The organism is Burkholderia sp. 4NA327C6 (genome assembly GCF_005502655.1).
Classification (GTDB): domain Bacteria; phylum Pseudomonadota; class Gammaproteobacteria; order Burkholderiales; family Burkholderiaceae; genus Burkholderia; species Burkholderia contaminans.
In genome coordinates this window covers 1-55,686 of record NZ_SCNZ01000047.1, presented here as the reverse complement: position 1 = coordinate 55,686, position 55,686 = coordinate 1, and the positions used below count along the sequence as shown (strand labels likewise).

The 55,686-nt window shown below is 65.3% G+C and carries 54 protein-coding genes and 2 pseudogenes (1 of these 56 only partly in view); 26 read left to right on the top strand and 30 right to left on the bottom strand.

Features of this window, described 5'->3' with window-relative positions; genetic code table 11:
* Window positions 1-222 carry the start of a DNA polymerase II gene (locus tag FFS49_RS33495; protein WP_105817635.1) on the bottom strand. It extends 2,163 nt beyond the left edge of the window, so the window shows 222 of its 2,385 coding nt (coding positions 1-222); the start codon lies at window positions 220-222; its stop codon lies off the left edge, out of view.
* A 139-nt stretch (window positions 223-361) separates the two neighbouring features.
* Here FFS49_RS33495 and FFS49_RS33490 point away from each other — a divergent pair, with 139 nt between their 5' ends.
* Both FFS49_RS33490 and FFS49_RS33485 read left to right on the top strand, forming a co-directional pair.
* A complete protein-coding gene (locus FFS49_RS33490; RefSeq protein ID WP_105817634.1) occupies window positions 362-946 on the top strand; it encodes a TetR/AcrR family transcriptional regulator in 585 nt (194 codons plus the stop codon).
* A gap of 88 nt (window positions 947-1,034) precedes the next feature.
* Window positions 1,035-1,775, top strand: a complete 741-nt coding sequence (locus FFS49_RS33485) for a 3-oxoacyl-ACP reductase family protein (protein ID WP_105817633.1) — start codon at window positions 1,035-1,037, stop codon at window positions 1,773-1,775.
* Window positions 1,776-1,807: 32 nt separating this feature from the next.
* Here FFS49_RS33485 and FFS49_RS33480 read toward each other — a convergent pair whose 3' ends face one another.
* Window positions 1,808-2,104 (bottom strand): hypothetical protein, encoded by a 297-nt coding sequence (locus FFS49_RS33480; RefSeq protein WP_105817632.1) that lies wholly within the window; start codon window positions 2,102-2,104, stop codon window positions 1,808-1,810.
* 173 nt (window positions 2,105-2,277) lie between these two features.
* On the opposite strand from FFS49_RS33480, the gene FFS49_RS33475 reads away from it, so the two are divergent.
* The 3 genes from FFS49_RS33475 to FFS49_RS33465 are packed head-to-tail and all read left to right on the top strand — an operon-like array spanning window position 2,278 to window position 3,927.
* Entirely contained in the window at window positions 2,278-2,643 is a 366-nt protein-coding gene (locus FFS49_RS33475) for a hypothetical protein (protein WP_105817631.1), read from the top strand.
* The gene (locus FFS49_RS33470; protein ID WP_137910118.1) at window positions 2,640-2,984 is read left to right on the top strand and encodes a DUF6396 domain-containing protein; all 345 of its coding nucleotides are present in this window, start codon (window positions 2,640-2,642) and stop codon (window positions 2,982-2,984) included. The genes FFS49_RS33475 and FFS49_RS33470 overlap by 4 nt, the downstream gene beginning before the upstream one ends.
* A gap of 25 nt (window positions 2,985-3,009) precedes the next feature.
* Entirely contained in the window at window positions 3,010-3,927 is a 918-nt protein-coding gene (locus FFS49_RS33465) for a hypothetical protein (RefSeq protein WP_105817629.1), read from the top strand.
* 84 nt (window positions 3,928-4,011) lie between these two features.
* Here the strand turns inward: FFS49_RS33465 and FFS49_RS33460 are convergent, their stop codons facing one another.
* Complete coding sequence (locus FFS49_RS33460) at window positions 4,012-4,998, bottom strand: LysR family transcriptional regulator (RefSeq protein ID WP_105817628.1); 987 nt, start codon at window positions 4,996-4,998, stop codon at window positions 4,012-4,014.
* Window positions 4,999-5,100: 102 nt separating this feature from the next.
* Between FFS49_RS33460 and FFS49_RS33455 the strand changes: the two genes are divergently transcribed.
* The 3 genes and pseudogenes from FFS49_RS33455 to FFS49_RS33445 all read left to right on the top strand — a co-directional run bounded on the left by FFS49_RS33455 (window position 5,101) and on the right by FFS49_RS33445 (window position 6,559).
* On the top strand, window positions 5,101-5,475 hold the full coding sequence (locus FFS49_RS33455) for a nuclear transport factor 2 family protein (protein WP_039344299.1): 375 nt from the start codon (window positions 5,101-5,103) through the stop codon (window positions 5,473-5,475).
* Between the two features lie 209 nt (window positions 5,476-5,684).
* Window positions 5,685-6,123 (top strand): annotated as a pseudogene (locus FFS49_RS33450) (IclR family transcriptional regulator C-terminal domain-containing protein); the annotation flags it as partial.
* A 64-nt stretch (window positions 6,124-6,187) separates the two neighbouring features.
* Window positions 6,188-6,559: a hypothetical protein gene (locus FFS49_RS33445; RefSeq protein WP_105817655.1), complete on the top strand. Its 372-nt coding sequence runs from the start codon at window positions 6,188-6,190 to the stop codon at window positions 6,557-6,559.
* 32 nt (window positions 6,560-6,591) lie between these two features.
* Here the strand turns inward: FFS49_RS33445 and FFS49_RS33440 are convergent, their stop codons facing one another.
* A complete protein-coding gene (locus tag FFS49_RS33440; protein ID WP_105817627.1) occupies window positions 6,592-8,166 on the bottom strand; it encodes an EAL domain-containing protein in 1,575 nt (524 codons plus the stop codon).
* 461 nt (window positions 8,167-8,627) lie between these two features.
* Between FFS49_RS33440 and FFS49_RS33435 the strand changes: the two genes are divergently transcribed.
* Window positions 8,628-8,924 (top strand): hypothetical protein, encoded by a 297-nt coding sequence (locus tag FFS49_RS33435; protein WP_071333417.1) that lies wholly within the window; start codon window positions 8,628-8,630, stop codon window positions 8,922-8,924.
* Window positions 8,925-8,959: 35 nt separating this feature from the next.
* On the opposite strand, the gene FFS49_RS33430 is transcribed toward FFS49_RS33435, so the two are convergent.
* Both FFS49_RS33430 and FFS49_RS33425 read right to left on the bottom strand, forming a co-directional pair.
* Complete coding sequence (locus tag FFS49_RS33430) at window positions 8,960-9,265, bottom strand: hypothetical protein (RefSeq protein WP_105817626.1); 306 nt, start codon at window positions 9,263-9,265, stop codon at window positions 8,960-8,962.
* An 84-nt stretch (window positions 9,266-9,349) separates the two neighbouring features.
* Window positions 9,350-10,396 (bottom strand): AraC family transcriptional regulator, encoded by a 1,047-nt coding sequence (locus FFS49_RS33425; RefSeq protein WP_105817625.1) that lies wholly within the window; start codon window positions 10,394-10,396, stop codon window positions 9,350-9,352.
* Between the two features lie 94 nt (window positions 10,397-10,490).
* On the opposite strand from FFS49_RS33425, the gene FFS49_RS33420 reads away from it, so the two are divergent.
* Together FFS49_RS33420 and FFS49_RS33415 are read left to right on the top strand one after the other, a co-directional pair.
* Window positions 10,491-11,510 (top strand): sterol desaturase family protein, encoded by a 1,020-nt coding sequence (locus tag FFS49_RS33420; protein ID WP_105817654.1) that lies wholly within the window; start codon window positions 10,491-10,493, stop codon window positions 11,508-11,510.
* 36 nt (window positions 11,511-11,546) lie between these two features.
* Window positions 11,547-12,227, top strand: a complete 681-nt coding sequence (locus FFS49_RS33415; protein ID WP_105817624.1) for an alanyl-tRNA editing protein — start codon at window positions 11,547-11,549, stop codon at window positions 12,225-12,227.
* A gap of 18 nt (window positions 12,228-12,245) precedes the next feature.
* Here the strand turns inward: FFS49_RS33415 and FFS49_RS33410 are convergent, their stop codons facing one another.
* The 3 genes from FFS49_RS33410 to FFS49_RS33400 all read right to left on the bottom strand — a co-directional run bounded on the left by FFS49_RS33410 (window position 12,246) and on the right by FFS49_RS33400 (window position 16,164).
* Complete coding sequence (locus tag FFS49_RS33410; protein ID WP_105817653.1) at window positions 12,246-13,865, bottom strand: histidine-type phosphatase; 1,620 nt, start codon at window positions 13,863-13,865, stop codon at window positions 12,246-12,248.
* Between the two features lie 179 nt (window positions 13,866-14,044).
* Window positions 14,045-14,479 (bottom strand): phosphatase, encoded by a 435-nt coding sequence (locus tag FFS49_RS33405; protein WP_039344286.1) that lies wholly within the window; start codon window positions 14,477-14,479, stop codon window positions 14,045-14,047.
* A gap of 326 nt (window positions 14,480-14,805) precedes the next feature.
* Complete coding sequence (locus FFS49_RS33400; RefSeq protein ID WP_105817622.1) at window positions 14,806-16,164, bottom strand: NAD(P)/FAD-dependent oxidoreductase; 1,359 nt, start codon at window positions 16,162-16,164, stop codon at window positions 14,806-14,808.
* Window positions 16,165-16,264: 100 nt separating this feature from the next.
* Between FFS49_RS33400 and FFS49_RS33395 the strand changes: the two genes are divergently transcribed.
* Window positions 16,265-17,218 carry a LysR family transcriptional regulator gene (locus tag FFS49_RS33395; RefSeq protein WP_046548935.1) on the top strand — a complete coding sequence of 318 codons (954 nt, stop codon included), beginning with the start codon at window positions 16,265-16,267 and terminating at the stop codon, window positions 17,216-17,218.
* Between the two features lie 21 nt (window positions 17,219-17,239).
* Here the strand turns inward: FFS49_RS33395 and FFS49_RS33390 are convergent, their stop codons facing one another.
* Complete coding sequence (locus tag FFS49_RS33390; protein ID WP_171026872.1) at window positions 17,240-17,443, bottom strand: hypothetical protein; 204 nt, start codon at window positions 17,441-17,443, stop codon at window positions 17,240-17,242.
* Between the two features lie 194 nt (window positions 17,444-17,637).
* Between FFS49_RS33390 and FFS49_RS33385 the strand changes: the two genes are divergently transcribed.
* Window positions 17,638-18,555: an AraC family transcriptional regulator gene (locus tag FFS49_RS33385; protein WP_105817620.1), complete on the top strand. Its 918-nt coding sequence runs from the start codon at window positions 17,638-17,640 to the stop codon at window positions 18,553-18,555.
* Window positions 18,556-18,818: 263 nt separating this feature from the next.
* Window positions 18,819-19,706 carry an NAD(P)H-binding protein gene (locus FFS49_RS33380; protein WP_105817619.1) on the top strand — a complete coding sequence of 296 codons (888 nt, stop codon included), beginning with the start codon at window positions 18,819-18,821 and terminating at the stop codon, window positions 19,704-19,706.
* Between the two features lie 25 nt (window positions 19,707-19,731).
* Here the strand turns inward: FFS49_RS33380 and FFS49_RS33375 are convergent, their stop codons facing one another.
* Window positions 19,732-20,934 carry a benzoate/H(+) symporter BenE family transporter gene (locus FFS49_RS33375; RefSeq protein ID WP_105817618.1) on the bottom strand — a complete coding sequence of 401 codons (1,203 nt, stop codon included), beginning with the start codon at window positions 20,932-20,934 and terminating at the stop codon, window positions 19,732-19,734.
* A 184-nt stretch (window positions 20,935-21,118) separates the two neighbouring features.
* Window positions 21,119-22,144: a fatty acid desaturase gene (locus FFS49_RS33370; protein ID WP_105817617.1), complete on the bottom strand. Its 1,026-nt coding sequence runs from the start codon at window positions 22,142-22,144 to the stop codon at window positions 21,119-21,121.
* Between the two features lie 299 nt (window positions 22,145-22,443).
* On the opposite strand from FFS49_RS33370, the gene FFS49_RS33360 reads away from it, so the two are divergent.
* On the top strand, window positions 22,444-23,268 hold the full coding sequence (locus FFS49_RS33360) for a PhnD/SsuA/transferrin family substrate-binding protein (RefSeq protein ID WP_105817616.1): 825 nt from the start codon (window positions 22,444-22,446) through the stop codon (window positions 23,266-23,268).
* A gap of 160 nt (window positions 23,269-23,428) precedes the next feature.
* Here the strand turns inward: FFS49_RS33360 and dbpA are convergent, their stop codons facing one another.
* From dbpA to FFS49_RS33335, 5 genes are all read right to left on the bottom strand, one after another.
* A complete protein-coding gene (gene dbpA, locus FFS49_RS33355) occupies window positions 23,429-24,826 on the bottom strand; it encodes an ATP-dependent RNA helicase DbpA (protein WP_039344267.1) in 1,398 nt (465 codons plus the stop codon).
* The gene (locus FFS49_RS33350) at window positions 24,823-25,020 is read right to left on the bottom strand and encodes a hypothetical protein (RefSeq protein ID WP_039344264.1); all 198 of its coding nucleotides are present in this window, start codon (window positions 25,018-25,020) and stop codon (window positions 24,823-24,825) included. Before FFS49_RS33350 ends, dbpA begins: the two co-directional genes overlap by 4 nt.
* A gap of 276 nt (window positions 25,021-25,296) precedes the next feature.
* Window positions 25,297-26,958 (bottom strand): malate dehydrogenase (quinone), encoded by a 1,662-nt coding sequence (gene mqo, locus FFS49_RS33345; RefSeq protein ID WP_171026871.1) that lies wholly within the window; start codon window positions 26,956-26,958, stop codon window positions 25,297-25,299.
* Between the two features lie 494 nt (window positions 26,959-27,452).
* On the bottom strand, window positions 27,453-27,767 hold the full coding sequence (locus FFS49_RS33340) for a hypothetical protein (RefSeq protein WP_105817652.1): 315 nt from the start codon (window positions 27,765-27,767) through the stop codon (window positions 27,453-27,455).
* A 69-nt stretch (window positions 27,768-27,836) separates the two neighbouring features.
* On the bottom strand, window positions 27,837-28,325 hold the full coding sequence (locus tag FFS49_RS33335) for an Lrp/AsnC family transcriptional regulator (RefSeq protein WP_105817614.1): 489 nt from the start codon (window positions 28,323-28,325) through the stop codon (window positions 27,837-27,839).
* A gap of 115 nt (window positions 28,326-28,440) precedes the next feature.
* Here FFS49_RS33335 and FFS49_RS33330 point away from each other — a divergent pair, with 115 nt between their 5' ends.
* Both FFS49_RS33330 and FFS49_RS33325 read left to right on the top strand, forming a co-directional pair.
* A complete protein-coding gene (locus FFS49_RS33330) occupies window positions 28,441-29,478 on the top strand; it encodes a histone deacetylase family protein (RefSeq protein WP_105817613.1) in 1,038 nt (345 codons plus the stop codon).
* A gap of 162 nt (window positions 29,479-29,640) precedes the next feature.
* A pseudogene (locus FFS49_RS33325) lies at window positions 29,641-29,874 on the top strand (ABC transporter substrate-binding protein); the annotation flags it as partial.
* Window positions 29,875-29,942: 68 nt separating this feature from the next.
* On the opposite strand, the gene FFS49_RS33320 reads toward FFS49_RS33325, so the two are convergent.
* Complete coding sequence (locus tag FFS49_RS33320; RefSeq protein WP_105817612.1) at window positions 29,943-30,812, bottom strand: mechanosensitive ion channel family protein; 870 nt, start codon at window positions 30,810-30,812, stop codon at window positions 29,943-29,945.
* 339 nt (window positions 30,813-31,151) lie between these two features.
* Between FFS49_RS33320 and FFS49_RS33315 the strand changes: the two genes are divergently transcribed.
* A complete protein-coding gene (locus FFS49_RS33315; RefSeq protein ID WP_105817611.1) occupies window positions 31,152-32,516 on the top strand; it encodes a M23 family metallopeptidase in 1,365 nt (454 codons plus the stop codon).
* A gap of 172 nt (window positions 32,517-32,688) precedes the next feature.
* On the opposite strand, the gene FFS49_RS42195 is transcribed toward FFS49_RS33315, so the two are convergent.
* Window positions 32,689-32,862, bottom strand: a complete 174-nt coding sequence (locus FFS49_RS42195; RefSeq protein WP_171026870.1) for a hypothetical protein — start codon at window positions 32,860-32,862, stop codon at window positions 32,689-32,691.
* 96 nt (window positions 32,863-32,958) lie between these two features.
* Here FFS49_RS42195 and FFS49_RS33310 point away from each other — a divergent pair, with 96 nt between their 5' ends.
* Window positions 32,959-36,297, top strand: a complete 3,339-nt coding sequence (locus FFS49_RS33310; protein ID WP_224755779.1) for an autotransporter outer membrane beta-barrel domain-containing protein — start codon at window positions 32,959-32,961, stop codon at window positions 36,295-36,297.
* 70 nt (window positions 36,298-36,367) lie between these two features.
* Here the strand turns inward: FFS49_RS33310 and FFS49_RS33305 are convergent, their stop codons facing one another.
* The 4 genes from FFS49_RS33305 to FFS49_RS33290 all read right to left on the bottom strand — a co-directional run bounded on the left by FFS49_RS33305 (window position 36,368) and on the right by FFS49_RS33290 (window position 39,685).
* Entirely contained in the window at window positions 36,368-37,207 is an 840-nt protein-coding gene (locus FFS49_RS33305; protein ID WP_105817609.1) for an AraC family transcriptional regulator, read from the bottom strand.
* A 172-nt stretch (window positions 37,208-37,379) separates the two neighbouring features.
* The gene (locus FFS49_RS33300; RefSeq protein WP_039344674.1) at window positions 37,380-38,120 is read right to left on the bottom strand and encodes a fucose-binding lectin II; all 741 of its coding nucleotides are present in this window, start codon (window positions 38,118-38,120) and stop codon (window positions 37,380-37,382) included.
* Window positions 38,121-38,314: 194 nt separating this feature from the next.
* Window positions 38,315-39,163: a fucose-binding lectin II gene (locus FFS49_RS33295; protein ID WP_105817608.1), complete on the bottom strand. Its 849-nt coding sequence runs from the start codon at window positions 39,161-39,163 to the stop codon at window positions 38,315-38,317.
* 132 nt (window positions 39,164-39,295) lie between these two features.
* Entirely contained in the window at window positions 39,296-39,685 is a 390-nt protein-coding gene (locus FFS49_RS33290; protein ID WP_046548975.1) for a fucose-binding lectin II, read from the bottom strand.
* A gap of 958 nt (window positions 39,686-40,643) precedes the next feature.
* Between FFS49_RS33290 and leuA the strand changes: the two genes are divergently transcribed.
* Together leuA and FFS49_RS33280 are read left to right on the top strand one after the other, a co-directional pair.
* The gene (gene leuA / locus FFS49_RS33285) at window positions 40,644-42,353 is read left to right on the top strand and encodes a 2-isopropylmalate synthase (RefSeq protein ID WP_171026874.1); all 1,710 of its coding nucleotides are present in this window, start codon (window positions 40,644-40,646) and stop codon (window positions 42,351-42,353) included.
* 540 nt (window positions 42,354-42,893) lie between these two features.
* Window positions 42,894-43,298, top strand: coding sequence for a peptide ABC transporter ATPase (locus FFS49_RS33280; protein ID WP_105817606.1), 405 nt, complete (start codon window positions 42,894-42,896; stop codon window positions 43,296-43,298).
* 418 nt (window positions 43,299-43,716) lie between these two features.
* On the opposite strand, the gene FFS49_RS33270 is transcribed toward FFS49_RS33280, so the two are convergent.
* A complete protein-coding gene (locus FFS49_RS33270) occupies window positions 43,717-44,325 on the bottom strand; it encodes an ion transporter (protein ID WP_224755778.1) in 609 nt (202 codons plus the stop codon).
* A gap of 322 nt (window positions 44,326-44,647) precedes the next feature.
* Window positions 44,648-44,950: an H-NS histone family protein gene (locus FFS49_RS33265; RefSeq protein WP_105817605.1), complete on the bottom strand. Its 303-nt coding sequence runs from the start codon at window positions 44,948-44,950 to the stop codon at window positions 44,648-44,650.
* Window positions 44,951-45,283: 333 nt separating this feature from the next.
* Between FFS49_RS33265 and FFS49_RS33260 the strand changes: the two genes are divergently transcribed.
* The 4 genes from FFS49_RS33260 (at window position 45,284) to FFS49_RS33240 (ending at window position 48,669) form a co-directional block, all read left to right on the top strand.
* Window positions 45,284-45,844 (top strand): hypothetical protein, encoded by a 561-nt coding sequence (locus tag FFS49_RS33260; protein ID WP_105817604.1) that lies wholly within the window; start codon window positions 45,284-45,286, stop codon window positions 45,842-45,844.
* Window positions 45,845-46,262: 418 nt separating this feature from the next.
* Complete coding sequence (locus FFS49_RS33250) at window positions 46,263-47,087, top strand: LPD7 domain-containing protein (RefSeq protein WP_224755777.1); 825 nt, start codon at window positions 46,263-46,265, stop codon at window positions 47,085-47,087.
* Window positions 47,088-47,207: 120 nt separating this feature from the next.
* Window positions 47,208-47,612 (top strand): hypothetical protein, encoded by a 405-nt coding sequence (locus FFS49_RS33245; protein ID WP_224755776.1) that lies wholly within the window; start codon window positions 47,208-47,210, stop codon window positions 47,610-47,612.
* Between the two features lies 1 nt (window position 47,613).
* The gene (locus FFS49_RS33240) at window positions 47,614-48,669 is read left to right on the top strand and encodes a relaxase/mobilization nuclease domain-containing protein (RefSeq protein ID WP_105817603.1); all 1,056 of its coding nucleotides are present in this window, start codon (window positions 47,614-47,616) and stop codon (window positions 48,667-48,669) included.
* Between the two features lie 446 nt (window positions 48,670-49,115).
* Here the strand turns inward: FFS49_RS33240 and FFS49_RS33230 are convergent, their stop codons facing one another.
* A complete protein-coding gene (locus tag FFS49_RS33230; RefSeq protein WP_105817602.1) occupies window positions 49,116-49,925 on the bottom strand; it encodes a TlpA disulfide reductase family protein in 810 nt (269 codons plus the stop codon).
* A 635-nt stretch (window positions 49,926-50,560) separates the two neighbouring features.
* Here FFS49_RS33230 and FFS49_RS33225 point away from each other — a divergent pair.
* On the top strand, window positions 50,561-51,751 hold the full coding sequence (locus FFS49_RS33225; protein WP_224755785.1) for an MFS transporter: 1,191 nt from the start codon (window positions 50,561-50,563) through the stop codon (window positions 51,749-51,751).
* A gap of 97 nt (window positions 51,752-51,848) precedes the next feature.
* On the opposite strand, the gene FFS49_RS33220 is transcribed toward FFS49_RS33225, so the two are convergent.
* The 4 genes from FFS49_RS33220 to FFS49_RS33200 form a co-directional block, all read right to left on the bottom strand.
* Window positions 51,849-52,439, bottom strand: coding sequence for a DUF4410 domain-containing protein (locus FFS49_RS33220; protein WP_105817600.1), 591 nt, complete (start codon window positions 52,437-52,439; stop codon window positions 51,849-51,851).
* Window positions 52,440-52,687: 248 nt separating this feature from the next.
* The gene (locus tag FFS49_RS33210) at window positions 52,688-53,584 is read right to left on the bottom strand and encodes a LysR family transcriptional regulator (protein ID WP_105817599.1); all 897 of its coding nucleotides are present in this window, start codon (window positions 53,582-53,584) and stop codon (window positions 52,688-52,690) included.
* Between the two features lie 76 nt (window positions 53,585-53,660).
* Entirely contained in the window at window positions 53,661-54,365 is a 705-nt protein-coding gene (locus tag FFS49_RS33205; RefSeq protein WP_083417658.1) for an isochorismatase family protein, read from the bottom strand.
* Between the two features lie 339 nt (window positions 54,366-54,704).
* A complete protein-coding gene (locus FFS49_RS33200; RefSeq protein ID WP_249362362.1) occupies window positions 54,705-55,649 on the bottom strand; it encodes a hypothetical protein in 945 nt (314 codons plus the stop codon).
* Window positions 55,650-55,686 lie beyond the last annotated feature (37 nt).

The following is a 55,686-nucleotide window of genomic DNA, read 5'->3' as shown; positions in this document are numbered from 1 at the left end:
GTCGCGTAGCGCGAGCGGGCGCAACTCGGCTTCGCGCTCGCCGGCCAGCGCGCGTTCGGCAAGCGCCTGCTGCTCGGCCGGGATGAACGCGACGGCTTCCTGCGGGCGCAACCGCACGCGGCGCGGACCGTGTTCGGTTGCCAGCCAGAACTCGATCTCGATGCCGGATGCGGTGTCCCGCCAGTGGCGGGTAAGGATGAAACCCTGCTCGAACGCCGTCAAAACGCTTGCTCGTCGTGGATGCCCAGGCGGCGGATTTTAGCGCTTGGGCGGAAGCTGTGCCGGCGCAACGGCAGATGAAAAAGGGGCAGAGCGGTGCCGAATTATTGACTGATCTGTCCAGAACACCTATTCTGCCGCAATGGTGAGACCACGTGAATTCGATCGGGACGACGCACTGGAGCGCGCGCTGCGCGTGTTCTGGGAGAAGGGCTATGCCGCGACGTCCACTGACGACCTGCTGAGCGCGATGCAAATCGGCAGGCAGAGCCTCTACAACGCGTTCGGCGACAAGCGCAAGCTGTACGTCGAAGCGCTCGAACGCTATCAGTCGGAGAGCGTGTCGGGCCACGTCACGCGCCTGATGGCGCCAGCGTCCGCGCTCGAGGGCGTCGCGGCGCTGCTGCTCGGCGTGATTGCGCCCAATGCGGCCGAGCGCGTGCTCGGTTGCATGGGGGTCAATGCGATCTGCGAATTCGGCGCGGCCGATCCCGAACTGGCCGGCCTGCGTGAGAGGGCCGGTGCGATGCTGCACCGGCAGGTCGCCGCCCGCATCCGTGAAGGGCAGGGTGCGGGCGAGATCGACCGTACGCTCGATGCGCGCGAGGCCGCGAGCTTCGTCCTGACGACGATGCAGGGGATCCAGCTGGGTGCGCGCGCCGGCGCGAAGCCGCAAGCGTTGCGCGCCACGGCCGGATTTGCGGCCGACCGGCTCAGGGCACACTGAAATCGATACAGGCAGGACGACGCGCCGGCGCGACAGCCGGCGTTTTTTTGATGTGTTATTGACTGATTAGTCCATAAAGGAGCGAATCATGACAGGCATTTCCGGCGGCGCGCGCAAGGTCGCGATCGTGTTCGGCGGCTCGCGCGGGATCGGCGCGGCCATTGCCCGGCGGCTTGCGGCCGACGGCGCGGATGTTGCATTCACCTATGTCTCGGCGCCGGAGCGCGCGCAGGAGACCGCGGCCGCGATCGAGGCGCACGGCCGAGCTGCGCTGGCCATCCGTGCCGACAGCGCGGACGCAGATGCGATCCGGCAGGCCGTCGCGCAAGCAGTCGAGCGTTTCGGGCGGCTCGACGTCGTCGTGGTTAATGCGGGCATCCTGAAGCTGGGAGAGGTGGCCGACGTGAGCGTCGACGATCTCGACCGGATGCTTGCTGTCAACGTAAGAGGCGTATTCCTGGCCGTGCAGGCCGGCGCTGCGCATCTCGCGCGCGGCGGCCGCATCGTCACGATCGGCAGCAATACGGCGGTGCGCAGCGGGCATCCGGGTTCGAGCGTCTATTCGATGACGAAGGCCGCGGTGGCCGTGATGGTCAAGGGCATCGCCGTCGACCTCGCACCGCGCGGGATCACGGTCAACAACGTGCAGCCGGGGCCGGTCGAGACGGACATGACGGCCGCTCATCTCGACCGGATCCGTCCGCTGATTCCGCTGCAGCGGGCCGGCAGCGCGGACGAGATCGCATCGCTGGTGTCCTGGCTCGCCAGTGCGGAATCGGGATACATGACGGGTTCGAGCCTGACGATCGATGGCGGGATGGCGCTATAGCACGAGGTGCGGGTAGCCGGGCGAAAGGGGCGTCAGGCGGCCGGAAGCCTTCGCGCTACGCGCCATTCGGTGCGAGTTGTATTGGACGGCTTGAGCAGCCATCGTCGCGCGGCGACCATGTGCCGTTTTTGCGTGACGTATGCGTCGACGGCGAGTTCGAGCGCGTCGCCATCGATGCGGACGAGCGTCGCGGTCGCGCCTGATCCATCCGCGAACTCGACCATGGCCGGGTACGGCTTCCCGGATCGCGGCGCGTCATGGCCGAGCGTCACAATGCTGCCGGGGTACAGATGTGAACGGGTTGCGCGTAGCAGCAGGGCGGTGGACATGGCGGGCGCTCCGGATGGCGCAGTGCGGTAGAACATCGAAATTACTCGATGTCTACATATTGATGAAGAAGTAATTACAGTTTTCAATTATTTGAATTCCACCCGATTGACGTCACAGAATCGTCATTCGTAGAATTGCCGATCAAGAACAACATAATTCTGAGAGAGGCGCTATGGATGCGCACAGCATGATCGGGGCGATCACGGCGGGGCTGGCCCGGCAGGAACGGCTTCTCAAGCTCGATACTCCGCTTGGCAGTAATGCTCTGATCCGTCATCGGGCATATGGACGGTCCCGTATCGGTCGAGATTACCTGTTCATGATCGGCTGCGTGTCGACGTCGAACGATTGCAGCCACGCGAAACAGGCTCGATCAATCATGCGTAGAACGCGTATCGTCCTCCTGATTTCTTGTCTGCTGGAAGCTTGCTCGAAGAGCGAAAATACCGCGAGTCCGTTACCTGATGTGAGCGCGGTACGTCTGAATCTGGCCTTCGCCTGCAGAAATTCGGTGATGCTGCCGAAGGATTTCAAATGAGCGTCGCGGCAGGAAGCAGTCGATCGGCGCTTTTACTTGGGAGCGCGTTTGATGCAAACGGTGGGAACGACCCGGTAAGCAATCTTGAGGTTCACGCAGATCGTGAACGTGTTCACGGATACAACGTCATTGGAAAATTTCTTCGAGCCAATGACGGCCGCAACCCGAAGGTACCCGACCTCGACAAGATCGTTCCGTTGCCGCCTGCAAAGCTCCTGGCGTGGGACGCCACATTCCAGTGGCAAAACGATCAAGACGACGTCAACGAGATGGCGAGGGCTAGGCATCTCGACCCCGCGACGGGACTACTGCTTCCCGGAAGCACGGCGCCGCACGGCTGATCACTTCATCGACCCCGGAATCCACATGAACTCGACAACCCGGCCTATCTCATTACCCGGCGCCGCCGCACTCATCGCAGCGCTCATCATCACGGTGCTGTTTCTGCCCAGCCTCTACGTGCAGTTGACGAGGTTCTCGTTAGACACGCAGATGCTGGCGTTGCAACTGGCCAGTTTCATCCAGAACCTGGTGTTTCGAACGGGCCTGGTTTATCTGATTGTGCGATGGCACGGGGAGCATCGCGATCAGCTTGCGTTCCGTCGCCCCGCGAGGCTGCTCGCGAGCTATGCGTCATGCCTGCTGGTCTGGCAGATCGCACAGATATTCATCATCCAGGTGCTGCTGCTGAGTCTGGCCAGAAATGGCACCCGTCTGACGGTCATCGTGAACCTCATCGCGCCGGCGAGCGCCGCCCTTTATGCGCTCGTAGCCTGGTTTGCGTGGCGGCTCGTCACGCGAGTGTTTCGCAACGATGTGTTACCCGAGGCGCCGCGAGGTCGCGCAGCGCGGTCCATTGCCGGCCTCGCGGCGTGGCTGTTCGCCAGCGTATGTCTGCTCTTGATGACGACGACGGTGCCGATGTTGCTCGACTATTTCGACGACGACCTCACGCGCATGATGTTCGGCTACGTTGGTGCGGTTGCCATTCCCGCGGCATTGGTCTTTGCGGGAGCGCGACTCGGCCTGCCTCGTGATCTCGTGCGGCTGCACGGCTGGCGTCTGCTGGGCGCGTCGCTCGCGGCGATGGCATCCACCTCGGTGGTGTTCTATCTGGCGGTGCAGTTGCTTGGCGGCATGCTGGGGACGGGCGTGTTGTCCGGAATGATGGCGATCGTTGTTCTTGGCTGTGTCTTTGTGGCTTGTTGGGTGTGGTTCCGCGTGTTCTACGCGTCCGTGAGCCGCGACACGGTTAAAACCCCGCAGGGCATGCCGTCGCCGTAGCAACAGTGCTTGCGACACGTATTCGAGGCCGCACGACGGGAACGGCTTCAGGCGGGCGCAAGCGCGCGACGGAAAAGCAGCAGGCTACTCGCGACGCAGCGCTTCGAGCACCGCCGCTGACGGCCGCTGGCAAGCGCCACCATCATCACCTTTCGACCGCAGCCCCGGCATCATCCCGACAACGAAGTCGATGAACGCCCGTACCTTGGCCGGCACGTGATTCCGGCTGGGATAGTAGACGTAAAGCGGGAACGTCTCGTCGCACCAGTCCGTCAGCACCGGCTCCAGCGTGCCAACCTGCAGGTGGTTGTCGATTCCGAGGTCGATCACCTGAGCGATCCCGTAGCCTGCAAGGCAGGCGCCGATTTTGGTTCCCGCATCCGTGACCATCAGCTTCCCGCTGACGGTCACCTTCACTTTCTCGCTTCCACGCCAGAACTCCCAATCGAAGGGCCTGCCGGTCGCCGGATCGATGGCCAGGATGCATTCGTGGCCATCGTCGACCAGATCCTGCGGCGACCTCGGCCGACCGCGTTGCTCCAGGTACGACGGCGCGGCCACGGTCAGCACCCGCGGACTGTACAGCCTGCGACAGACCAAAGTCGAAACGGTTGGCGGTCCGAACCGGATGGCGAGATCGAATCCGTCGCTGATCAGGTCCGGGAGGTCGTTCCGGGTCTCAAGCTTCACATGAAGCGCAGGGTGATCCTTCATGAACTGGGCGAGTTCCGGCGCCAGCACCAGGCGGGCGAATGCGGCATCGCACGCCACACGAAGCGTTCCGTTGACGGTCGCGGTCTGGTGAGAGGCGCCGGCGGTTGCCTTTTCAATCCCCTGGAGCAACGGCAGCACCTTTGACAGCAGCTCATGGCCGGCGTCCGTCACTTCGACGTGCCGGCTGGTGCGATGCACGAGCTTCGCGCGCAGGCGGTCTTCCAGTCGCTGGATCGCACGACTGACCGCCGGCTGAGTCTTGCCCAGACGGGATGCGGCACGGCCGAAGCTCCCGGATTCGGCGATGGCTGCGAGAACCAGCAAGCCGCTGACGAGCCCTCCATCGAGGTCTTCCATGATCCATGTGTTCCTGTAATGGCAGCGATAACCGGGGCGCCGTAGCCGAGGGCGGGGCGATCGCTCACTATACGAGCCGTTCACTACCGAGGGAAGCCAGCCATGACCCAGACCCAAGCCGTCGTTGCTTTGATCGACGATTATTTCAATTTGGCTTATGAGCCGAAGAGCCGTGATTTCGACACGGTCTTTCACCCGAGCTGCATGATTCAGTGGATGGATGAAGGTCGGTTGCGCACGCTGTCGTCGCAGGAGTATGCGGCACTCATCCACGGGAGGCAGAGTCCTCGATCGACCGGCGCGCCGAGAGACGAAGCGATCCTGTCGACGGAGAATATATCGGACAACCTTTCAACAGCTACCGTGCGGGTGCGAATCGGCAACAAGCTATTCAACGATCACTTCGTCATGCATAAGGTAGAGGGCAACTGGCTGATCGCGACCAAGGCGTCCGCCGTAGTGCATACGTTCGACTGAAGCGCCACGCGGCGGATGCACGCCAACGTCCGGATTCGCGAGCGTGCCACGAAGTGCACGAAAGCACCGGCGACCAAAACCCCAGGGAACGCGTCGATTTTCCGGGGGCTTTTACGTCGTCGAACATTGAGTGACTGGAGGCGGGGGCCGGGGACCGGACTCGAACCGGCACCACTCAAACATGCCCCTCACGCTCGATCGCCCGTCCCGATTACGGGCTGCGCATGCAGTTGCGTATTGGCCGGCGCAATCCGCTGTACAGTACGGCGATCGGCAAGGTGCTGCTCGCGTGGATGATGCCCGGCGAAGCGCGCACAGTGCTGGCCGGCGTCAAGTTCCGGAAGTCGACCGCGAAGACGCTCGCGTCGGCGGAAGCAGTGACGAGCATCCTGCCGCACGTGCGGCAGCAGGGCTATGGCGAGGACAACGAGGAGCAGGAAGATGGCCTGCTGTGTCTCGCGGTGCCCGTGTTCGACCGTTTCGATCGCGTGATCGCGGGATTGTCGCTGTCGTTCCCGACGATGCGGTGCGGATACGAAGGCGCATTACGTCGCGCTGTTGAAGGAGGCAGGGCAGGCGATTTCCGGGCGGCTTGGCCATCGCCAGGAGGCGGCTGGCGTCGAGCAGGCGACGGCGGCACAGAATTGAACACGTGCCGGTAGAGAGCCGGCAAAACGACACGACAATACGACCTCAATAACGGATCATGCAGATGAAAATGACGAAGCGCATCGCGATCGCGATGCTTGCGATCGGCGCGTGCGTGGGCACGAACGGTGCGTACGCAAAAAACGCGGTGGACTGCACGAAGCTCAACACCGCAACGAGCGGCCCGGAGGACAACTTCCGGCCGCCGGCTTCGGGCACGGTCATCGGCGCGGGGCGCGCGTACTTCTACTCGGCGCCCGATGCGCAATGCATGACGAAGCGGACCTTCATCATTCCCGGCGATTCGGTGACCGTCTACAAGTCTCACGGGCGCTGGTACAACATCATGTACATCAACGGCAAGACCGGCGAAGACTTCGAAGGCTGGGTCGAGCAGGGCCGCGTGCGCCTGGACGGTCAATACGGCGCGCAGTAATCGTCGGCATGCAGGGGGCGGCGGCAACGCCGCTACACCGACACCCACGCACGATCCTGCTTCAAATGCTCCACCCGCTGCGGCCGCTGATACAGATAGCCCTGCGCATACTGAATCCCGACCGCATGCAGCGCGCGATGCTGTACTTCGGTCTCCACACCTTCCGCGATGATCTTCAGGTCGTAGTGGTGCGCAACGGACGCGATCCCCTCGATCAACCCGGCACTCCCGCCGTTCAGTTGCGAGACGAACTGGCGATCGATCTTCACGTAGTCGAACGGAAAGCGCGACAGCATGTCGAGATTGCTGTGATGCGTGCCGAAATCGTCGATCGCGAACTTTGCGCCTTTCGCTCGCAGTGCATGGAACATCGCGGTGGTCCGCGCATTCTTCTCGAGCAGGATGCGCTCGGTCACTTCGAGCACCAGCGTAAAGCCGGGTGGCAGCGCGCGGATCGCCTCGTCGACGACGGATACGAATCGCGTACGCTCGAGATCCTTCGGCGCGATGTTGATTGCGATGCGCAGCGGCACGCATGGCGTCAGCGCGGACAGTTCCGACACGGCTGTCCGCAGCACGAATTCGGTCACTTTCGGCAGCACCGCGCTCGACTCGACCTGCGGGATGAATACGGCCGGGCTGATGGCCCCCCACTTGGGATGCTGCCAGCGCAGCAGCGCCTCGACGCCGACGGTCCTGCGCGTTTCGACATCGACGATCGGCTGGTACACGACATGGAGTTCGTCGCGCCTGAGTGCATTGCGCACCGCCTTCAGCAACAGCCGGCGCGGCGCCATCGCGAGCAGGTAGGCCGCCATCACGAGGCCGTCAGCCAGCAGCACGATCGTGATGCCGATCATCCGATAGTGCTGCCGGACCTGCGACGCATACTGCGCGGATGCGGCAACCTGTACCGTGAACGGCCAGCGGGGCGACACGATCGTGCTCCCGCCCGCGGGTTCCGTGGCCGACTCCGGCGTGAACTTCCCGTGTTGATCGAGATGGCCCGAACCGGCGATCGACAGCGTCGCGGTTTCCGTCCCGTAGCGGGCGCCGTGCGCGAGCGCGTCGGCCACGTAGTCGCCTTCGATCAGGTAGAGCACACCCGCACCGGGTGCGGTCGCGTAAAACACGGGCAGCACCGGGATGCCTTGCTGGAACGGCGTCTGGCGCAGCAGCGTGACGAGCGTCGAGCCCGGTTCCGGCTCATGGGTATACGCGCCGAGCGGCAGGTCGATCGCTCCCAGCGCCGACGAGCACATGACACGGCCCTCGTGTACCAGCGCGACGGCGCGCAGATAGCGCAGGCGCGTGCCGATCTCGGCGAGCGTACGGAATACCGCCGGGCACGGTCGCCCGACGAGCGCGGTCAGTTCGTCCACATGCCGCAGGCGCGCACCGTCCAGGATGCGGTCCACCGAGGCCACGATGTCGTTTGCGATGATGCGTTCATGCTCGGTGACGGTATCGCGCGCATAGCGGTCGGCAAGCGCGATCGCGAATGCCGGCACGAGCACGCAAACGATTACGGCGGCGAAAAAGGCGACCCGCGGCCATGCGCCGCTGCGCTGGAAAACGGCCTTCGAACCTGGCGTGAACGCTGACATTCCCGCGGTCGCCTTTGGTGTCGTGTGTATGGAGAGGCGAGTCGAACCGGTCGATACACCCACGGCGCGCATGCGTCATGCCGGGTTCGGGTCATGCGCCGTGCGTGCCGGTATCACAATGCGATCGATGCTACCCGTCGCAATCGGCCAATCAATCCGGGACTTGCCTCTGTGAACATGTGCATATGGCGCATGTATATAGACGTAGCCCCCGAAAAAACCCCGGCCGCATGGTCTTGCGGCCGGGACGAAAAAACACCGTCTCTTTGGCACGAGGATGGTGCGCGGCAAGTATAAGATGTGACGAGAGATTGTGAAATATTGTTATTCAAAAATTGGTGTTGTTTTGTCATTGTGTCTCGAAATGAAACATTCTTTCGGGATGCTGTCTTTGTCGACTTGCCGGCGGCGTTCGCGCGGTTGCTGCGCGGTGCGGTCGCGTCTCTCGCTGATGGTCCGGAATGAAAGAAAATGCCGTGCCCACGGTCATCGTGACCGATGGTGCCGCCGCAGCCGACGGCGGCTCGCTGTGGATCCGGATTGCCGTGAACGGGCAACCCCGCGACTACTCACTCGACCGCGCGCTCGCGTCGCGTGGCACGCCGCGCTACGACACCATCAGCGGCGCACATGGGCCGCTGTCGAAAGGTGAACGAAAGGAATTGCTCGCGCTGCTGTGCAGCATTGCCGACGCTGCGATGTGGGTGGGCATGGTCGGCACGTTCATCCAGGTGCTGCTGGCGTCGGAAGACACGTGAACGATGCGGGGCCGGCGCGTCGCGCGGGCCGCGATTCAGAAATCGTTGCGCATCTTGCGAAGCAGGTCACCGCCCGACTGATGCGTATCCACCGCGGTGAGCACATCGGTCAGGAACCACGGCAGGTTCAGTTGCGTATTGGAATCGCTGACGCATACGCGGATCGGCGGGGCCTTCGACGGCGAGCGGGCGTCGGGCGCGGCGTCGCGGGACGGCACGCAGTTTTTTGCTTGCGCTTGAACGGGCGCGGGCCCGGCGCTGCCGGACGGCGCACCGGCGGCGGCCGGCAAGCCGAAGGCGGCCAGCAGGGTCAGGACAGCGATAGCAGCAGCGCGTTTCATGGGATTCTCCGGCGATGCTCGTTCGACCGCGCGGGCGGACGCGAGTTCGTCGGCGACACGCCTGCGCGCCTCTCTCATCGGCACTCAACCGCGCGCGACGTTCGCGGCCCGCGCCGGTTGCCGGCTGCGCCACTGCTGCGGCGATTCGCCGGTCCAGCGCCGGAAGGCGCGCGTAAAGGCGCTGTGTTCCGAATAGCCGAGCAACCACGCGACTTCCGCGAGCGTCAGGCGCGGATCGTTCAGGTGGTCGATCGCGAGCCGCCGCCGCGTGTCCTCGCGCAGTATCCGGAAGTTGAGCCCGAGTTCGGCGAGGCGCCGATGCAGCGTGCGCGACGACACATGCAGGTCGGCGGCGATCTGTTCGAGGCTCGCTTCGCCTTGCGTCAGCAGGCGCGCGACGGCTTCGCGCACCGACTGTTCGAGATCGTCCGTCTGCCGCAGCTCGGCAAGCAGCGCGCTCGCCTGGCGTTCCATCATCTGCAGCAGCGCGTCATCCGGCTGGCGCAGCGGCTGCATGAGCAGGTGCAGTGGAAACGCGAGGCGGTTCACCGGCTGGCCGAATCGCACCGGGCAGCCGAAATAGTCGATGTACGGTTGCTCGTCGCCGGGCGACGGATGCACGAAGCAGACCTCGTCGGGCCCGTGATGCGTACCGGTGATGTTGCGCGCGAACTGGACGATGGCCGTCAGCGCGACTTCGTCGACGAGCGGGCCGAGCGGCTCGGGCGCGTCGTGCCATTCGATCGCGACCGACGTCGCCTCGACCCGCACTTCCATGCGCGCGACGTTCGCGATCAGGTGTTCGTACTGCTGCCAGCGTGCGAGTGCGGCGCCGGCATCGCGGCACGCATGCAACGCGTAGCCGAGCGCACCGAGATGGGCGGGCGTGATTCGCTGGCCGACGTGCAGGCCGAGCAGCGGATCGTCGAGCGCGCGCATCGCGCATTCGAGCAGGCGCCGCCAGTGGGCGCTCGCATACAGCGTGAGCCCGCGATCGTCCTCGGGTGGCCGCGCCTCGCCGAGCACGCGCGCGGCATCCGTGCCCTGCTCGGACAGATAGTCGAACAACAGCCGCACGTAGGTGCTCGAGTAGTAGACGCGCTGCGTCGATAGCGGGGAGGCGGCGGGCATGGCGGAAAGTGTCAAGTAATCGTCGGCAAGTGTCAACGCGGAGCGACCCGTGCGCGACCATACTGCCGGTCAGTTCTTGATCGAGGCCGCGAACATGCCGACCGAGTTGATGACGTGGCTCCATGCGTTCCTGGGTAACGACGTGGACTGGAAGCAGGTGCTGCTGATCGGCATGACGCCGGTCTTCCTGATCGCGTTCGCGATCGAATACGCGGTGATGACCGGGCGCGGCCGCCGCGAGCCGTTTCGCTGGAAGGAGATCGTCGCGAACCTGTCGCTCGGCGCCGGCTATCAGATGGCCGAGACCGTGATGGGGCTCCTCTTCACGGGAGCGATCTTCGCGTGGGTCTACCGGCACCGGGTGTTCGACGTGCCGGTGAACGGCTTCACGATCGTGCCGATCTTCGTCGTCGTGGAGTTCTGCTACTACTGGTTTCATCGCATGTCGCATCGCGTGCGCTGGTTCTGGGCCGCGCACGTGCCGCATCACAGCGGCGAAGTGATGAACTTCACGACCGCGATGCGGCAGTCGCTGCTGAATGCGTTCGTGGGCGTGTTCATGTTCTACCTGCCGCCGGTGTGGCTCGGCATCCCGCCAGCCGTCGTGCTGTTCCTGCTCGCGGTCGATCTCGCGTACCAGTACTTCGTGCATACCGAAGCGATCGGGCGGCTGCCGCGCTGGTTCGAGTACGTGTTCGATACGCCGTCGAACCATCGTGCGCATCACGGTCGCAACCCGCGTTACATCGACAGGAACTACGGCGGCGTGCTGATCATCTTCGATCGCCTGTTCGGCACGTATGTCGAGGAAACGGAGCCGGTCGACTACGGGATCACGCAGCAGATTCGTTCGTACAACTTCCTGGTGCTGAACCTGCACGAATTCGTCGACATGTGGCGCGACGTATTCGCACCCGGCCCCGTCCTGCAGCGGCTGAAACACCTGTGGATGCCGCCCGAATGGGAGCGGCCGGGGCATCGGCCGATTCATACGTGGAGTGTCGAGCGCAAGGGTGAGGACGCGATTCCGACCGCGTCGCTTGCCGTGCCTGACGAGGGTGCGTCGCCGCCAGGGCGCAAGATCGTACAAGCCACGCGTACTCGCTCGAGCTAACCTGCGTGCTTTCCTCGGCGAAAGGCATGGCGGGTAATGACGAAGAAAGTGTTCTGGGACGATCCTTGCCTGACCACGCTGGATACCGTCGTCAGCCACGTCGATGGCGACCGCGTGCGCGTGGACGCCACCATCTTCTTTGCGTTTTCGGGCGGCCAGGAAAGCGATGCGGGGTCGCTCGGCGGCTATCCGGTCATCCAGGCGGAAAAGCAGGGTCTCGACATCGTCTATACGCTGCCGCATGATCATGCGCTGAGCGTCGGCGATCGCGTGACCTGGCGCATCGACTGGGCACGGCGGTACCGGCTGATGCGTCTGCACTTCGCGGCCGAAATGGTGCTGCAGCTGGTCTACCGGCTCAGGCCCGGCATCGAGCGCATCGGCGCGCATATCGGGCAGGACAAGGCGCGCATCGACTTCGCGAGCGACACGAGCGTGGCGCCGCTGTTGCCCGGGATCGAATCGGCAGCGGCCGCCCTGTCGAAGCGCGACCTGCGCATCGTGACCGATTTCAGCGATGTCGACGCGCAACGCCGGTTCTGGACGGTCGACGGCTTCGCGACGATGGCGTGCGGCGGCACGCATCCGGCGTCGACCGGCGAGGTCGGCATGCTGACGCTCAAGCGCAGGAATACCGGGAAGGGCAAGGAGCGGATCGAGGTGATGCTGGTCGAGCCGGAGGTGGCCGGCGGGCAGCGGGGCGAGCGGGTTGCGTAACCCGTTGCCCGCGTCACCTCACTGATACCCGTAGCACTGCTTCAACCCCGCATAGTCGTAGAAGTGGCTGCCCGGCGCGATCTTCGCGCCGTCGCACGCGGCCTGGAAATCCGTTTCGCGCTCGTTGTACAGCATCTTCACGATGAGCCGCGAGCCATTGCGATAGACATCCCACTGCACGTTCGCGGCCATCGGCGACACCTGATCGCCGCGCCACGGATTGTTCGCGTACGTGTACGTCTGCGCCTGCGGCGTCGGCACGAACACGTTCTTCAGGTTCATGATAGACGCGAACGGAATCACGATCTCCGCATGCGTGAAGCGCAGCTTCGCGGCGCGGGTCAGGTCGCCGCGCGCGATCGCATCGACTTCGCCGAAGAAATCGTCCTGCAGCACCTTCGCCATCCGGTACGTGACGGGGTTCGCCTCCTGGATGCCGGGCCCCTTCTGGTAGTAGTCCTCGGCATCCTGCAGATACGCGAGGTACTGCGCCTGATCCGCGCCGATGTATTTCTCCATCGTGACGCCGCCGGTCTCCGCCGTCATCGCGGGCGCGACCTGCAGCAGGTTGTACAGCACGTTCACCGCATCGACGCCCGTCGCGATCTTCGTCTTGCCGTCGCCCTTCAGCGTGTTGGTGAACTTGCCGTCCGCCGACGTGAATGCATAGGTGCCCGTGTTCGCGAACGTGTAGCCGTCGGTGCCGAGCTTCGCGAGGAAGGCCTGCGAAACGAGTGCGGACAGTACCGTTTGCGCGACGTCGGCCGCCTGCGGCGCAGCCTTGATCGCGTTGAGTTTCGCAGTCACCGTCGCGTCGTTCGAATAGGCCTGGTATGCCTGGCTCGCCTGGTAGGTCGCGTAGTACGGATTGCCCGTATCGGCCACGAGATCGGTGGCAGGCTTCAGCGAGTGGAAATACAGCAGGAAGCGGTTGGTGCCGGCCGGCTGCGCAACCGGCGCGTTCGCGGGATAGCCGGACGGCGCGGCGGGCAGCGTGATCGCCGTGGCCAGCGCAGGCTGCGCGGCCACGAGCGACGCGGAGAAATACGTCGAGCTGTCGACCGCGCGGTCCTGGCCCGAGTTGACGACGACGACCTGCCGGTTGCCGGCCGCGAACAGTGCGGGCAGCCGCTGCGCGAGCCGCGCGGCGAGTTGCTGGTGTTCGCGGATGCCGGTTTGCGTGAGGTTGCCGTACCCCGGTGTCGAGATGCCCGCGACGCCATACCCGAGCAGCGCGTTGGCCTTCATCATCGCGTACGTGTCGGCCTTGAGCTGGGCACCGAGCGCGGTCAGCGCGCCGTCGGCCTCGGCCTTGACCAGCATCGCGTAGATCGCGCCGTCGTACTTGAAGCCCGACAATCCACGCGAGCCGTGCCGCGCGACGAGTTCCGCATAGACGGGCGCGTAGCCGGCGGGTGGCGCTTCGTACGTCGCGGCGTCCTGCTGCGGGCGGTACGGCGTCTTCGTCTGGTAGTAAGTCGCGGGTGTCGGCTTGGGCTGCGGCTGCGGTTGCGGTGCGGGCGTCGAACCGCCGTTGTCGGCAGCGGCCGCGGGCGGTGTCGAGTCGTCCCCGCCGCAGGCAGCGAGCAGCAGGCAGGTAATCGCGAGGGCGGTGGCGGTACGGATCGGGCGTGTCATCGTGGCGGGCAACGGGCGGGACGATGCAGGTTCGCGTCGTCCCGTCTCCGGGAGTGATCGGTCAAGCCCGGAAGTGTTGCAAGCGACTTTGACAGCAGAATGTCAGGATTCGGTCGGGCAATCGTCGGATTGCCGCCGAGTCGCGCATGGCCGGCCACCGCCGGCCCGTGTGCCGGCGTTCAGTGCAGGCCGGCCGATGCGATCGAGCGCACGGTGTCGGTGATGTTCACGCAGCGCGACAGGCCGAAATGCTCGGCTTCACGGCGCTCCGGTTCGCTGCTCGCAATGGCCACCGCGCGTTCGGGCGGCACGCCGAGTGCCTGCAGCGCGACGTCGAACGGATGCTGGTTCGATCGGGAGTCCTGCTGATTGGCGTCCGTGACGACGACCGAGAAGCGGTCGAGGTTCGCGCGGCCGAACTGGCCTTCGAACATGTCGCTGAGCCGTGCGGCCGGCAGCGTCGTGACGAGACCGAGTCGATATCCTTCTTCCGATGCCCGGTCGAGCCACTGGATGATCGCGTCGCGTTGATGGCGCGATTCATGCGAATCCGGTGTTGCTTCGATTTGCGCGAATGCTGCGTCGAGACGGGTGACGATGGCTTCGATAACCACGGTGATTCCTCTTCAGAAACGTGATGATCCGTTCGCCGACGGGAATGCCACACACCTTAGCGTCGATCCGGAAATCGCGACCAATTAATATTTATATCCGACCCATACGATTTCGCTAATGAATGGGGCGGCGAGCCAATGTGGGCGCGGGATGCGTATCGCACCGCCGGTTCCGCGCGAATCGCATCGTATCGACGGCCTTCGATGTGATGCACCAGATTCGCGCACGCCATGAATGCGCCGCGCATGTGCATATGAAAAAACGGCATATCGAGCGGTGCACGCCCGATATGCCGTCTTCCGATGCCGCGTGTGAATCGACGTGATCAGTGCAGCTTGATCGACGGCTGGTTGCGGCTTTGCAGCCAGTGGCTCAACGACTGGAACAGCGCGCGCTTCACGCCGACCACGCTGAACAGGTGCTTGCGATACAGGAACTTGTACAGTCCGATCGCGGCCAGCCCGTCGACGATCAGCGAGCGCGAACGCACGCTGATGTCGGCCTGGTACACGGCGCCCGCATGCCCGAGCGACACGACGGTGCCCGCATCGCGGAACGTGAAGCCGTCCACCGGCTTGCCGGCGATGCGCCGCGCGAACGCGTTGACCAGGTACACGGCCTGCTGATGAGCGACCTGCGCACGCGGCGGCAGGAAGCTGTTCGCGCTGCCCGTCGGGCAGGCGGCACAGTCGCCGAACGCATACACGTGCGGGTCGTCCGGCGTCTGCAGCGTATCGGTCACGATCACCTGGTTCGAGCGGTTGAGCGCGATGTCGCCGATCTGTCGCAGGAACGCGGGGCCGGCCACACCGGCCGCCCAGATCGTGATGTCGCTCGCGAGCCGCTCGCCGGTCGAGGTCGTCACGGCATCCGCGCCGACTTCGGCCACGCGGGTATCGGTCAGCACGTCGACGTTCAGCGCGCGAAGCTGCGCGTGCATCTTGCCGGACAGCCGCTCGTCGAGCGCCGGCAGGATGCGCGGGCCGCCTTCGATCAACCGGATGTGCACGTCGCGTGCGGACACCAGCGCCTTGAAGCGGTACGTCGTCAGTTGCTGGATCGCATCCCGCAATGCCGCTGCCAGCTCGACGCCCGTCGCGCCCGCACCGATCACGTTGATGCAGATCGGCGCTGCGCGCCGCGCGGGCTGCTGTTCGGCCTGGTGATTCGCCTTCGTGCAGGCCGCGAGGAACTTCCGGCGGAAATCCTCGGCCTGGTCGAGGTTTTCGAGCGGCAGCGCGTGGCGTTCCGCACCCGGCACATTGAAGAAGTTCGTCACGCTGCCGACGGCGAGCACGAGATCGTCGTAGCCGAGCTCGCGCTGCGGCAGGATTTCCGTGCCGTGCGCGTCCTGCACGGCCGCGATCGTTGCCGTGCGTGCTGTGCGGTCGACCTGTTGCAGCGCGCCCTGCACGAAGCGGAAACCGTGGCGCTTCGCTTGCGCCGCGTATTCGATCGTGTGCGAGGCCGGGTCGCGATGGCCCGAGGCGGCTTCGTGCAGCAGCGGCTTCCAGAAGTGCGTCGGATAGCGGTCGACGAGCACGACTTCGGCTTGCCCGCGGCGTCCGACCGTATCGCCGAGACGCGTGGCGAGGTGCAGGCCGCCGGCGCCGCCGCCGACGATCACGATGCGCGGCAGGCGCGGAGCGCGGTCCGTTGCAAGGTTGGGCGTGGTGTTGTCCATGTTGGGCTCCCGCTGAATGACGATTCGGATGACATTGCTCAAGAACCGACGATATAGTTTTGAACCTACACGAACAATTTAATGTTTATAAGCGACTCATATGTATTCACTTATAGGAAAGACCGCGACGTTCCGGCAGCTGAAGGCGCTGGACATGATTGCGCGGCTCGGCAGCGTGTCGCGAGCGGCCGAGGAACTGAACCTGACGCAGCCGGCCGTATCGCTGCAGGTGCGCCTGCTCGAGGAGGCGGTGGGCGCCGCATTGCTGCAGCGGGTGGGGCGCGGCGTGCAGCTGACCGCGGCCGGCGAGATCGTGTCGCGCTATGCGCGTGAGATCCTGCATCTGTGGAGCGAGGCCGGTGACGAAGTGGCCGCGCTGACGGGCGATCTCGGCGGCACGCTGCGGATCGGCGCGATCACGACGGCCGAGTACCTGATTCCGCCGCTGCTCGTGAAATTCACCGCCACGCGTCCGCATGTGAAGACTTATTTCAAGGTTGGCAATCGCGACGACATCATCCGCATGCTCGCCACCCATGAAATCGATCTCGCGGTGATGGGCAGCGCGCCGAAGGAACTGCGCACGCATGCGGTCGAGTTCGCGAAGCATCCGATGGTGTTCGTCGCGGCGCCCGGCCATCCGCTGATGCAGCGCAAGCGCGTCGCGCTGAAGGATCTCGAATCCGCGCACCTGCTCGTGCGCGAACGCGGCGCGGGCACGCGCTCGACCGTCGAGAGCCTGTTCAAGAACGCGGGTTACCGGTTCCATGTGGGCTCCGAACTGTCGAGCAACGAGGCGATCAAGCAGATGGCCGAAGCGGGGCTCGGCGTGGCGTTCCTGTCGTTGCACGCGTGTGCACTCGAGCTGCGCACCGGGCTGCTCGGGCAACTGCCGTTCCCCGGCAACCCGATCGAGCGCGAATGGTATGTGGTCACGCTCGCCGACCGGCGCATTTCGCAGGTCACGGGGTTGTTCCGCGATTTCCTGATCAAGCAGGGCGCGCCGGTGATCGACGGCGCGACGGTGGCGCCGCATGAGCGGCGGCGCAAGTAGACAGATGCGTCGGCCGGCCGGTCAGACGAGCCCGAAGTCGTCGTTGCTGTCGGGGATCGATGCGAGCAGCCGTTCGAGCCGGTGCCAGCCGACGATGCGCAGGCACCAGGCGGCGACGGTGGCGAAGGCGGTGCGGTCGTTGCGGGGGCCGGATGAAGGGCGATTGGCGGCGGAAGGCGAGCGCACGGCGAACGCTGCGCGTTGCGCAAGGCACTGATGGGGCATGACGGTCTCCGTAGGTGTCGGATGGGGCCATCGTAAGCGGCGCGGCGCCCGCCGGCGCACGCGCAAGGATGGCCATGAGCAGGAACGGATGATCTTTTTCTGCTCGACCCGGGCGCGTTGCCGGCAGGCCCGGCAGACCGCCCGAAAACGCGTCACAATGCGCGTTCGACATCCCGATCCACTGGAGGAAGGCCATGAGCGATGCGATTCTCGCGGCGCCGACGGACAACGGCGTCCCGGCCAGCCTGCGCTCGAGCCGCGGGCTCGGCTGGCAGGGCTTCGGCGCGTCGCTGCTGGAAATCCGCGCAGGCACCTACCGGATTCCTGCGGCCGACCATCACCGGATCGGCGTGCATATCGGGTCGCCTGTTCGCGCGGATTGCGTGTGCGACGGCGAGCGCGTGTCGCGCATCCAGGCGCATGGCGACGTCGACGTGATTCCGGCCGGCTTGCCCGGCCAGTGGACCGACAGCGCCGACTGCCGGATTCTCCATATCGCGCTCAGCGACACGTTCGTGCGGCGGACCGTCGAACAGCTCGAACTGAAGCCGTCGCAGGGGCAGATTCGCCGCCGGCTGCAGGTGCGTGACCCGCGCCTGCAGCACATCGCGTGGGCGATGGCCGCCGAACTCGAAGCGGACGACGCGTCGGATCCGCTCTACGCGGAAAGCCTGTGCACGGCGCTCGTCGCGCGGCTGGTCGACGGCCGGCCGGCGTTCCGCGAACGCCGCCGCACGCTCGCGCCGAAGGCGGCCGCGCGCGTGATCGACTATGTCGAAGCGAACCTCGACCGGCGCATGACGCTCGCCGAACTCGCGGCGCTCGTGTCGATCAGCGTGCCGCATTTCAAGGTGCTGTTCCGCGAAACGCTCGGGATGCCGGTGCACCAGTACGTCGTGCGGCGCCGGGTCGAGCGCGCGAAGGCGCTGCTGCTCGAAGGCCGGCTCAGCATCAGCCAGATCGCGCTCGAAGCCGGGTTTGCCCACCAGAGCCACATGGCGAACTGGATGAATCGCGTGCTGGGTGCGACGCCGACCGAGATTGCGCGGTCGGGGGCGCGGGGCGGGCTGCGGCTCGCGTATGACGGCGAGGGTAGCGGGAGTGACGCGTAGCGGAGCGATGGCACCGCGCGTGATATGAGTCGTCGCGTCAGATCCCGAGGCAATTGTCCGGCAGGTTGTTGGACAATTGCCGCCTGCGCTCCTGGCAAGAGGCAGACCGTACGATTCGAAGCGACTGGCCAGGCAGTGGACGGCTCGCACCGCAGCCGCCAGCCAATCCGTCATCCTTTCCTGCTGTATTCATCCCTCCGTGCGCGCCGTTCCCTTCGCGCAAACCGACAATCACCGCACCTTCATCCCCTCAGGAGCGAATCGTGTTCGTGATCTTCGGTGCATCCGGCAACGTCGGCCAGTCGACCGTGACGGCCTTGCGCAACGCCGGCCATCCCGTGCGCGCGGTATTGCGCGACGCACGCCATCGTGAACGTTTCGCGCAGCTTGGCTGCGAGGTCGTGATCGCCGAGTTGATGGACGCGAACGCGGTCGCCGCTGCAATCGACGGTGCACAGGCGGTGCAGATCCTGTGCCCGGTGCCCGTCGCCGATCCCGATCCGGCCGCGACGATGACACGGACGATCGACGTCGCGACGGCCGCGCTCGCCGCCAACCCGCCGCCGGTGCTGCTCGCGCTGTCGGACTACGGTGCGGAGCGCGACGGCAATACGGGCATCACGCGTCTGTTTCATTACTTCGAGGAGCAACTGAAGACGATCCCGACGCACGTGACGCTGCTGCGTTCGGCCGAGCATCTTCAGAACTGGACGCGCATCCTGCCGGTCGCGCTCGGCACCGGCGTGCTGCCGAGCTTTCACCATCCGGTCGGCAAGGTGTTCCCGACGGTCTGGGCACCCGATGTGGGCGTCGTCGCGGCGCGGCTGCTGCTCGATGCGCCCGAAGGCGGCAACGGGCAGCGCATCGTCAGCGTCGAAGGGCCGCGGCGCGTGAGCGTGACGGCGATTGCCTATACGCTCGCCGCGGCGGCCGGCCGGGCAATCGTCGCGCATGAACTGCCGCGCGATACCTGGGCCGCGACGCTGCTGCGCGCGGGCCTCAGCGAACGTCATGGGCAGTTGATCGTCGATCTCTACGACGTGCACAACGCCGGGCAGATCGACGTCGAGGAGGGCGTGTCGGAGCGGCTTTACGGGACGACGACGCTGACCGATGCGCTCGCGCAACTGGTGCGCCAGCACGCGCGGTAACTGCGGTGGCGACGCGCGTTGCCGATCACGCCCGCCGCCGCACCTTGTTCAGTACCGCATACGAAAGCGACCCGATCGCGATCCCCCAGAACGCGGAGCCGAGCCCGAGCCACGTCATGCCCGACGCGGTCGCGAGGAACGTGATCAGCGATGCTTCGCGGTGGTTCTCGTCGTCGAAGATCCCGTGCACGTTCGCGCCGATCGCACCGATCAGCGCGAGCCCCGCGAGGATCGCGACGAATGCCTTCGGCAGCGCGAAGAACACCGTGACGATCGTGCCCGCGAAGAGCCCGCCGATCAGGTAGATCGCCCCGTTGGCGAGCCCGGCGATGTAGCGCCGGTCCGGATCCTCGTGCGCGTCCTTGCCGGTGCACAGCGCGGCCGTGATCGCCGCGACGACGATCGTGATCCCGCCGAAGCACGCAACCACGAGCGACATCACGCTGGTCGCCGTGATGATCGGCCGCGCGGGCATGTGATAGCCGGACACGCGCAGGATCGTCATGCCCGGCAGGAACTGGCCGGTGAGGCTGACGACGACGAGCGGCAATGCGAGGCTGAGCGTCGTACCGAGCGTCCATTCGGGCGCGATGAAGACCGGATGCGCGATGCTCGGCGACACGTTGCCGAGATGTGTCATCCCGAGCAGCGTCGCGAGCGCGGCGCCCGTCAGCAGCACGAGCACGATGCTGTAGCGAGGCAACAGCCGCTTGAAGATCACGTAGGACGCGATCATCCCGAACGCGAGCGCGGGCTGCTCCGACGCGGCGGCGAATGCATGCGTGCCGAACGGCAGCAGGATGCCGGCCATCATCCCGCACGCGATGCCGCGCGGAATGTGGCGCACGAGCCGGTCGAAATAGCCGGTCACGCCGATCAGCAGGATGATCAGCGCGGCCGTGATATAGGCGCCCACGGCCTGGTTGAGCGTCAGTTGCGGAAACAGGCCGACGAGCAGCGCGGTGCCGGGCGCCGACCACGCGGTGATGACCGGCACCTTCAGCTTCCAGCTCGCGAACAGGCCCGAGACGCCCGCGCCGATCGAGATCGCCCAGACCCACGACGACACCATCGCATTCGACGCATGGGCTGCCTGCGCGGCCTGGAAGAAGATCGCGAGCGGGCCCGCGTAGGAAATCAGCACCGCGAGAAAGCCCGCGGTAATCGCGGAAACGGACCAGTCGTTGCCGATCGCGCGGATTGCGCCGGGCGGGGTGTTCGGTTGCATCGTCGTGGGGGCGTGCGGCGCGCGGCCGGGAGCAGAGCCGGGGCGAATGATTGTTGGAAGCCCCGGACGAGCCGTCATTCTGGGCATTGCCGGCGCAATTGGCAATGCGCGGGTGGGGGTAGAAATGTTGGCATTTCGTAAGAAATGCACGGCGGAGCGGACGAATCGTTGGCCCAGCCGAACGTCACGTACTGATCTGCAACACCTTGTCGACCACCGCCACCTTCACACCGCTCCCGGTCGACAACGACGCCGTGCCTTGATCGAACGGGTGCACGGGCGTATCGGTCGGCGTCCACGCATGGCGCGCGAGCAGTTCGCGATACCCGCCGCGAATCACGAAGCCGCCGCACTTCCGTGCATACGCGTCGCGGCGCATCCGGTACGCGCGCGGCAGGTCGTACCACGGCAGCTTCGGCAGGTCGTGATGGACGAGGTGATAGTTGTTGTTCAGGTACAGCAGCCGCATCGCGAAGCCGGCTTCATTGATCGCAATGCGCGCCTTCGGATGCGGCGCGGCGCGGTGCTCGTACAGCGAGCGGATCATCGCGATCGACAGCGCGGGCCACGTGATCACGAGCAGGTAATACCACCACGGCACGCCGATCGCCCATTGCAGCCACGCGAGCAGCGCAACCACGCAGGCGCTATGCATCGCCCACATCGGCAGATAGCGGAAGTCGCCGCGACGCAATGCGGCGAAAGCGTCGATGCACATCGCAAAGATGCTCAGCGGCGGCCCGGCGACGAATCGTCCGATGAAGGTCTTGCGGGCGACCGTCAGTACGCGGCGCCAGCGCGGCAGCTGCGCCCAGCGCTCGCGCGTGACGTAGTTCGTCTCGGGATCGACGCCCGGCACGGTCAGGTCTTCGTCGCGATGATGGTCGAGATGCGTGTCGCGATACAGCGTGTACGGATACCAGACCGTCAGCGGCGGATAACCGAGCAGCTTGTTCACGAGGGCGGAGCGTGTCGGGTGGCCGTGCAGCAGCTCGTGCTGCAGCGACAGGTGCCATGCGCCGAGCAGGATCAGCGGCGGCGTCGCGGCCGCGAGCGACAGGGTGCCGCCGCGCACGAGCAGCAGCACGGCGAGCCAGCCGCCGTAGATCGCGACGATCAGCAGCCAGGTCGGCCACTCGGTGCGGGCGGTGAAGCGGGTGTCGAGCGCGGCGATCGCACGCGCGTGGTCGACGTCGAAGTATTCGGCCATGGCGTTGAGGCGGATTGAACGGGCAGTGCGGGGAACGAGCGGTTGAACCGGTGCGCTCGGCCCGGGTGCGCAGGTGTCTCGCGGATCACGGTCGGCCTGTCCGTTATCGCGCGCAATGGCGATGCTCGGGCAGGCATCAGACGGTACCGGGATCGCACCGCCCGGCCAACCAATCGATTCGCATTTGCTTATCGCCGTGCGGCCGATAAGCTTTGGGCACGCGGCACCCCGTTCGGCCCCCGTTTTATCGGGATCGAACCGGGTTCCGCGGCGCGAGCGTCGATGCGTAGAATGCCCGCATGAGCTCATGGATCGCCGCCCTGCCGATGTACAACGTGACGCCGCGCCACGACGCGCTGTGGCGCGCACTGCTGCGCGACGCGCTCGATGCGTTCGCGAACGCGTGCGGGCCCGCCGATGTCACGCTTCCCGACGAACCCTTCGCCGACCTGCACGCGCTGTGGCGGCGCGACGATCTGTTGCTGTCGCAGACCTGCGGCTACCCGTACCGGATGCTGGGCCTGCGCGATGTCGTGCGACTGATCGCGACACCCGTGTTCGATGCGCACGGTTGCCACGGCGCGCACTACAGCAGCGTGCTGGCCGTATCGTCACGCGCGCATGCGGGCGGCGCGACGACGCTCGCTGCATGCCGCGGGCTGCGGGCCGCATTCAACGGTGGCGATTCGCACAGCGGGATGAACGCGCTCCGGCACGCGGTCGCGCCGCATGCACGCGGCGGACGATTCTTCGGATCGGTTGCAGCGCTCGGCTCGCACCTGAACGTGCTGCGTGCGCTGGCTTCAGCGGAAGCCGATTGCGCGGCGATCGATTGCGTGACGTTCGCGTACGTGAGCGACGCGTTGCCCGAATTGCTGGAGGACATCCGGATCGTCGGGATGACGGCCTCTGCGCCGGGATTACCGCTCATCGCATCGCGAACACTCGAAGATACACAGGTCGCTGCTTTGCGAGATGCGCTCGATCGCGCGGTGGCGACCGATGTGGAGCGGGCGCGCGTGCTGCGGCTGAAGGGATTCGAACGGCTGTCGCCGGATGCCTATGAGGCGATTGCGCGGTTCGAGCAGGAGGCTGCTGCGCACGGGTATCCGGCGCTCGCGTAGCAAGCAGGCGATGCGGGCGGCTTGACGGGGCGGCGGCCGATTGCCGAAAGAGGGGCGACGACCGCAGGTTGCACGGGGCGATGCAAAGTCACGGACAGATTCAGGTTCGGCTTGGGCGTCACGGCGCAGCGATGCCGCCGCGACGCCTCCACGTTACCGCTTATTCCTCGTCCATCAACCGGACCTTGACCCGCTTGCCCTTGATTTTCCCGGCATTGAGCTTGCGCAGCGCATCGCGCGCCACGCCGCGCTCGAGCGCGACATAGGTCGAGAACTCGGTCACGTTGATCTTGCCGATCTGCTTGCCGTCGAACCCGGCGTCGCCGGTCAGCGCGCCGAGCACGTCGCCCGGACGGATCTTGTCCTTGCGCCCGCCGAGGATTTGCAGCGTTTCCATCGGCGGCGTCAGCACGCCGTCGTCGGCCGGCGTCAGTTCCGCGAGCGGATGCCATTCGACGTCGCGCTTCTGCGCCTGCTCGATCGCACCGACGCGGCCCATCTCGTCCATGCTCGCGAGGCTCAGCGCCCAGCCGTCCTGATCCGCGCGGCCCGTGCGGCCGATGCGGTGCACGTGCACTTCGGGGTCGGGCGTCACGTCGACGTTGATCACCGCCTCGAGCTGCGCGATGTCGAGCCCGCGCGCGGCGACGTCGGTGGCCACCAGCACCGAGCAGCTGCGGTTCGCGAACTGGATCAGCACCTGGTCGCGCTCGCGCTGGTCGAGTTCGCCGTGCAGCGCGAGCGCGTGGAAGCCCTGTGCGTGCAGCACGTCGAGCAGGTCGCGGCACTGCTGCTTCGTGTTGCAGAACGCGATCGTGCTCACCGGCCGGTAGTGGTTCAGCAACTGGCCCACCGCATGCAGCCGCTCGTCTTCCGTCACTTCATAGAAGCGCTGGCGGATCTTGCTGTTGTCGTGGCGCTCTTCGAGTTTGATTTCCTTCGGATTGCGCAGGAACTGCTGGCTCAGCTTCGCGATGCCGTCCGGGTAGGTCGCGGAGAACAGCAGCGTCTGGCGCGTGGTCGGGCACATCCGTGCGACCTTTGCGATGTCGTCGAAGAAGCCCATGTCGAGCATCCGGTCGGCTTCGTCGAGCACCAGCGTGTTCAGCGCGTCGAGCTTCAGGTTGCCGCGATCGAGGTGATCCATGATGCGGCCCGGCGTGCCGACGACGATGTGCGCGCCGTGCTCGAGGCTCTGCGCCTGCGGGCGCATCGGCGTGCCGCCGCACAGCGTCAGCACCTTCACGTTCTCTTCGGCGCGTGCTAGGCGGCGCACTTCCTGCGCGACCTGGTCGGCGAGTTCGCGCGTCGGGCACAGGATCATCGCCTGCACGTCGAAGCGGCGCGCGTCGAGGCGCGCCAGCAGCGCGAGCGAGAACGCGGCGGTCTTGCCGCTGCCCGTCTTCGCCTGGGCGATCAGGTCCTGGCCGGCCAGCGCGACCGGCAGGCTCGCGGCCTGGATCGGCGTCATGTCGACATAGCCGAGCTGCGCAAGGTTGGCGAGCGTGGCGGGCGTCAACGACAGCGCGCTGAACGGCGTGGCGGTCGGCTGGGTCATTCCAGGTCTCCGAGGTAGGGGCGGCCTTCCATCTGCTCGTAGACGACCTTGCCTTCGTCGTCTTCGAAGCGTTCGAGGTAGTTGCGCGCGCCGCACAGCGGGCAGCGGAACAGCAGCCCCTGGCCTTCGTCCTTGATGACGACGTCGGACTGCTCCCACTGCGTGCCGCAGCTCTGGTTTCGGCAGGTAAACACGGTCTTTCTCCAGCTGAATTCGGTTGATGGCGCGCCCGGGCGGGCGCGGCAACGGCGGGCGGCGCTCGCGCGGCTTGGGCGCGGGCCGCACCGGGCGTCGCTTGGATTGCGTCGATGCGGATGATGGATCGGGCGGCGACAGGGTCGCGCGTGCCGCAATTCTAGCGGAAGCGGGCGGCCGGCCGGGCGTTTCGCCCGCCACCCGCCAAGAAAAACGGCCGCCCCGGAGGGCGGCCGTGTCATGCGGCGCGATGGCGTCGCGCGGCGATCGGCGCGTTACAGCGCCATGTCGGTCGCAGCCTTCGCCGGGCGCGCCGGTGCGTTACCGGTGGCCTGCGGCTGCGTGCCGAGGTCGATCTTCGGCGGCGGCGAGAGTTGCAGCACGTCGCTGGTGTACGTCCATTCGTCGACGACCTTCGTCGGGCTGTCGTTCAGCTTCGTGCCGTAGCTCGGCACAATCTGGCGGATCTTCTGCTGCCACTCGGGCGATGCGACCTTGTCCTTGAACACCTTCTTCATCAGGCTCAGCATGATCGGCGCGGCCGTCGACGCGCCCGGCGAGGCGCCGAGCAGGCCCGCGATGCTGCCGTCCTGCGACGCGACGATTTCGGTGCCGAGCTTCAGCACGCCACCCTTGACCGGATCGCGCTTGATGATCTGCACGCGCTGGCCGGCCTGCCACAGGCGCCAGTCTTCCTTCTTCGCATTCGGGAAGTATTCCTTCAGCGCGTTGAAGCGGTCGTCGTCGGACAGCATCAGCTGGCCGGCGAGGTACTGGACCAGCGGGAATTCGTCCACGCCCACGCGCATCATCGGTGCGACGTTGTGCGTGTTGGTGCTCTTCAGCAGGTCGAAGTACGAACCGTTCTTCAGGAACTTGGTCGAGAATGTCGCGAACGGCCCGAACAGGATGATCTTCTTGCCGTCGATGATGCGCGTGTCGAGGTGCGGCACCGACATCGGCGGCGAGCCGACCGACGCCTTGCCGTATGCCTTCGCCAGGTGCTGCTTCACGACTTCGGGGTTGTCCGTCACGAGGAACGAGCCGCCCACCGGGAACGCGCCGTAGTCCTTCGCTTCGGGGATGCCCGACGCCTGCAGCAGGTGCAGCGCACCGCCGCCCGCGCCGATGAACACGAACTTCGCGTCGACCGATTGCGCCGGTTCATCCGAGTGCAGCTTGACCCAGCTCACGTGCCACGTGCCGTCGGCATTGCGCGAGATCTCGCGCACTTCGCTCGACAGCGACAGCGTGAAGTTCGGCTGCGTCTTCAGGTAGCCGACGAACTGGCGCGTGATCTCGCCGAAGTTCACGTCGGTGCCGATCGGCGTCCACGTTGCCGCGACCTTCTGGTTGCGGTCGCGGCCTTCCATCATCAGCGGCACCCACTGCTTGATCTGGTCGTAGTCTTCCGAATACTGCATGCCGCGGAACAGCGGGCTCGCCTGCAGCGCTTCGTAGCGCTTCTTCAGGAAGCGGACGTTGTCGTCGCCCCACACGAAGCTCATGTGCGGCGTCGAGTTGATGAACGAGTGCGGATTCTTCAGCACGCCCTGCTTGACCTGCCACGCCCAGAACTGACGCGAGATCTGGAACGACTCGTTGATCTCGATCGCTTTCGAGATGTCGATCTTGCCGTCCGCCTTCTCCGGCGTGTAGTTCAGCTCGGCGAGCGCCGAGTGGCCGGTGCCGGCGTTGTTCCAGCCGTTCGAGCTTTCCAGCGCGACGCCGTCGAGGCGTTCGACCATGGTCATCGACCAGTCAGGCTGAAGCTCGTGCAGCCAGACGCCGAGCGTCGAGCTCATGATGCCGCCGCCCACCAGCAGGACGTCGACCTTCTTCGTATCGGCGGCGTGCGCGGACGACGCGGCGACGCACAGCGCGAGCGCCGACAGTATTACCCGTAACGTTTTGATCACAGCAGATCCCTTTTTCAACTTGGATGCATCGGTTTGCCAAGCCGCCCGGCGCGTGTGTCGATCGCGGTGAAACGCGGGTCCGGAGATCCGGACACGCGAATCCGGAATTCCGGATCGACGCCGCGCGCCGTTGCATTTGCGCACGCGAACCCGTCGGGAAGGACACCTTCGGATCGGCTGCCTGCGGGCAGGCAAGCGCCTGCGTCACAGTGGCGCACTACGCGCCCGGGCCCTTGCGGCAAGCCTGAGCGGAAAGCGCTTCAGGCTGCGTGGAAAGAGGCCGCGCGCGACGCGTTTTGCGGGGAGCGGGGTGGCAAGGGGCGCGTAATGTAACCGAACTCGTTTGCTGTGTCACAAACGAAAAAACCCGTTGTTTTCGTGGGGTTTTTTGTATGTCCGGGTTTCCGGAATGACGGTCGCGGAAACCGGGAAAGCTGGGGATAACTGCGCGGGATCAGGGGCGGCCGGGCGCGGCGTTGCACCGCGTCCCGATCAGGTCATGCCACGTTGCGTCACTTCGCGAAATTGTTCCGGCAGAACTGCTCGTACGCCAATGGCGAATTCGCGAAGCCTTTCTGCTTCGCGAGTTCCCAGGGGCGCTCGCATTGCTGCGTTTGTTCGCACCACGAATAGCCGGCGGAAGGGATGCAGCCGTGCGAATCGCGATCGCTGCCGGGCATCGGCGACGCAGGCGGCGCGGGCGACGCGGCAGCTTCGGCCGGCGCCGACGCGGCGGCCGGCGCGGTGGATTGCGCCGCACAGGCGCTCAACGCGAGCGCGCAGGCAAGGGCGGCGGCCAGCGAAGCAGACGGAAGAAGACGTTTCATCGGGTAGCGCTCCATGGGACGACGATCGACAACGGATGCCCGGGCACGGGCGCGGAACGACATGAACGGTCAGTCGCCCGGCACCGGCACGCGCGACGAGAACTTCACTTCGCGCAACGCGAGGCTCGACTGGATCGACGATACCCCGGCCTGCTTGCGCAGCACGCGCTCGACGAATTCCGCGTATGCGTCGAGATCGGCCGCGACGACCTGCAGGATGTAGTCGGCCGCGCCGGTGATCTTGTGGCAGGACGTCACTTCGTCGTGACGCCGCATCACGTCCTCGAAGTAATCCGAATCCTGGCCGGAATGCATGTTGAAGGTGACTTGCACGAACGCGAACACGTTCATGCCGAGCGCGCGCCGGTCGAGGTTCGCCTGGTAGCCGGTGATCACGCCTTCGTCCTCGAGCCGCTTGCGCCGCCGCCAGCAGGGCGTGACGCTCAGCGACAGCTTCTCGCCGAGCGTCGCGTTCGACAGCGCGCCGTCGTCCTGCAGCAGGCGCAGCATGGCGCGGTCGACGCCATCCAGTTCGACCGAAGCACGATTTTTGCTCATTTCCGGGAATCCGTAGGCGGTTTTCTCAAAATTGTACGAAAGGCGCGGGTCGAAAGCAAAGCTATTGCCGGTTGCCGTCAATAAACTGTTGCCACCCCTACTGCAACGGTCAACCATGCTCACGGTCTACAGCAGCGATCACCAACTGCATCGCGGCGTCGAACTGAAGGACGGCGCGATTACCGATTCGTTCGAAAACCCCCTTCGCGCCGAAACGGTGCTCGCGCAGGTGCGTGCCGCCAGCCTCGGCGACGTGATCGCACCGAAGCCGTTCGACCGCGCCCACTACGCGGCCGCGCACAGCGCCCGCTACGTCGATTTCCTCGCCGGCGCGTGGGACGAGTGGACCGCGACGGGCCGCACCTGCCAGGCGCTGCCGCTCGTGTGGCCGGTACGCGCGATGCCGGCCGCAGCTACCGCGCCCGCGTTCATCGACGGCAAGCTCGGCTTCTACGCGATGGACGCGGGCGCGCCGATCAACGCCGGCACGTGGGATGCCGTGAGCGCGAGCGCGAACTCGGCGCTCACCGGCGCCGACCTGCTGTCGAGCGGCGCGGCGCGCGCGGCCTTCGCGCTGTGCCGCCCGCCCGGCCATCACGCGGGCCGCGAGTACATGGGCGGCTATTGCTACCTGAACAACGCGGCGATCGCCGCGCAGCACTGCGTCGCGCAGGGCGCCGCGCGCGTCGCGGTGCTCGACGTCGATTTCCATCACGGCAACGGCACGCAGGACATCTTCTACGACCGCGCGGACGTGCTGTTCGCGTCGATCCACGGCGAGCCGCCGGTGTCGTACCCGTACTTCTCCGGCTATGCGGACGAGCGCGGCATCGGCGCGGGCGAAGGGTTCAACCTGAACCTGCCGCTGCCGAAGGGCACGCTGTGGGACACCTACTCGGCCGCGCTCGACCACGCGGCCGCTGCGATCGCCGCGCATGCGCCCGACGCGCTCGTCGTGTCGCTCGGCGTCGATACCTTCGAGCACGACCCGATCAGCCATTTCCGGCTGCGTTCGCCCGACTACCTGCGCATCGGCGCGGCGCTCGCGCGCCTGGACGTGCCGACGCTGTTCGTGATGGAAGGCGGCTACATGGTCGACGAGATCGGCGTCAACGCGGTCAACGTGCTACTGGGATTCGAAGGGCGCGCGTAACGCGCGGCGGCGAGAGCGCCGTGCTGCCGACTGGAATCGGGCGCGCGGTGCGGGAAGCGCCGCATCATCGACTGCAACTTATTCGTGATCCGAACCACAACACGTTCCGCATCGAACGGGGCCTACAAGACTGACCAGGAGACAGACATGCTTCGACATTCGATACAGGTGTATGCGCCGTTCTCGTACGACGCCGTGTACATCATCGTCGACGCGATGAAGCGCGCGAACTCGACCGACCCGGCGAAGGTGCTGGCCGCGATGCCGGCGACCGACTACAAGGGCGTGATCGGCGAGACGAGTTTCACGCCGCAGGGCGACCTGAAGCACGGCGCGATCTCGGTGTTCACGTACAAGAGCGGCAAGAAGGCGCTGCTCGATATCGTGAAGATGTGATGTGGCGGTGACGTTGCGTTGACGTCGCGAGGGCCGCGAAGCGGGATGGGCTTCGCGGCCTTCGCCGTTTACAGCGCGTGCGTTTGCGCGCGGTCGGCGCGACGCTCCGCGTCATGCACGATGTGGAGCTCGCGCGTGCGGATCGGCAACGCGCAGTGCGCGTCGGCGAGCGTCCTGCGCACCTGGCGCGCAATGCGCCAGCGCATTGCCCAGAACTTGTCGGTGTGCGTCCACACGCGCATGTTCGCGACGACCGTGCTGTCGTCGAAGCGCATCACCATCACATCCGGCGCGGGATCCTGCAGCACGTCGGGATCGGCCGCGGCCAGCGCGCGCAGTGCGTCGAGCGCCCGATCGATATCGTCATGCACCGACACTTCCACTTCGAGATCGAGGCGGCGCGTCGGGTTGCGCGTGTAGTTGCGGATCGAGCTGCCCCACAGCGCGCTGTTCGGCACGTATTCGCAGATGCCGTCCGGCTTCGTCAGCCGCGTCATGAAGAGCCCGACCTCGTCGACGGTACCCGCGACGCCCGTGCCGCCGTCGATATAGTCGCCGACCTTGAACGGTCGCAGCAGCAGAAGCATGATGCCGGCCGCGATGTTCTGCATCGTGCCCTGCAGCGCGAGCCCGATCGCGAGGCCGGCCGCGCCGAGCACCGCGACGATGCTCGCGGTTTCGATGCCGAGCTGCGACAGCGCGCCGACGATCGCGACGATGCGCACGCCCCACACGGCGACGTCGCACAGGATCGGCCGCAGCGTGTCGTCGACGCGCTCCTTGTTCGAGAGCAGGCGGTTCAGCCAGTTGCCGATGCGTTTGGACAGCCACCAGCCGGCGACGAGCAACGCCAGGCCGGCGCACAGCTTGAGGGAAAGGGTGGACAGCGCGTTCCACAGGAACGTCCAGCGTTCCGGGTGCAGGTGATCGAGCAACATGACGGGATTCCGGTTTGAAGAAACGATGCGCGACGCGTGGCGTGCCGGCCGGGGTCAGCGGGCTTGCGCTCACGCGCGGACAGCGTTCGACCGGACATGGCGCAGGATGGTTCGCGCGAACGGGTGGGGTCGAATGCCGCACGACCGTGCCGCCGGGCCGCGAAATCGCGATTCCGGTTTAGTACGAAGCGGCTTTTCATTCAAATGAGACTGGTCCTATTCAGCCGATTCGATCGCGCCGATACACTCGCTTTTACGTTGCCGGGTCGCGACGATCGTTCCTCCGCGATACCCGGTTCTTTCCCGATTTTTCATTGATAGACAGCGAGTGACGACGTCATGCGGTTAGACCTGCGTTTCCGTCTCGCACGCGAACAAGGTCAACCCGCGCAGCGCGGCGTTCACGGATTCCCGATGCGCCGCGCGTTGCTGCGCGGCGTCATCTCGGCGGCCTGTGTGGCGGGCGCGCCGGGTACGGTGGCCCATGCGTCTCACGACGCCGCGCCGTTCGAGCCCGTGATGGCCGACCTTGTCGACGTGCCCTTTTTCAGTGCCGCGCGCACGACGTGGGGCGGCTTGCACGCAGCGACGGCCGCGCCGCTCGACGTTACCTATGCGTCGCATGCGTTGTCCGTGCCGACGGCAGGCGAACGCGACGACCCCGTGGCGCGCTTCGGTGCGTGCGTGGCTTACCGCGTGCTGTGCGATGCGGCGCGCGGGGCGGTCGAACGCGCGTATGCGTCGAGATTCGATTACGGCCTTGCGTCGGCGTTGCCTGCGATGGGCGAGCAGGCCGCGTTCGAACGGCGTCCCGTCGATCTTGCCGCCGCCGAGCCGTTCGTGCTTGCGCAAGCCGAGCGCGGCGCGCGTGGCGGCGCGATCGTCGGCAGCCTGCAGGCGTCGCTGGCGCGCGCCGATTTGCCGGCCGGCGTTGCCGCGCAGATCACCCGCATGCTCGCCGGTCGCGTCGACCTGAAACAGCGCGGCGCACTTGGCGACACCTTCCGCGTGGCCTACGAACCGGACGCAAGTGCGACGCTGCCGGGTGGCGTGCGCGTGACGGCGCTCGAGCTTCGCTTGCGCGGCCAGCGCGTCGCGGCCGTGTGGTTTGCGGCCGAGGCGGGCTCGCCGGGCGCCTATTACGATCTCGACGGCATGCCGTTTGCCGGGTCGCGGTTTGCGATGCCGGTCAACGCCAAACGGATCAGCTCGCATTTCGGCGCGCGCGTGCATCCGGTCACCGGCGCGCGTCATGTGCATTCCGGCGTCGATCTCGCGGCACCGGCCGGGCGTGCGGTTCATGCATCGGAGCGCGGCGTCGTGACGTTCATCGGCACCGAGCCGCGCGGTTACGGCAAGTACGTGGTGATTCGTCACGATGGCGGCTATGCGTCGTACTACGCGCACCTGTCGGCATTCGAGCCGACCCTGCGAACCGGCACGCGGGTCGTGCGCGGCCAGCGGGTCGGCGCGGTCGGCAGCACGGGAACGGCCACGGGGCCGCATCTGCACTTCGAGGTCCGGCGGCATGACCGTCTCGTCGACCCGGTCGCGCTGGTACAGGCGGGCAAGGCAGCGAAGCTGAAGGGCGAGCGGCGCGTCGCGTTCAACCGCGTGGTGGTCGATGCGCGTACGCGCCTGGCGTCGGTCGAGTGGGTGCAACCGGTGGCGATGTCGAAGCCTGCCGGGCCGCGTGCCGGCTGACGATGGGCGAGATGCCGCCGGCTATGGCCGGCGGCATCGTTGCATGCGCGCGTCGGTGCGTTTGCCGGCAATGACGAATGACTGCTCATCGTGCGAAGCAACATGGTCGGATTGCTGTGCAGCCATTGCGCGACCCATCGATTGTCGAATTGCGTCAAATTTTCCGGTTGCTTCAATTCATCTTCTTCATCGAATCAAGGTTTGCTGGAAATTCGGCAAATTCAACCGCCTTGTTTTCCTGCTTGCGCTCCGCCGCGGCGATGTGACGTTTGCCGCAACGCAGCAGCGCACCCCATTCCGTTATTTCCCAATCCGAAATTAATCCCGCGCTGATTTCCGATATCACCCGTTCCGATCTTGCGATTATTTCAAGTCAGGTGATATAACCCGTTTCACGCACCGATTTGCAGCAATAACGTCACCAATAAATGCGAGCGGAACGATGAAAAGAACGAGGCGGAACCTGGGTTTGGGTGGGATGGTGATCCTGACCGGTGCGATGCCGGTGGGGGCCTATGCGGCATGTACCCCGGCTACCCCGCCGGGCAGCGGAGCGACGGTCACGTGTTCCGGCGCGAACATCCCGTCGGTCGTGGCCGCGACCGGCAGCACCAACGTCACGATCAACATCGATTCGACCGCGACCGGCAGTTATGTCGTGACATCCACACCGACGCCGTTCTCCGTCGATACGCAGAGCGCGATCACCAACAACGGCACCCTGTCGATGTCCGGCAACGGTACGGGCGTCGCGAATCGCGGCGCGGTGCTGATCGGCGTGAACAACAACAACACGATCACCAACGGCGCGAGCGGCACGATCTCGACCACCGGCACCTACAACGACGGGATGGCCGCGAACGGCAACAACAACACGCTCGTCAACAACGGCACGATCACGACCACCGGCAACAACGCGTACGGGATGACGGCCGCGTGGGGGCAGAGCAACCCCGGCGCGTCGGGCAACCAGATCGTCAACGCCGGCACCGTGACGGCCTCGGGCAACAACGCGCGTGCGGCGTCGCTGCTCGGCGGGAACGGCACGATCACCAACAGCGGCACGCTGACGTCGAACGGCCGCGATGCGCCGGCCGTCTACATGCAGGGCAACAACGACACGCTGGTCAACAGCGGCACGATCCAGACGACCGGCACCGCGACGAGCGGCGGCAGCGTCGATGCGGTCGTGTCGAACACGCTCGGCAGCTCGTTCACCGCGACGATCACGAACCAGGCGGGCGGCAAGATCATCAGCAACAACGGGATCGGCGTGCGCTCGACCAACGGTGCGACGACGATCACCAACGCGGGGCTGATCCAGGGCGGCGGCGGCACCGCGATCCAGGGCGGCAACGGCAATGTGACGCTGATCCTGCAGACCGGCTCGCAGATCGTCGGCACGGCGAACGGCGGCGCCGGCACCAACAGCGTGACGCTGCAGGGCACGGGCACCGCGTCGAATGCGTTCACGAATTTCCAGAGCCTGACGATGGCCGGCACGGACTGGACGTGGGCCGGCACCGGCACGTTCTCGACCGCGCTCGTGCAGAGCGGCACGCTTAACCTCACGGGCACGCTCGGCACGACGACGGCGTCGGTCGTGGCCACGGTCAACGCGGGTGCGACGCTGCAGGCGAATGCGTCGAACCTGCCTTTGTCGGTGACCGACAACGGGCTCGTGCGATTCCAGCAGGACAGCGCCGGCACCTACGCGGGCACGATCAGCGGCTCGGGCGCGGTGGAGAAAACCGGCGCGGGCACGCTGACGGTTGCGCCTTCCGCCGCGGGCGGCAACACGTATTCCGGCGGCACGACGATCACGCAAGGCACGCTGTCGGTCGCGGCAGACAACGCGCTCGGCGCATCGTCAGGAAGCCTGACTTTGAACGGCGGCACGCTGCAGCTCGGCAGTTCGTTCAACCCCGCATCGAGCCGCGCGGTGTCGATCACGTCGAACAACGGCACGATCGACACGCAAGGTTTCAATTCGACGATCGCGCAGAACATCTCGGGGGCCGGTTCGCTGACGAAGCTCGGCAGCGGCACGCTGACCCTGAACGGCACGAACGGCTACGCCGGCGGCACGAACGTGAACGTGGGCACGCTGGTGGTCGGCGACGGATCGAACAGCGTCGCCGCGCTGGCCGGCGGCGGCCTCGTGACGGTCGCATCGGGCGCGACGCTCGGCGGCTACGGCAGCGTGACGGGCGACGTGACGAGCGGCGGCACGATCTCGGTCGCGAACGCGCTCGCGAGCCTTGCGAGCGGGCCGACCGGGAACCTGCTGATCAAGGGCAACCTCACGAACGCGGGCCTTGTGCAACTTGGCGGCAGCGGCGTGGGCAACACGCTGACGGTTGCCGGCAACTACGTCGGACAAAACGCGACGATCGCGTTGAACACGACGCTGGCCGGCGACGGCGCGCCGTCGGACAAGCTGATCGTCAGCGGCGGCGCGGCGAGCGGCACGAGCACGCTGAAGGTGACGAACGTCGGCGGCGCCGGCGCGCAGACCGTGGCCGACGGCATCCAGGTCGTGCAGGCCGCCAACGGCGCGACGACGGGCGCCGGTGCGTTCACGCTGTCGGGCGGCTCGGTCAGCGCCGGCGCTTACACGTACTTTCTCGCGAAGGGCGGTACGGCCAACGGCACGGGCGACAGCTGGTACTTGCGCAACACGGTGCCGCCGAAGCCGCAGCCGCCGGTCGTCGCGCCCGGCCAGCCGACGCCGCCGGCCGTGCCGCCGATCACGCCGGCCGAAGGCACGCCGGAATCGATCGTCGAGGCGGTCGACCACGCGGGAACGGGCGGCAATCCGGAGCCGGTCTACCGCCCCGAAGTGCCGCTGTACGCGGAAGCGCCGGCCGTCGCGCGCCAGCTCGGGCTGCTGCAGATCGACACGTTCCATGACCGGCAGGGCGAACAGGGGTTACTGGCCGAGAACGGTTCGATACCCGCCTCGTGGGCACGCGTATGGGGCGGCCACAGCGACATCAAGCAGAAGGGCGACGTGACGCCGTCGTACGACGGCACGGTGTGGGGGATGCAGGTCGGTCAGGATCTGTACGCGGATACCACTGCGAGTGGCCATCGCAACCACTACGGCTTCTTCCTCGGGTTCTCGCGCGCGGTCGGCGACGTGAAGGGTTTCGCGCTCGCGCAGCAGGACATGGGCGTCGGTTCGCTGCAGGTCAACGCGTACAACCTCGGCGGTTACTGGACGCATATCGGCCCGGGCGGTTGGTACACCGATGCCGTGCTGATGGGCAGTGCGCTCACGGCTCGCACGCATTCGAGCGACAACGTCGGCGGCTCGACGAACGGCAACGCGTTCACGGGCTCGGTCGAGGCCGGGCTGCCGATCGCGCTCGGCTACGGGCTGACGCTGGAGCCGCAGGCGCAGCTCGTATGGCAATGGCTGTCGCTCGACCGGTTCAACGACGGGATCTCGAGCGTGAGCTGGAACAATGGCAACACGTTCCTCGGCCGGATCGGCGCACGACTTCAATACGCGTTCGATGCGAACGGCGTGAGCTGGAAGCCGTACCTGCGCGTGAACGTGCTGCGCGCGTTCGGCACCGACGACAAGACCACCTTCGGCGGCTCGACGACGATCGGCACGCAGGTCGGGCAAACGGCCGGACAGATCGGCGCAGGGCTCGTGGCGCAACTGACGAAGCGCGGCAGCGTGTATGCGACGGTCAGCTACCTGACGAACCTCGGCGGCGAGCACCAGCGCACGATCACCGGGAATGCGGGCGTGCGGTGGGCGTGGTGAGGTCGGCGATGGCGACGCGTTGATCGATCGGCTGCGGCGGGTGGCGTCGCGGCCGATCGGGGCAAACCGCTTACACGGCAGGTTCGACTGGCAGCCAGATTTCCAGCACGCCGGCACCCGTCACCGGATCGTAGTCCGCGCTGTAGCGCTCGAACTCCGGCGCGTCGACCGCCTTGAACCCGGACGTCGGCAGCCAGCCGTTCCAGATGCTGTAGAACGTCTGGTGCAGCGTGGAGATATGCCCGACGTGTTCGAAGACCGCATACCGCTGCGGTTCGAGTTCGATCCAGCGAAATGGCGCAGGCAACCGGTCGCGGCTCGCGACTTCCACCCCCGCGATGTACTCGAAGCTGCCATCCGCATCCGGGTTGCAGCACACGCCGTAGGTCACATCGTCGACCTGGCCGGGAAGGGTACCGATGTATGGGATGAACGCTTGCCACAGCGCCGGAATGCCTTCGTTGGTTTCGAACGTGTAGCGGTCGCTCATGCCGGCGATCAGCCGCTTGCCGGCGGTTTCGAAGCGTGACGGTACAACGTCGATGATCTTCAGTTCTTTCATGCGAAGCGGCTCCACAAGAGACAATCCATCGAGCGTGCGCCGTGCCCGCACGTCTTCGGGCGTCATGCCGAAGCAATCACGGAAGGCGCGCGTGAACGCCTCATGGGAGCCATAGCCGGCGTCGAGCGCCACCTGCAGGATGTCCGGTGCGCCTTGCGCCAGCGCGTGCGCCGCACGCGTGAGCCGCCTCGACCGGACATAGCGCATCACCGGCCAGCCGGTGTTCATCGAGAACAGGCGCGAGAAGCCGAAGCGCGTCATGTCGCAATGGGCGGAAATCCTGTCGAGCGTCAGTTCGCGGTCCAGTTTGGTTTCGATAAACCAGAGTGCTTGTCCTACCGGATTCATGGCTTTCCAATGAGCGTGTCGGGCGGACTATATGGTATCGGCGGCGGGGGCGTTTGATCGTTCTTGCGAGGCGAGGCGAGGCGAGGCGAGGCGAGGCGAGGACGGGCACGGGCGTCCAAGCGAATCGCCACGCCAGGCGGCGTGGCGATGACGGGTTGTAGCGTGGCGCCGCTTAGCCGAGCGGCCAGTTCAGGATCGCGATCCCGTCGTTGTAGTCACCGTCCGTGCCGTCTTCCGACCCGACCAGACCGAAGTAGGTCTTCTTGAAGATGTCGACCTGGCGCGAACCGATCTTCGACGGCTTGCCGTTTGCCGTCACGACCACGCGCACCTTCCCCTTGCCGGAGTTCACGATCTGCGTGTTCAGGTTCGCGTCCTGCGTGCCGGCGCCCTGGAACGTCGCGGCCGGTTTCGGGTTGTCGTCGACGAAGACCTCGATCGTCTGCTGTGCAGACGAATTGACCAGCGCGGTCACGCCGAACGCGATGTTCGGCGGCAGGTTGAAGACGCCGTCGCGCTCGCCGCCGCCGGACGTCGTGGTACCCGGCTGCGTGGGTTGCGGCTGCGGCGTTGCCTTCGAGAAGTAATTGACCACCGCACCGACGCCGAATTTCGCCGCGGCACCGGGCAGCACGCCGGGCGCGCCCGCCCACGTCACCGTGCAGGCGACCACCTGCCCGGCCGCATCGGCCTTCACCTTGTTCTGCCAGCTGCCGACGTCGAAGCTGTACGGGATCGTCGCGATGTCGACGAACACATCGTATTGCGGCAGCTTTTCCACGAGCTGCGCGGTCATGAACTGGCGCATCCGGTCGAGCACCGCCTGGTCGCCGTTCGCCTGGACGGCGGTGGCATCGTTGCCGGCGAGTTGCAGCAGGGCGTACAGATCGTCATGGGTAAACGGTTGTGACATGTCGTCCTCGTCTCGATGTAAGGTCTCGCGTTGCGCGGCCGGCGAATGGATTTCGCCGTTGCCGCGCACGGAGTACAGCAGTGGAACTGCGACTGACTGCTCGAATGAATCGGTTCGCAATGTGTGGTTGGCCCCGTCGCCATTGCGGATTCGACAACGGCGCGCGCTGCCTGCCGCGCCGTGAGTCATCGTGTTCAGCCCAGCGGCCAGTTCAGGAACACGATGCCGTCGTTGTAGTCGTCGGCGGCGCCGTCTTCCGAGCCGACGATCCCGAAGTACGACTTCTTGAAGAGGTCGACTTGCCGCGAGCCGAGCCGCGACGGCTTGCCGTTCGCCATCACGATCACGCGCACGCGGCCCTTGCCGGAGTCGAGCACCTTGGTGCCGAGGTTCTGGTCCTGTACGCCGGCGCCCTTGAACGTGGCGACGGGCTTCGGGTTGTCGTCGACGTAGATGTCGATCGTCTGGTCGTTCGCCGCATTGGTGAGCGCGGTGACGCCGAACTTGATGTTCGGCGGCAGGTTGAACGTGCCGTCGCGCTCGCCGCCGCCGCCGATCGTGCCGCTACCCGTGCTGCCCGTGCTGCCCGGGTTGCCGCCCGCGCCGGTTTCGCCGCTTCCGCTTCCGCTGCCCTGCGACGACGACTGCGCGGCCGCGCCGCCGATCGCGGACAGGCTCGCGTACGAATCGATGTGCATTGCACTGCCGCGCACGCTTTTCCACTGGCCCTTCACGAACGTGACGCCAGTGCCGACGTCGATCGTCGCGACGAGCGTGAACGGCATGCGCCCGGTGGCTTCGGGCACTTTCGACGAATAGGTGAAGCAGCCGTCCGCGACGACGCCCTTGTCGGTCGCGATCGCGAAGTAGATGCCGGGGAAGTTGTTGCCGGTCGCATAAGGCGTCGGCACGTTGAGGATGACCTGCAGTTTTCCGTCTCGAATCTCTGCCTTGGCGATGTCGATGTACAGGCCCGGGATGTCGACGTAAGTCTCCGATGTCGCCACGGGTGCGCTGACAATCGAAGCCGAAAGGAGGGGCATGGATGTCTCCGTTGGTAGGTGGGTTTCGATGCAAAGGCGGGTGGTGCCGCTGAAGGCGGCGCGCAATCGCCGGCCGGCCCGGAGGCGGCCGGCGGAGGTGAGCTGTCAGATGTGCGTCAGCCGCGCGTCAGGTCAGCCGATCGGCCACTGGAGCACGACGATGCCGTCGTTGTAGTCGCTGTCGTGGCCGTCTTCCGACACGACGATCCCGAAGTTGACCGTGTACGGCGAGCCGTCCGATTTCTTGCCGTTGATCGGCGCGAGGCGCGCGTCGGTGGCCGACGGCTTGCCGTTCACCGACACTTCGAAGCGGATCTTGCCGTTGCCGGAATTCAGCGTCGCTTCACGCGTGCCGTCGCGCGTCGTCAGCTTGTGATACGCGGCGGGTTCCTTGCTGTCGCCGATGAACAGCTTGATGTGCTGTTGCTCGGCGGCATTCGCGAAGAAAATCGCGCGGAACGGGGTATTCGGCGGAATCGAAAACTCGCCGGCGCGATTGGATGACGTTTGAGAATCGGCCATGCTTTCCTCCTGAGGAATGATGGATAAGGCTTCAAGCCTTGTCGCGCAAACGTTTGCAGTTTGAAACGCGACGTACCGAGCATGCCGAAAAATAAATAAAAAAATATTCGCCGGGGAATCGCTATTGTTCAATAAATCGAAAATTGAGGTTAATCGATTTAGTGAAATGTATTTAATAGATCCTATTTCGATATATTCAGGAAACTATATCGGCGTGTGTATCGATTTTCTGAATGATGCTCGGTTGCGCAGGCGAGGCAGCGGAGGCGGCGGGAAGCAATCGGGCTTCGGCGCGGACGCTCGGCGTTCGCATATGGCAGCGTTGGTTTCAACATCAGCATCTCGGTCGTGGCCGCGCCCACCGGCCACCACCGAACGCCCACACCGAAACCCGATTGAATGCAACAGGAGGGGGTGCGGCAACCGGCGAAGTACGTAGACCAACTCACTCCGAACGTGAACAGGGGCCTCACCGGCGCCGCACCCATGAAGGATATCGACAGCGCGGTGCGCCGCCTATCGGACAGGACTGATTCTGAGCGGTCAAATTCCGCGCCATTTGCACTCGGCCCGTTGACAGCCCCTATCCCCCTGTGATCTGATTTCGGCCATGCAAGCCGCCCAGCCCCTCTTCTCGCTACGACTACTAGCCCGTTTCTCCGGGCTGGGTCTGCGGCTGCGCGCTTTCCATCTGCTTCGTTCCTGAAGCGCCAGATTTCCCCCGCATCACCGACCTGGCCCCGGTTGTCGACCGGCGCCTGAGTTCGTCCTTCTTCCGAATCGCTCCGCTCCGTCCCGGTCGCTCAACCGCCAAGGCCGTCGTTTGCCGTACCGCTTTGCCGTTGTGCCGTTTGCTACCGCTATCACCCGTTTTCATCGCCGCGCGCAGCCTGCCACCCTGACGGATGGCCAGCGCGCGGCGGTTTCCCGATAAACCGACCGAGGACCGACCATCATGATGCTGAAGAACCCCGCGACGAAGTACCGACCGTTCACGCCCGTCAACCTGCCGAACCGCGTATGGCCGACGCGCACGATCACGCAGGCGCCGATCTGGATGAGCACCGACCTGCGCGACGGCAACCAGTCGCTGTTCGAGCCGATGGACGCCGCGCGCAAGATGCGGATGTTCAAGATGCTGGTCGCGATCGGTTTCAAGGAGATCGAGGTTGCGTTCCCGTCGGCGTCCGAGACCGACTTCAACTTCGTGCGCGAGCTGATCGAAGGCGGCCACATTCCCGATGACGTGACGATCGAGGTACTCACACAGGCGCGCGACGACCTGATCGAGCGCACCTTCGACTCGCTGCGCGGCGCGAAGCGCGCGATCGTGCATCTGTACAACGCGACCGCGCCGGAATTCCGCAAGATCGTGTTCGGCCTCGATCGCGACGGCGTGAAGACCCTCGCGGTGAGCGCCGCGCGCACGATCAAGCGCTTCGCCGACGCCGCGACCGACACGCATTTCACGCTGCAATACAGCCCGGAAACCTTCACGGCGACCGAGCTCGATTTCGCGAAGGAAGTGTGCGACGCCGTGTTCGACGTGTGGCAGCCGACGCCGGAGCACAAGGCGATCGTGAACCTGCCGGCCACCGTCGAAGTCGGCACGCCGAACTTCTACGCGGACCAGATCGAATGGATGCACCGCAACCTCGCGCGCCGCGATGCGCTGATCGTGTCCGTGCATCCGCACAACGACCGCGGCACCGCGGTCGCGGCGGCCGAGCTCGCGGTGATGGCCGGTGCGGACCGGATCGAGGGCTGCCTGTTCGGCAACGGCGAGCGCACCGGTAACGTCGATCTCGTCACGCTTGCGCTGAACCTGTACTCGCAGGGTGTCGATCCGGGCCTCGATTTCTCGCAGATCAACGAAGTCGCGCGCACGGCCGAGGAATGCACGCAGTTGCCGATCCATCCGCGTCATCCTTACGTCGGCGACCTGGTGTTCACTGCGTTCTCCGGCTCGCACCAAGACGCGATCAAGAAGGGCTTCGCGGTGCAGCGCCCCGATGCCGTGTGGGAAATGCCGTACCTGCCGATCGATCCGAGCGATGTCGGCCGCACGTACGACTCGATCATTCGCGTGAACAGCCAGTCGGGCAAGGGCGGTATCGCGTACCTGCTCGAGCAGAGCTATGGCGTCGCGCTGCCGCGCCGCCTGCAGGTCGACTTCAGCGCGGCCGTGCAGCGCCTGACCGACGACAGCGGGCTCGAGGTGACGAGCGCGCAGATCTGGTCGCTGTTCCAGCAGGAATATGTGGAGGGCGATGCGCCGCTGCGTTATGTCGGCCATGAGCTGACCGAGCGCGACGGCCGCGAGACGATCGTGCTGACCGCCGACGTGCACGGCGAGCGCCGCGTGCTGCGTGGTGAAGGCAATGGCCCGCTCGATGCGCTGATGCATGCGTTGCGTACGCCGCTGCGGATCCAGCACTACGAGGAGCGCGCGTTGTCGCAAGGCGCCGATGCGAAGGCGATCGCGATTGCGGAACTGGCCGGCACGGGCGTGCGCGGCAGCGCGTTCGGTGTGGGCATCGACGCGAACCTGACGACCGCGTCGATCCGCGCGGTGATCAGCGGGATCAACCGCGCGTATGCGCGCGCGGACGAAGCGGCGCAGGCGACGTTTTTTGGGGTGCAGCCGGCGGTGAAGGCTGTCGCGTAAGAAGGGCGCTGGCGGCCGCGCCGGGGGTGTCCGGCGCGGCCGTGTATCGGGTGTCGATGTCGTCGCCGGCACTGCTACGCGGGGCGCCACGGATCAAGCCGGCTGTCGATCGTGGTGGCCGGATTTGCACGACTGCGTGATTGGGGGACTCAACGCGATTTGATGTCCTCGATCAATTGATCAAAGCCTTGTTGGCTGCATGGGCGTTTGCCAGGAAGCGATGCCCTTCCTCGTCACGTGAAGGCCCGATGACGCGCTGCTCGGCGATGCGGCCCAGATGTCTGAATAGGGTAGGGCCCAGATAGTGAGCCTGACATACCCGACAGGCGACGAATGCCTGCAATGGGCGTATCGTTTCGTCGGATCGGGCAGGCACCCTCCGAACCGTTCGCACACTGATGCCGGCGCGTGTCGCCGGCATGTCGTTTGGGGCAGCCGCGAACGTTGGGGTTGAAGCGCCCCGTGCGTCAGCCCGCTCGCTCTCCGAAGTCCTTGTCCATTCAACCGGCCTGCTGCAGGGCCCCTCACGAGGAAAGCGTCATGTCGAAACCCGATTCCCTGAAAGGCGACATCAAGGGCCAAGCCCAGGCTGCGGATCGCCACGACCTGGAGCGGCCCGATGGTGACAGCGCGCTGTGGGCGCGCAGCCTGACGACGCAGCGCGTGGCCGACCTGTTCCGGACCTTGCCGGGCCTGCCGGGTCACTGGATGCAGTTGCAGATGCAGGTCAACGCCGGGAATCGCCATTTCTGCGGCGGCCAGACCGGCCATCAAACCACCGAAGAGGGCAAGGTGCTGATTCGCTGGATCGCCGATGCCGTGATCAAGGCGGCCGAGCGGGCCACGTTCGATTTCAACTTGCAGCAGCTGCGTTTTACCGCCGATATGGGCTGGCTCAAGCTGCATCGGGTGGGTGGGCGCGTGCTGGTGTTGTCGCGGCCCTGAGCGAATCGGGGCGAGGCACTCCACATTGGCGCGGGCCAGCCGGAAGTTCGACGAAGTGCTCGGACCGGTCTGATAGTGAAGCGAGGGGCGTTCTGCAACAATCGACGCCCGATACCCTGGCGAGGCGGTGCACATCGGCCGGCCACCGCCGTTCGCTTACCCCTACCGTCGAATCGCCGATGCCCACGCTCCGGATTCCACCGCCGCTCATCGCCACCGCACTTGCTTGCGCGGCATCTGCATCCTTGTCGGCCACCGCTGATCGGCCTCGCTTGCCCACCGCTTCGCGCCAGAAGCCGCGCATCGGCGTACAGGTAAAGATCCAGTCATTCACGGCGGACGATGCACGACGGATCCGCCAGACTGGATTCGATCTCGTGCGCTTCGGCGTGTGGACCGATCGTCTGGATCGCGACGACTATCGTCGCCAAGTTGACGAGGCATTCACGGCGGCCCGGTAGATGCCCATCGGAATGCTCGTGATCCCGCGCTCGGGCCCTTCGACGAGAAAGATCACCGTGCCGAGAATCACGACGAGCACGAACATCCCGCAGATGAACACGAAGATCTTGCGCCGCGCGCGGGCGAGTGACCGCATCAGCAAATGCCCTTCCTCGCGATAGATCGACAGCCCGAGGATACGGAACTCGCGCAGCAGCCGGAGCGGCCGTACGTCGATCAGCGCATGCAGGCCGGGGAAGAAGAACGCGAGATAGGTCGGCAACACCGACACGAGATCGACGATGCCGAAGAAGCTGCGCGCATACGCGGCCGGCTTCTTCGCGGTGCAAAGGCGCAGCAGATATTCGGCCGAGAACAGCAGCGTGAACGCCCATTCGGCCGCATAGAGCGTGTGGCCGTACTGCGCATGCAGCTCCTGCACGCTGTCGGCCATCACGACGAGCACGCTCGCGACAATCAGCACGAGCACCGCGATGTCGAGCTTGCGCACGAACGAAGGGCGGCGCACGACATGCGTGAGCGCATTGCGCGCCGTATTGAAGGAGGACTGGATCAGCGAAATCATGTGCAGCAGTGTACGGATGGCATCTCGCCCGGCCAATCGGACTTGTCCGATATGAACTTGTCTGAGGCCAAGTTCTGGCGCTGTTTATAGGGGGGCGCCGAAAACCATAAAGATCGACGCAATGGCGCATCTCGAGTTGGCGCCGCTCTGCCTATCGGTGCCGTTCTAAGTCTTTAACGCATGTGCTTCGCAGATTTGCACCGGGCTGTACTAGCGCTCATCGAGCGTGGTCCCGAGACGTTGTGCGCTGTGCCCGCTCAACGCAACTGATGTACCTTGCGCGCGCAACATGAGACGGGACGGAAAACCACGCAATGCACCTCTAAACCTGTTCGATCAGGAATCGCTCGCGCTTTTTCCCCTTGATCCAGCCGGGTTCGCGACCGCGGCCACTCCACGTCGCGCCTGTTTTGGGATCGCGATACCGAGCCGGGATACGATCTTGGCCGACCCGCGTGGCAGATGCGCTGCGCCGACGCCCGAAGATCTGCTCGGCAGTCAGCGCGTATTCGGCCACACGCGCGCGAACCTCCGCGAGAACAATGTCAAGCTCAGCCAGGCGGGCCTGTTCCGCTTGTTGTCTGAGCTGTTCAGCTTGCGCCTTCAATTCGAGATACGTTGGCATCGAATCGACTCCTATCGGATGAGCTCGCGTCGAAATTCGGAAAGATCGGCTCGTATGACCAATCAAACCAGCTCGCGAAAGCGAGGGTGCGTGCGTTCGAATGGATTGTCGCGGAAAACTTGAGGCTTCTGACCTCCATAGTCTCCTAGTTGACGACGCGTCGTTCTGCAATAAACACTGCATTGGCGGACCGGCCAACGACATGCGACGACGTCACACATCGAGTGCGTAGTGATTCAGCTGGTTTTTTGCGCGTGGTGTTGGCGCTTTTGAATAGGTTGATCCCGTTGTGGCTCTGTGCCGAGGTGATCATGGTCGTGAAGAGGTGGACGCATGGAACGCCCCGAGAAGGCTGACTACACGAACGAGCGGTGTTCGCCACCGCTCGACGAACACTCGTCGCTGCAAGCGCGGGTGCGGCGAGTAGAACAGGAAGTCGGTCGATTGCACAATCGCCTCGAACTGAAAACCCAGGAACTCGCCAAACTGACCCGTGCAATTGTCAATTCTTCGATCAGCCATTGCGACGTCGAGATGCGCTTGCAACGCGAGCTTCACGCGATGTATATGGGCATGGGCGACACCGCAATGCCAATGACCGATTTGCCCATGCGAGCTGACTCAACCGGCAAGCTTGTCACGGTCGAATTGCCTTATACGACCACGATCTTGGGCGTGCTGTTCGAGAGCATGTTCACGTTTTGGGCTGGTTGTGATCCTCGACGCCTGCCCAAATCGTCGACCGTGGCGCGCGCCATCGACGAGCGCCTTGGGTTTTCTGCTCAGCCCAATGGCGAAGCGTCACGCAGTGCTCAGGCATACGCATCTGCGATTCGGCCGGACTGGGTGAAAGATGCGGATCGCCGACATCATCGCTCGGGCCCACGCATGTAGCAGGTTCGCGCCCAGTCGGCGTTTTCAAACCGGGCGCTGTGCGGCATCTCGCCGAGATGCGGCATCAGTTTCTGCTCAGACACGGAGTCCGGCGCCGGCCAGCGGCCTGGATCAATGGCCGCTGGTTTCAGGTGGAGGCGCCAACGTCGAAAGTCCCACTCGCGCGTGACGGGCACCGAGCCATGTCACGGCACCCAGTAGCGCGTGAGCGTCGCACCCCAGGTTCGTGAACGTCGATCGGCTAAGTTCGATTGCACCGATCAGGTAGGCTGGACGGCCTGCATTTTCGACTGTGTTGACGAGTTGGAGCGCCAGACCGCAACGCTGGTAAAGCCGTGCCACGGCACGTGTCATGGCACCAATGACGCATGTCGCGCCCAGCGACGCCGCAATCGCGAGAATCGATGGAAACAGCTGCATGCCAGTTGACGCGCGTGTGGTTGGCAGCCGCGTCGAGGCGGGGCGAGACGACGCCGGCACGGACGGTGTGTCCGACACCAGTGCGATAGATTCAGTGCCGAAGTTCACGCAGATCGCCGACGCGCCAGAGCGAGTTAGGCGAAGCTGCCTGCGCGCCGGCGGTCAGTATTTTCTGAAGGATGCCCCATACTCGCTGGCATTCGAGGATCGGGGGCGATATCTCGTCACGACGCACACCCGTACAGACATTGTTGCTTCCATGGTAGATATGGTGCAGGCGAAGGCGTGGACGCGCATTCGCGTGTCGGGGCACGACGCTTTTTGCCGCGAAGTATGGCTGCAGGCCGCTTCAATCGGTATTGAGGTAAGCGGGTACACACCGAAGCCTGTCGACCTCGCACGCCTTTCTGAGTTGAATGGGCCTACTGAACACACGCACGATCGCGATTCTGCCCATCTAGCGCTGCAGCCGTCAGCAGCGACGATTGCAACGCCTGGGAGTGTCCGTGACGAGAGTCCAGTCCGTCCCGTGGGTGCATCGGTGCGCCACGCGAAATGGGAGGACGATGGGATTCATCTCGCCGTGATTGTGGCGGCCATGCGCGAGCAGGGTTTCAGTGATCGTTCGGTCGATCGTGTTAAGCGTCGCGCTGTGCGCATGCTCGACGCGCTTCACGCCGAGGGCGTCGAGCTTCCCCGACCTCGCGTGTTCGATCCGGCGGTACCGTCCGCGCGAGCGGAAAAGGTCGAACACCAGCAATCGTCTACCCCGTCGCGAGAAATCGATCAGGCACCCGCCATGCCGTTGCCTGGCGAACGGTAGACGAACATGGGATCGCGAAACCGAGCGCGCATTGCGGTCGAACTGGGTCCGCTCAAGCCCTTGTGGCAGGCACGATGTGTGCAGAACGGGGTGAGCGCCGGCGAGGGGATCAGGCGGCTCGTGGCCGAAGCACTGGACATCGCCCATGAGCCGCCCGACACGTCTGCAGTACTTTCGGCGCCGAGTGAGCCGTTTGTACGAATCGGCGTAGGCCTTATGCCGGCCGAGTTGGAATGTATCAAAGGACTGGCCCATGTTCAGGGTTTCACCGCAAATCGATGGATTGCTGCGTTAATTCGCGCTCATCTGACCGGCGAGCCGCAATTGGGAAACCGGGAGATGATGCTGCTTGCGGAATCGAATCGGCAGCTCGCCGCGATTCGTACGCGGCTGGGTGAGCTTGCTCGCAACACGGGCGAGGGCCATCACGTGTCCGATTGGGAGCACTCGCGCGCCATAATCCTCACACATCTGCGTTTTGTCGCACAGTTGCTGCAAACCAATCTGGACCGATGGAGCCGTTGAGATGCCGTTTCCCAGACAGTACGTCGATGCGCTGCTTATCAACTGGGGCGATCGACTGTTTCATGAGCCGCTGCGGCATGTGCGCGCCCCGCATCTGCCCGGCGTGGCATTGCCGCGCGATGCGCGGCGTCTGCGCGAACGACTGGCTTTGACGCTTCGACGCGCGCCCGAGGTCATGGTCAAGATTACCAACAGAGCGTCAGGCGCACAGGGCATGGGTGCGGTGCGGCGACATCTGCAATATATTTCACGCGATGGCCATGTCGAGCTGGAAGACCAGGACGAGCGCGTGTTGGTCGGAGACGCTGCCCTGCAGGACCTTTTTGACGAATGGCGGTGGGGTGGTTGGGGGATGCCGGAAGAGAGCCGGCGTCGGGAAACCTTCAATTTGATGCTATCAATGCCCGCGGGCACGGACCGCGCGGCCGTCCGAGAGGCGTCAAGGGCATTCGCGCGCGAGATATTCGGCGACGGACGATCGTACGTGTTCGCACAGCATGATGACCAACCGCATCCGCACGTACATCTGTGTGTTCGGGTGCGTGGTCCTGACGGGCGGTGTCTGAATCCGCGCAAGCGGGATCTGCGCATATGGCGCGAGGTGTTTGCGCGACAGTTGCGCGAACACGGGGTCGACGCCAACGCAACGCCGAGGCTGGTTCGCGGTGAGACACAACGTCTTCGGACGCAGGCCGTTGTGCGGATGCAGTCTCGTGGAGTTGCCCCGCGCTTTTACCGATCAGTGCTCGATGAGCGGGCAACAATGGTGTTACGGGACGCACATATCGAAACATTGGCAGTCTGGCGCGGGGTCGCACAAGCATTGGCACATTCCGGTATCCCGGAAGACCGAACCATGGCAATGGCTATTGTGGATTTTGTGCAGCACATGCCGGCACGGCAATTGGATCCCGGCGCTACCCGACTCGAGCCGGCCACCGAGTGCTCACATCGTGACCGCCCCGTCGCGCACAGGTATATCGCCCACTTCACGGGAAGACAGCGCAGTGTCGATGACAGGCCAACCGAACCTGATCCGCCATTTGACCGAGACTGATACTACGCTTAGTGTGCACGCGCTTGATGGTTCACGGGTGTCGTGCGGCGGTGCCGCCGGTGATTGGCACCGGGTGAAGCGCAGGCGTCCGTCTGTCTGACCGGCCCACGACGTAGGCCGGCGCCGTTCGTGCTGACGCATGCAGTGCTTGCATCTGCTTGCGCGCATTCTCTGGTCCGGCGTTGAAGCCACGTGGCCTCTTGTCGAGCCCTTCGGCGTAGGCCGATGCCACATCGGCGATGCCATCAGGCAGAGCGCCGCATACAGATACGTCGTGATGGCATCCGTCTCCTGGCCGATGTGCAGGCCGTCGCGCAAGTTGGACACGATCGGGCTGACGCCTTCGATGAGGCCTATCGGATCGGTCTTTGTGTACCGCCTGGCCGTGGTCGAAGCGCGGATGTGACGAAGCGGCGTGGTGCCGCTTTCCGGTCGGCCACCGGGAATTACTGCCCGAAGCGCTGCGTGACGGTGTCCTTCAGCCGCGCGGCGGTCAGCTCGCCCATGTGCGATTCGACGAGTTCGCCTTTTGCGTTGAAGAACAGCGTGGTCGGCAGTCCACGCGATCCATAGGCATGCATCGCGTGCAACGACGGATCGAGCAGCACGTGATTGAAGCGCAGGCCCTTTTGTTCGAGGAACGCGCGCACGGTCTGCGCATTTTCGCCCTGGTTGATCATCAGCACCGTGATGCCAGGATGGTCACGCTGCGCCTGTTCGAGGATCGGCATTTCGCGCTGGCACGGCGGGCACCATGTCGCCCACAGGTTCACGACGACCGGCTTTCCGAGGACGCTCGCCGGCAACACGGGCGTCGCGTCGAGTGCCTGAAGCTGCATCGCGGCGAGCGGCGGTGCACTCTGCTGCAACGTCGCCAGCGTGCCTTGCGCGGCGCCCCACGTACCGAGGCCCGCGACGATGCCGGCCAGCACCGGTCGCCGCAGCGCGGGCAAGCGGCGCAGGCGCCAGCCCGCGAATACCAGGGCGGCCGCCAGGCCGATGCGCCAGTCGAAGCCGCCGTCGCCGAGCGCGACGATCGAGCGCGGCGATGCCGCATAGTCGCTCCACCACCGCGCGATATAGCCGACGCGGGCGGCGATCAGCCCGAGCAGCAGCACGTCGAGGATCAAGCTCGATGCCGTCTTGTGATGCCCGTCAGGCGGGCGGCGCTGGATGAAACGCGCGACGAGCCACGCCACCAGCGCGGCGGCGGCTACCGCGACGACGCGGATCGAGAAGGGACCGATGCTCAGCATGAAAAGGAACAGTTGGACGTGGACGAACGAAGGAGGAGAAGTGATTGTCCGCCACGGCGATGAAGCCGTCGACGGTAGTGCGGCGATTCGACAAGTTGCCGCGTATGGGGGTTCCCGTCGAGAACGTAACGACGCGTTGCGGATTGGATGGAGGCGGCAGGCTCAGGAGGGCGTGATTTTCAGGCGGGCAGGCTGCAAATCAGACCGGTCTGATGGTCAGCGGAATCGCGTTCATCAACAATACCCAGGCCGGTCCGGAGTGGTGTCCGCCGGCATCCCGAATAGGGATCTCTCCTTGACGGCCGCTCCCCCGGGCGGCCGATTTTTTTTCGTCAAGCGTGCGGGCGTGAATGCCTGGTGGTGGCCGGTGGGTGCGGCCGCGAACCGACTCCAGTCGGCTGATTAAACGGAATAGGACCGCTGCCAGATGCGAGCACCGGGCATTCACTCGCGCATTGCATGAATTGCATTAAGCCGGCCAGCGGCCGGCGGGGATCACCCGATGGAGGAGACACATGACGAACCATGACGCGGCGCTGCGCACCGCGCCCCCCGGCGACACCGCCACCACTGCGTCCACTGGCCGCTACGTTCAGCTTGCGCTGCTCGTCTGCGCGGCCGGCGCGATCTACCCGATGCTGTACCTGCGCCAGTTCTACCAGGACACGATGCTGGACCTGTTCCAAATCACGCGCACGCAGCTCGGTTATCTCTATTCGGCGCTCGGCACCACCTTCCTCGTCTGCTACCTGCCGAGCGGCTGGCTCGCCGATCGGCTGCCGCCGCGCTGGCTGATCGGCTTCTCGCTCGTGGGCACCGGCGCGCTCGGCTTCTGGTATTCGAATGCGAGCGCGCCGTCGTATGCGACGTTGATGGCGATTTTCTGCGGCTGGGGCGTGACGACGGGCCTGACGTTCTGGGCGTCCGTGATCAAGCGCGTGAAGACGATTGCGCGGCCGAGCGAGCAGGGCCGGTTCTTCGGGTTTCTCGACGGCGGCCGCGGATTGATCGAGGCGCTGCTGGCGACCGCGTCGCTCGCGCTGTTCGCGTGGCTCGTCGACACGCGCGGCGTGTCGCACGGCGGCGCGTTCCGACAGGTGGTCACCGGCTATTCGACGGTATGCATCGCGCTCGGCGCGCTGCTGCTGTTCGTCAAGGACACGGTCGGGGCGGCGGCGCACGATGCGGTGACAGCGGAGAAAGGCCACCTCGGCCGCGACCTGCTCACGCTCGCGCGCAATCGCCGGCTGTGGGTGTTCGCGCTGATCGTGTTCTGCGGCTACCACCTGTCGTGGGCGACCTACAGCATTTCACCGTATCTGCAGCAGAAGGGCGTCGGCATGTCGATCGTCGCGGCCGGCTTCATCGCGTCGCTGAAGCTGTGGATGCGGCCGATCGGCGGCATCGGCGGCGGCTTCGTCGGCGATCGCATCGGCACGCTGAACGTGCTCGGCGGCGCGCTGTTCTGCGCGGCGCTCGCGTTCGTCGGGCTGATCGCTTTTCCGTCGCTCAACCAGATTGCGCTGCTCGTGGGTGTCGTGATCGTGATCGGCCTGCTGACGTATGCGGTGCGCGGGCTGTACTGGAGCGTACTCGAACGCTGCGACGTACCGGCGCGTATCACAGGGCTCGCGATCGGCATCATCTCGCTGCTCGGCTACTCGCCGGATGTGTTCCTGCCGCTGCTGAACGGCTGGTTGACCACCGCGTATCCAGGCATGCGCGGCTATCAACTGTACTTCGGCTATGTCGCGTGCGTGAGCGCGTTGGGTGGCGGGGCGTGCCTGCTGCTGAAGGGCATGCTGAAGGAGGAACACGCCGGCTGAACGCGGCCTCGCGCGATATCCGCTTCGCCGTCGCAGGGCGGGCGCGGCGGCTGACGCCCGACGCGCCGCCCATGCGGGGCCCGTCGGGCGCCGGCGATTACAGCTTCTTCGCCTGCGAAGCGTCAGCCTGTTGCGGCGCGTCGGCCGCCGGTTCGAGCGTCGTCAGCGTTTTCTCGGTGAACGTCTCGTACAGCCAGTTCATGCGCGTATCGTCCATGCCGCCGGCGATGCCGCCGAGTGCGTACGACGCCGACACCTTGAAGCGGTCGATTTGACGATTGTCGGCGTCGGCGAGCGTCACGGTGCCGTTGACGTGATCGTTGCCCGCCATGAAGCCGAACATCACCGCCGTGAAGCTCGAGCGCACGCGAATGTCGTTGACTTCGACGTTCAGGTGCATCGCATCGGTCGATCCGGCCGTTGCCAGCAGCTTGCGTGCGGCCAGTGCACTTTCGATTTTCCCTTTCAGGTTCTCCGGGCTGAATTTCAGATTGTCTTTCAGCGCTTCTTGGGCGGCATGGTCGAGCGTGACTTGCACGATCACGGGTTTCGAGCCGAATTTGGGCATCGATGCCGTCGCGATGGCCCCTGCCTGATCGCCGGCGTCGCGTGTCACGCTGCTCGCGCAGCCCGAGAGGAAGCCGATCGTCACCAGTGCCAGTGCGGCATGACGGAATACAGATTTCATGATTTGGTCTTTTTTTGTTCGGGTTATTTGAGATGGCTCTGTGGCCGGGCGGAAATCTAGCACGGGACGATTCGATTCAAAAGGTCGAATAGATCGAAAATCGATTCGGCACGTGTCGACCATGGCTTTCTCTCGAGCTCGATCACGTGAGCCGCGATTTCCCCGAATCGGATCGACTGAATATCGCGCCGGCGGCCGCTGCGGCATGACGGCCTGAACGGCGCGGCAGGCGCGAACGCGCCGCCGCGTCATGCGTGCGCGTCGTAAAGCGTTGCGACGAAATCGACGAACGCGCGCACCTTGGGCGGTACATGCCGGGATTTCGGATACAGCGCGTAGTAATGGCGTTTCGCCAGCGTATGGCCGGGCAGGATGGGCACGAGCCGCCCGTGCGTGATGTCGCCCCGCACCGTATGGTGCGTGAATGCGGCGATGCCGAGCCCGGCGATCACGGCGGCATGCAGCGCGGTGATCGCGTCGATGCGCAGCGGGCCGTCGAGCCGGATCGTGACGGGTGCACCGCGCAGCGGCGTGACGCGCCAGCTCGTCCGATCGTCGCTTCCACTATAGGCGAGCAAGTCATGTTTCTCGAGGTGCGCGGGCGTGCGTGGCAGACCGCGACGCGCGACATAGTCGGGCGACGCGACGAGAATTTCATCGGATAGCGCGAGCGTTCTCGCGACGAGGTCGGAGTCCGGCAGGCCGCTGCTGATGCGCAGCGCGACGTCGAACCCCTCGCCGATCAGATTGACGAAGCGGTCGCTGCACGACACGTCGAGTTGGATGTCCGGGTACGCGCGGCGAAACGCGGGCAACCATGCGGGCATCTCCAGCGTGCCGACTGACAGCGGCATGCTGACGCGCAACACGCCCGATGGCTGGCCAGGCGTGTCGGTCACGTCTTCCGATGCCGCCGCGACGCGTTCGAGGATGTCGACGCATGCGTCGTAGTAGCGCTCGCCGGCGGGCGTCAACGAGAAATTCCGCGTGTTGCGGTTGACGAGTTGCACGCCGAGGCTCGCTTCGAGCAGCTTCAACTGGCGCGATACGGTCGAATGGGTCGTGTCGAGGCGATCGGCCGCGGCCGAGAATCCCCGGGCTTCGACCAGGTTTCGGTAGACGCGCATCGCGAGCAGTTGATCCATGGCGGGTTCCGATGCGCGGTCAGGAAGGTTTCCGGATTCGCCGCGCCAGCCAGGGCCGGCGCGGCACGACGGGCGATCAGCGCAGCGGCAGCGCGAGGATGTCGGCCGTCGTTTTCACGTCGCCGAACGTGTCTTCGATCTCGGCAAGCGCGGCACGGTGCAGCGTGTCCTTGTCGATCGATTGGCCGTTAGCGCGGACGATGGCGCGCGTGGCAGACGCGTCGGATGCTACCACGACGTTGTAGCCCAGCGGCACGGCATCCCGGGCGGCGCCGGCCACGCACGCGTGCGTCATCAGGCCGGCGATCACCAGCGTCTTGACGCCGTCTGCCTTCAGGCGCTTGTCGATATCGGTGCTCGCGAACACGCTCACCGTTTCCTTCTGCACGACGGTGTCCGTCGCACGCGGCTTCATCTCGGGAATGAACTCGATGGTCTTGCCGCCGAGCGCGAACACTGGCGAACCGGCCGGCGCGATGTGCTGCACCTGGTAGACGCGCATGCCGTTGCGATCGGCGAAAGCGATCAGCCGCTTCGTGTTGGCGATCGCCTGTTGAACGTCGGCGATCGGCATCTTGCCGTTCAGGTATTCGTTCTGGAAATCGATGACGACGAGCGCGGTCGTCTTCGGATCGAGATGGTCGATCGGCTGCGCACCGGCCATTGCGCGGATCGTCGGCGTCGCGGGCAGGCTGGATGCGGCTTCGGCGGTGGGCAGCATGGTGGCGGCCGACGCGAGGACGGCATAGCGGGCGAGGTTGCGGATCGAGAAGGAAAACATGAATGCACTCCTGGAAAAAGTTGAGTTGTTCGAACTATAAGGAGACCGGGTCGAAATCGCGTCCCCGTCAGGGGAACATCTTCTGTGCAGATCGCGAACGAATCGCGTGGGGCCGATGGCGGACGCGACGGGACGGGGCCGGTGACGCGAACGACACGACGGTCGGCCGTTCGTTGGTGCGTTATGCCATGGTAAGAAGCAGCACCGTCCGGATCATTCGGCCGGGGCCGATTCAGGCGGGAGATTGTGTAGGACGGGTCTTAGGACGAGTCGGAAGCCGGGCAGGGGCGAGCTTGGACGACGCGGCTGTTGCGCAGGAACGTGTTGTGCGGCTGGCCGTTATGGGCTGTTTCGCGATGCCGCCCCACCGAGCCGATACGCGGTGAAGAACTCGTACCAGGGCGAACCTTCCCCGACCGGCACATTGAGCGCCGCCGTCCGCCGCTTCAACGCACCGAACACGTCGTCGATCCGCGCCGTCTGCCCCGCATCGTTGAACGGATAAGGCCGCGCCCGTCCGGCCGCGAATGCGCCATACGCGATCGCAAGCAGCCGCGCGCTGTCGTCGGTCGACGCGATCGACTCGTTGATCAATTCCGCAAAGCGCGGCCGGTCTTCGGCGCGTGATCCGGACAGGCACAGGAACACGATCGCCGACAGCTCGTGCAGATCTTTCATCCGCAGCAGCTCCGGCAGCCTCGCGACGATTCGCGCTACCGGTTCATCGCGTAGTGCATCACTGAAGTCGAGCACGGTGGTCATAGGATTCGCGTCCGCTTTCAAGCGATCGAGCGCCGACGATACGGCCGACGCGCTCGCTCCATCCGGCGACGCTGCCGGAGCCGCCCGCAACGCATCGGCCACCTGCTGTGTCCATTCCGGAAAGATCATCCGCACGTTGCCGAACTGCTCGCCGCCTTCCGCGGCTGGATTCCATCGATACACGATCGTGCCGCCGCGAATGAACGGTGAATACAGGTGCTCGGGCGTTTGCGGCAACGGCCGCCGGTTGATCGGCAGCCAGGCGAGCGTCAGCCAGTCGTAGCGGCCGGTGGCGGGTACGGACGGGCTCGAACTCGCGATGACCTGCCACGTGCCACGATTCACATAGCGGCGTCGTGCGTCGGGCACCGGGACGGTCTGGCCTTTCGCAGTGTCGAAGTAGGTCGTGCCGGTCACGTTGGTGCCGCTGTCCGCGGCCGGCGTGACGGTGGAGATGACCCACGACGCACCGTCCGCCGCACGGTAGTCGGACGGCTTGAGCGTCGCGACGTCGTGCACCATGCGCGTTTCGGCCGCGACGCTCAAGCCGTCCGACTAC

Excerpts from the sequence above, each read along its gene's own strand:
- FFS49_RS33490 (WP_105817634.1), top strand. The coding sequence starts at position 362 with ATGGTGAGACCACGTGAATTCGATCGGGACGACGCACTGGAGCGCGCG.
- FFS49_RS33485 (WP_105817633.1), top strand. The coding sequence starts at position 1,035 with ATGACAGGCATTTCCGGCGGCGCGCGCAAGGTCGCGATCGTGTTCGGC.
- FFS49_RS33480 (WP_105817632.1), bottom strand. The coding sequence starts at position 2,104 with ATGTCCACCGCCCTGCTGCTACGCGCAACCCGTTCACATCTGTACCCC.
- FFS49_RS33475 (WP_105817631.1), top strand. The coding sequence starts at position 2,278 with ATGGATGCGCACAGCATGATCGGGGCGATCACGGCGGGGCTGGCCCGG.
- FFS49_RS33470 (WP_137910118.1), top strand. The coding sequence starts at position 2,640 with ATGAGCGTCGCGGCAGGAAGCAGTCGATCGGCGCTTTTACTTGGGAGC.
- FFS49_RS33465 (WP_105817629.1), top strand. The coding sequence starts at position 3,010 with ATGAACTCGACAACCCGGCCTATCTCATTACCCGGCGCCGCCGCACTC.
- FFS49_RS33460 (WP_105817628.1), bottom strand. The coding sequence starts at position 4,998 with ATGGAAGACCTCGATGGAGGGCTCGTCAGCGGCTTGCTGGTTCTCGCA.
- FFS49_RS33455 (WP_039344299.1), top strand. The coding sequence starts at position 5,101 with ATGACCCAGACCCAAGCCGTCGTTGCTTTGATCGACGATTATTTCAAT.
- FFS49_RS33445 (WP_105817655.1), top strand. The coding sequence starts at position 6,188 with ATGAAAATGACGAAGCGCATCGCGATCGCGATGCTTGCGATCGGCGCG.
- FFS49_RS33440 (WP_105817627.1), bottom strand. The coding sequence starts at position 8,166 with ATGTCAGCGTTCACGCCAGGTTCGAAGGCCGTTTTCCAGCGCAGCGGC.
- FFS49_RS33435 (WP_071333417.1), top strand. The coding sequence starts at position 8,628 with ATGAAAGAAAATGCCGTGCCCACGGTCATCGTGACCGATGGTGCCGCC.
- FFS49_RS33430 (WP_105817626.1), bottom strand. The coding sequence starts at position 9,265 with ATGAAACGCGCTGCTGCTATCGCTGTCCTGACCCTGCTGGCCGCCTTC.
- FFS49_RS33425 (WP_105817625.1), bottom strand. The coding sequence starts at position 10,396 with ATGCCCGCCGCCTCCCCGCTATCGACGCAGCGCGTCTACTACTCGAGC.
- FFS49_RS33420 (WP_105817654.1), top strand. The coding sequence starts at position 10,491 with ATGCCGACCGAGTTGATGACGTGGCTCCATGCGTTCCTGGGTAACGAC.
- FFS49_RS33415 (WP_105817624.1), top strand. The coding sequence starts at position 11,547 with ATGACGAAGAAAGTGTTCTGGGACGATCCTTGCCTGACCACGCTGGAT.
- FFS49_RS33410 (WP_105817653.1), bottom strand. The coding sequence starts at position 13,865 with ATGACACGCCCGATCCGTACCGCCACCGCCCTCGCGATTACCTGCCTG.
- FFS49_RS33400 (WP_105817622.1), bottom strand. The coding sequence starts at position 16,164 with ATGGACAACACCACGCCCAACCTTGCAACGGACCGCGCTCCGCGCCTG.
- FFS49_RS33395 (WP_046548935.1), top strand. The coding sequence starts at position 16,265 with ATGTATTCACTTATAGGAAAGACCGCGACGTTCCGGCAGCTGAAGGCG.
- FFS49_RS33390 (WP_171026872.1), bottom strand. The coding sequence starts at position 17,443 with ATGCCCCATCAGTGCCTTGCGCAACGCGCAGCGTTCGCCGTGCGCTCG.
- FFS49_RS33385 (WP_105817620.1), top strand. The coding sequence starts at position 17,638 with ATGAGCGATGCGATTCTCGCGGCGCCGACGGACAACGGCGTCCCGGCC.
- FFS49_RS33375 (WP_105817618.1), bottom strand. The coding sequence starts at position 20,934 with ATGCAACCGAACACCCCGCCCGGCGCAATCCGCGCGATCGGCAACGAC.
- FFS49_RS33370 (WP_105817617.1), bottom strand. The coding sequence starts at position 22,144 with ATGGCCGAATACTTCGACGTCGACCACGCGCGTGCGATCGCCGCGCTC.
- FFS49_RS33360 (WP_105817616.1), top strand. The coding sequence starts at position 22,444 with ATGAGCTCATGGATCGCCGCCCTGCCGATGTACAACGTGACGCCGCGC.
- dbpA (WP_039344267.1), bottom strand. The coding sequence starts at position 24,826 with ATGACCCAGCCGACCGCCACGCCGTTCAGCGCGCTGTCGTTGACGCCC.
- FFS49_RS33340 (WP_105817652.1), bottom strand. The coding sequence starts at position 27,767 with ATGAAACGTCTTCTTCCGTCTGCTTCGCTGGCCGCCGCCCTTGCCTGC.
- FFS49_RS33335 (WP_105817614.1), bottom strand. The coding sequence starts at position 28,325 with ATGAGCAAAAATCGTGCTTCGGTCGAACTGGATGGCGTCGACCGCGCC.
- FFS49_RS33330 (WP_105817613.1), top strand. The coding sequence starts at position 28,441 with ATGCTCACGGTCTACAGCAGCGATCACCAACTGCATCGCGGCGTCGAA.
- FFS49_RS33320 (WP_105817612.1), bottom strand. The coding sequence starts at position 30,812 with ATGTTGCTCGATCACCTGCACCCGGAACGCTGGACGTTCCTGTGGAAC.
- FFS49_RS33315 (WP_105817611.1), top strand. The coding sequence starts at position 31,152 with ATGCGGTTAGACCTGCGTTTCCGTCTCGCACGCGAACAAGGTCAACCC.
- FFS49_RS33310 (WP_224755779.1), top strand. The coding sequence starts at position 32,959 with ATGAAAAGAACGAGGCGGAACCTGGGTTTGGGTGGGATGGTGATCCTG.
- FFS49_RS33305 (WP_105817609.1), bottom strand. The coding sequence starts at position 37,207 with ATGAATCCGGTAGGACAAGCACTCTGGTTTATCGAAACCAAACTGGAC.
- FFS49_RS33300 (WP_039344674.1), bottom strand. The coding sequence starts at position 38,120 with ATGTCACAACCGTTTACCCATGACGATCTGTACGCCCTGCTGCAACTC.
- FFS49_RS33295 (WP_105817608.1), bottom strand. The coding sequence starts at position 39,163 with ATGCCCCTCCTTTCGGCTTCGATTGTCAGCGCACCCGTGGCGACATCG.
- FFS49_RS33290 (WP_046548975.1), bottom strand. The coding sequence starts at position 39,685 with ATGGCCGATTCTCAAACGTCATCCAATCGCGCCGGCGAGTTTTCGATT.
- leuA (WP_171026874.1), top strand. The coding sequence starts at position 40,644 with ATGCTGAAGAACCCCGCGACGAAGTACCGACCGTTCACGCCCGTCAAC.
- FFS49_RS33280 (WP_105817606.1), top strand. The coding sequence starts at position 42,894 with ATGTCGAAACCCGATTCCCTGAAAGGCGACATCAAGGGCCAAGCCCAG.
- FFS49_RS33270 (WP_224755778.1), bottom strand. The coding sequence starts at position 44,325 with ATGATTTCGCTGATCCAGTCCTCCTTCAATACGGCGCGCAATGCGCTC.
- FFS49_RS33265 (WP_105817605.1), bottom strand. The coding sequence starts at position 44,950 with ATGCCAACGTATCTCGAATTGAAGGCGCAAGCTGAACAGCTCAGACAA.
- FFS49_RS33260 (WP_105817604.1), top strand. The coding sequence starts at position 45,284 with ATGGAACGCCCCGAGAAGGCTGACTACACGAACGAGCGGTGTTCGCCA.
- FFS49_RS33250 (WP_224755777.1), top strand. The coding sequence starts at position 46,263 with ATGCCAGTTGACGCGCGTGTGGTTGGCAGCCGCGTCGAGGCGGGGCGA.
- FFS49_RS33240 (WP_105817603.1), top strand. The coding sequence starts at position 47,614 with ATGCCGTTTCCCAGACAGTACGTCGATGCGCTGCTTATCAACTGGGGC.
- FFS49_RS33230 (WP_105817602.1), bottom strand. The coding sequence starts at position 49,925 with ATGCTGAGCATCGGTCCCTTCTCGATCCGCGTCGTCGCGGTAGCCGCC.
- FFS49_RS33225 (WP_224755785.1), top strand. The coding sequence starts at position 50,561 with ATGCTGTACCTGCGCCAGTTCTACCAGGACACGATGCTGGACCTGTTC.
- FFS49_RS33220 (WP_105817600.1), bottom strand. The coding sequence starts at position 52,439 with ATGAAATCTGTATTCCGTCATGCCGCACTGGCACTGGTGACGATCGGC.
- FFS49_RS33210 (WP_105817599.1), bottom strand. The coding sequence starts at position 53,584 with ATGGATCAACTGCTCGCGATGCGCGTCTACCGAAACCTGGTCGAAGCC.
- FFS49_RS33205 (WP_083417658.1), bottom strand. The coding sequence starts at position 54,365 with ATGTTTTCCTTCTCGATCCGCAACCTCGCCCGCTATGCCGTCCTCGCG.
- FFS49_RS33200 (WP_249362362.1), bottom strand. The coding sequence starts at position 55,649 with ATGGTGCACGACGTCGCGACGCTCAAGCCGTCCGACTACCGTGCGGCG.